Source organism: Microbulbifer mixtoriginis (SeqCode), from assembly GCF_052466865.1.
Genome location: NZ_CP174293.1, coordinates 3,605,231 through 3,662,901 on the forward strand (window position 1 = coordinate 3,605,231; position 57,671 = coordinate 3,662,901).

The window sequence follows — 57,671 nt, forward strand, 5'->3', positions numbered from 1 at the left end:
GTTTGGAAACCCTAAAGACAACAACGTTAAAGCACCTAGATCACACAAAAATATTACCAGTGAGACTTACAAGTGCGACAACTATACCCTTCTCACACATCGACCAACACAAGAGCAACCCCCTTTAACCCAATAAGATATTGAAATCATTGATTTAGATCAATAACCCGCATCTCAAGACAGGGAATCAAAAAATATAAAAATATCAAAAATGAAGTCATTAACAACCAGAAAGCCTACAACTGCATCAATCAAAAACTATAAAGCACAAAACAAAAAGCATGCTCTTGAAATATTTTTGAGCACAAAAAAATCATTCACTATTCAAAAGAAAACAAAACAAACACTAAACCTGCATCAACTCTCTCTTAAAAAAAGCAAATACTCCAAAATAGGTATAGAGATCTAACCACCAAGAATCACAGCTAACAAAAAACCATAAAATAAGAAGCGCCCATGGGAAATCAATTACAATTTAACAATTGCCAATAAAAATCCAACTTCGTATACTGAAATTCTATCAAAAAACAATAAACTTAAAGCTAGTGGGCACAGGATGTGCATTGACAACCTGAAAAGCAAACAAGCTATACCGTCAACATCTAGAAAAGGAATTTTAACATTAAAACGAGCAACACAAGCCGAGTTTGGCTGGAAGATCTATCCGAGGAAGTACTTAACCATAGGGCTGTAAATCATACCTATTTAATACGGTTTAGCGAGGCATCCCTGCCAAACTTTCCTTATGTTGTGGCTGATTTTGCACAACAATACAGCCTATACACATCCCGATTTATTAACTTATTAAGTGCAGCCATCTCCAAGCTGACCATTCCGGAGCACCGAAATATACTCTTGGAAAACCTGAACGAAGAATCTGGTAATTATGAGGAGGATGAACTCCGAATACTAAATCACCATGGAATAGATCCAAGGTGGATAAAAAATATCCCCCATGCTGATCTTTTTAACCGCTTTAAAGAAAAGGTCACACAGGGTAAACAAGAAACACCTCTTTCGGATGATGCAATCATCTGGTACGACATGCTTTCAATGGTATTACTTTATGGCTCTACCGAGGAATCAATAGGAGCTTTAGGGATAGGAACAGAGCATGTAGTGAGTACAATTTATCCATATATTGAAAAGGGGTTGAAGCATTTACCTGAAATTCAGCCCAAGGACTACTGCTTCTTTTCCGTTCACACTCTAATCGACGATGATCATGCTGAAAGTCTCAACCAGATCGCATTAACTTTTGCCGAGACAGAGGAAGGAAAGAGGCGTCTTCGCCAGGGTGCAACTAAGGCTCTGAATTTAAGAGCTGCTTTTTGGGATGGCATGCTTGCACGAGCATACAACAATACAAAAATCATCGACAACAATTATAACTCGACAACCACACAAGTATCAGGAGTGGCTCAGGATGAACCAACCTATATCAACTGAATCAATTTATAATGCACAAGCCACGAATTGGCTTAGATCAGAAAAAATACTGTTAAGCGACTTCACGGCAAGACCTCGTGTTTTAGAGGCTCTGGGCAAAATCAAAGACCAAGATATCCTAGACTTTGGCTGTGGAGAGGGCTATGTATCACGCATGCTGATAGAGGCTGGTGTCAAGTCAATTTTTGGAGTTGACTCTTCTGCTGAAATGATAGCTCAAGCACAATCGATGGCTAAGGAACTCAAGCTATCTAATGCAGCTTATACCATGGGCAATGCAGTTTCATTTAATCAATTTCCACAAACCAGATTCGACAAGGCCATTGCCGTATTCCTTTTCAATTACCTGACTATCGAAGAAATGACTCAGGTAATGAGTAAAGTACGCTCTTTGCTGGTAGCAGGTGGTACTTTTGTCTTTACCGTACCCCATCCCTGCCTCCCCTTTATGAGGGAAGAAAGCCCACCGTTTTACTTTGAACATGGTGAAAAATCTTATCTCGACGGTATAAATAAGACCTTTGAGGGGAAAATTTGGCGTAGAGATGGTGTCCCGGTCTCTGTTCGCTGTGTACATAAAACCTTTGCACACTACTTCGAAGCCCTTGCTAAAGCCGGCTTTAACAGCCTACCCGAAGTCAAAGAATTAGCTGTAACGGATGAACATCTGGCATTTGACCCTGAATTTTTTGGTCCACTAAAAGGCTATCCACTGCATGTGTTATTTAAGGTGACGGTAAATGATTGATATAGCACCTGACGAGACTATCCGTGCACAGGCATGGACAGCCGCAGAGTTGGAAGCTAAACCCAACTGGAAATTTAATTGGCCTAATGACTGGCCAAATGAAATCAAAGCTCTGCAAGAATGGTCTAAAGAGCAGGACAACCCTATTCGGGCTTTGCAAGCAGATTCTGTTGCCACTCCTCAGTTTGATCAGCTCGCCCAAAAAATCAAAAGTGAAATCCATGAAGGCAATGGTGTTACCTGGATTCGAGGAGTAAAAGGCTTTGATCAAGCAACACTAAATCTTCTATTTCTCAAAATCAGCCTGGCAATGGGGCAGACTATTGATACCTACGGTAGACTCTACGGTATTTTAGATACGGGCAAAAGCTATAAAGACGAAGCCATTCCTGTTTCACAAACTAACGCAGCAACTGGTGTACATACAGATAGCTCACAACGAGCCATACAACCAAATATTTTAGGGCTCTGCTGTATTACCCCCGCGATTCAAGGTGGTAAATCTAAAGTAGTTTCTGCAGCCCAGGTACATCAAAATCTCAAGAAACAGGCACCAAAAAAGCTAGAGCTGCTCTACAAGAATTACATTCGAGATCTTGTCACACCAGGGAGCGATAAAGATATCCAGAATATTCTGAACAATCATTTCCCGATTTTCAGCTATGCCAATGGCAAAATTTCTATCCGCTATATGCGCTACTGGATAGAGAAAGGCCATCAACGAGTCAATAACCCCTTAACCGCAGAGGTACTTCAAGCACTGGATCTTCTTGATGGAGAACTAAATAACAAAGAAAATGTTGTTAGCTTTTATATGAATTCTGGCGATATGATTTTTATTGACAATACTAGAGTCTTGCACGATCGCGATGAATTTATAGACACCCCCGAGCAAAAACGAATATATACAAGGGTGTGGATAGATTAAGTGCTTACAGGCTCCAGGAGAATCTTCTCCGGGGGCCTGGCAATTAGGTGCATTAGTCTACTGGGTAAGTAATTATAAAGTCGGATCCGATTTAATCATTCTCACTAGCAACATAAGTATGAGGAAGCTGAATATATTCAAAAAACTTTCGCCCAAATCGGCCTCCAGTACTCTCTCTAACTCCAGGCCTGCCAAAAAGCAGCTCCCCTATATTCACTCCAACCCCAACATAGAGCTCTCTACGCAAGGGGTCGTCTCGTTCTTTTTCTTTCAAAGTGAAACCCCGAGCAAAGTAACCCCCATGTAACTCCAGATAATTAAGAGGATTTCTCCGTGATAAGCCAAAGCCACTTAACTTTAAGGCCAGTAGATATTTTTGCCCCGAGTAATCTGAGTGTGGCTTAAAGCCAGAGCGATTACCCGATGGAAGATATTCTAGACGAAAATCCAGCTTTTCCCTAAGCCCGGGGATATTCCGTCTTAGGTAAGAGATTCCTACCCCTACAGTATTGGCAACAACGTCCTCCCAGGCAAAGCCATGCTCCTTAGAGTAACCATCGCCCAACTCCACAAATAACATACTCAACCAAGCTAGAGTAACTGCACTAGCCTCCGCCCCCACAGTATTATCAGCCTTGCAGTGAATGGCATCTGTAAAGAATTCACTGAGAAGATAGCTCCCATAGACATGACCGAGCTTATCCATACCACCATTGGCAGTATCATCCTCAAAGAAACCCTCACTAGTTGTACCAAAACTACTAGATCCCCAGTCCCAATCCACTAAACCAATCGCTAAAGTGGAAACAGCTACCCCTGCAGCCTCAAATGGAATGGTAGAAAGATGCTGCTTGAATTTAGGCAGTTTAAAGCCATGCCATCTAGAATCACCCACCGGATACCGCTGTACACAACCAAATCTTTGTGATTCTTCTAAAGACACTGAATAAAGGTCTACAGGGCTGGTCACCTCTTTAGCTAACCCCTCAAAGCTCCACATAACAAAAAGCATGACCAAAGAAATTCTCTGAGCTATTACACGATTCATCATTTCCATTTATTCCTTTAATAGGAAAATCCGACTTCAACTTATTTCGCACTCAAGGGTAAGTGTTGTATGACAAAGCAAGCTATCTTAGCAGTAAGCCAAACTCGATAGTTCAGCCATCCTTATTATCTCTACATATACCAATCATTAAGCATAGAAATAAATATGGACAAGGTCCAGAAACAGACCTAAAAGAGATTATTGCGCCAAAAAGGTAGGACGGGGCATATTGAATCAACTGATATTATTATTGGAACAACTCACTTCAGACAATGCATCAGCATATAAACACCGCCCCAAGAGAATAAAGCATCTATAAAGACAAAGTGATTTATTTCATATGAATAATCGACTAACCGCCAAGTATTGGCGCTTTAAATTAAAGATTAGTAAAGATCAACGTCAAACAGCATTACATCATAAAAATTTACTGTCTATCAACACTTGAAAGTGCACCCCAAAAATCAGCCTCATAGGCTTGAATAAGCCTTACGCGAGTTTCAATATCCGACTCACTTACTCCTGAGGCCAAGCCTTTTGCCACTATAGCTATAGCCTGCTCTCTAAAACCAGAAGGTAAAGCGCTAAAATTGATTAAGAACTCCAGCTGACTGTCAGACAACCCCCTATATTGTTTAAGTGCTTTTGCCATACGGCCAACATTTTTACCAAAACTTTGGAAGTTGATTAGAAGAGCTGCTGCAATCTCTGCAGGTTGTGCATAATTTGCCAGCCATGCTGTATAAGCTGGATACGCCTGCGCCCCAGCTAGCGGACGATACTTAGTAATTTGACTTTCCGAGATATTAAGTGCCTGAATTAGAATCGGCAATTGCTCACTGGCAGACATCTCATTAACTACTAAGCGATAAAAGAATTTGTTAGTCACCTTACTTGAAGAACCACCAAATCGATGTAAGGAGAGTGCGTTATTGCGAAGGTCAGATTGAATAATCAGGCGTTGCTCCAGGGCAAAAGCGCTTATAGCTGACATTGACAACTCATTCTTCTCTAGCTTTTGGAGAATGACAGGAACTTCATTACTAAGATATTTATTTTCAAGCCGCTGAATTAATTCCTCAGCCCTACTTCGTTTCTCCTCAACAGTTTCCGCAACAGAATTCTCCACAACTATTACTGCGAATATAAAAAAAAATCCTAACCTGGTAAAAAAACCTGAAATCACCTTATAGCGCCCCAACACCTAAAGCGATAAGCATAGCACCTCAATCAGTAATTAGTGCAGATTACACCGAGATAATCACGCTATTTGAAAGCTATAATCTCTATCTCAAATATCTACAACCATATATTGAAGATTGATTTCTCATTTATCTATGTAAAGTCTTTCTTCAGAAAGCAAATGATAATACTCGTTCTTAATCCTCCCCCAAGATAACCTTGTTAAATCGACCTGCCTGTTTGTACCAAAATTGGCAATCACGGCCAAATTTTTTAGCTTGCAAATCGCATCCTCAACCTCAGAATAACGGAACCACTCAGGATAAAACTCCGGGTAGCACTGTTCATCCGGCACTAATGGCGTACAACCTGCTACGGCGGCCTCCATTACCGCTAACCCCTGAAATTCGTGGTATGCGGTAGAGAGAAATATATGGCTGTTATGCAAGGTTTGTCGGTATAGAGATTCACTCTCCACATACCCCACCACCAGCAGATTCTCACTAAACTCCCGCTGTATCTGCTCAAACTCTTTTGGGCTATTACGAAAAGATTGCCCCATCAGGTTAAGTAAGAATTTTACCTTTTTCTCTTTTAGGCCCCGAAGAATTTGCAGCAGGCGGTCTGCACCTTTGTCATATTCCCAGCGGGCGGCCCAACTGATGATTAGCGTATCCTCGCTTACTTCGCCCTGATAACCCTGTCCCCAGCGGTGACCCCAGCAAAAATCAACTTGTGTGTACTCTTGAGTAAAGAGTGTATCCTCTAGTGGTACTGGCAGCACCTTTGACTTACTTGTAATTTCTTCACAAATTCCCACAGGTACACAGTCCGGGAAGCGCTTTAAAAGCTTGGCTGCACCCTCAATCAGGGTGCGGCGGTTATATTCCGAATTAAACAGCAACAGGTCACCGGCTAGCGCGGTATAGATATTGAGTAGCTGTGGCTCTATAGACTGGAACGCACCTGAACTTACTGGATAGGCAAACTGATTCTCGTGAAAGTAGACCACCGTAGGCACCCCCACTATCTCGGGCACTAAGCCGCGCAACGCACTGAGATCGGTCATAGACGTGGCAACAATTAGGTCCCACTGTTGCTTTAGTATTTGTGCCGTCTCCCCCCTGGCCCAAGAAAGGCTGTTGCCACGTATACGCCAGCTGAAATAGCGCGGGGGCAGTGTCAAGACTGTCCACTGCCACCCGGGGAAGGCGGCGACTAGGCCTTTACGCCAACGCTTGTGACTGTCGGCATCATAGGCCGAGAGCAATAAAACTTTCATGGGAATCTAAAACAACAAGGAACGGAAATACAGAGCTGGAAACAGAAGTATCCAGCCCTGTTATAGGCTTGAGAGGAGGTAAAGTCAGTCGAAAGAGCGCACATTCATCAGGCGAGCAAACAAACTAGAGGTATCCCAGCGAGAACCGCCGATCGCCTGCACCTCACTATAAAATTGATCCACCAGTGCCGTCACCGGTAACAGGGCGCCATTATGCTGGGCTTCCTGTAAAACGATGGCCAAATCCTTCCGCATCCAGTCCACGGCAAAGCCGTGATCATATTCACCGGCCAGCATTGTTTTTGAGCGGTTTTCCATCTGCCAGCTTTGTGCCGCGCCCTTGGAAATTACATCCACGACCTGTTCGGCATCCAGCCCTGCCGCTTTAGCAAAATGCAGCCCCTCTGCCAGCCCCTGCACCACACCGGCAATGCAGATTTGGTTGACCATTTTACAAAGCTGGCCACTGCCCACCGGGCCCAATAAGGTAACAGCACGGGCGAAAGTGTCTATCAGCGGCTTAACACGTTCAAAATCTGTCTCTTCACCACCAACCATTACAGTGAGAACCCCATTTTCCGCACCGGCCTGGCCACCAGATACTGGAGCATCGAGAAAGCCGATACCTTTCTCTTTGCCAATTGCTGCCAGTTCACGCGCGACATCTGCCGAGGCAGTAGTATGATCGACGAACAGGGTACCCTTTTCCATAGAGGCGAAGGCGCCCTGCTCTCCAGCAACTACCTGACGCAAATCGTTATCATTACCCACACAGGCAAACACCACCCCTGCACCTTTTGCGGCCTCAGCAGGTGTTTCGAAGCCCTCCCCCTGATATTCGCCCAGCCATTTTTCTGCACGGCTGGCGGTGCGGTTATATACCCGCACTGAGTGACCCGCTTTTGCCAGGTAACCCGCCATTGGATAACCCATTACTCCCAAGCCAATAAACGCTACCGTTGCCATATTGATTACCCCCATATCATCCAAATAAGAGCCGCCCCTAAAATCAGGCGGTAAATCGCAAATGGCGCCATGCCGATGCGACTAATAAATTGCAGGAAAAAATGAATACATAGATAGGCACTAATAAAAGAAAGCAAAGTACCCAATAAAATATCCCCCCAGGGTACCGACTCTAGGGCGAGTAAATCATAGGTCAGTAACATGGCCGGCAGGGCTATCGCCGGTATGGATAACAAGAAAGAGAAGCGCGCAGCAGCTTCGCGCTTCATGCCGAGCATCAGCCCTGCGGTCATGGTAATACCCGAGCGGGAAGTACCTGGAATAAGCGCCAATACTTGCGCACCACCAATAACTAGTGCTTTTTTCCAGTTAAGTTGCGTTAGGGTTTGCACCCTGGCTCCACGCACATCAGCCCACCAAAGCAACAGACCAAAACCCATGGTGGTGGCCGCTATAACTGCTGCTGAACGTAAATGCGTTTCTATATAGCCTTTAAAAATTAATCCTACCAAACCGACAGGAATCGTAGCCAGCACAATCAGCCAAGCCAAACGTCCTTCATCGCTAAATTGCCTCGATTTAAGCCCCCCTAAACCATCGCGCAGGAGTAGCCAAATATCTTTTCGAAAATAGGTGACTACCGCGATCAGTGAGCCAAAATGTACAGCCACATCGAAAGCAAGCCCTTGATCCTGCCACCCTAAAACTTCTGCAGGCAAGATCAGGTGTGCCGAGCTTGAAATAGGGAGAAATTCAGTCAAGCCCTGGATCAGGGCCAGTACAACAATCTGAAATATTTCCATGAATTATCAGGATCGAATTTTTTGACGTTTTTGCCAGGTAACTTCATTGCGAAGATAAACGGGCTCCAAAGCTTCAGCAGATACCATTGCACCAGCTCGATAGAGAGGAACCGCTAGCTCAGCAATATCCCGTGCATGGATTAAGGCATTCAGATCCAGCTCTGCCGCTCGAGCCTTGCCTAATGCCTCATAGTGCCAACCGGGACCGGCACCGTAATATGTGTTTGTCAGCTTGGCCTCACTCAATGACAGTAGAACCTGCTCTGGATTCTGTACTGCCTCAGGTATCAAACTGTCATTAGGCATCTCGGTGCCGTAAATACCCCAGTACACCTGCTGCATACGAGCGTCGAGCATAGCGACAATAGGATCTCCTCCCCACTGCGGGTGCGCCCTTCTGGCCCCCAAGGCCAAAGCGGCAAGGCTGGAAACCGGCACTACTGGCTTATCGGCGGAAAAGGCCAGCCCCTGTACACAACTGATAGCGATACGCAGACCCGTAAATGAGCCGGGCCCCCTGCTTACAGCAAGGGCATCCAGGTCGGGAAGGCTCAACTGGGCCTCAGCCAATACCTCATCCACCATTGGTAGCAGGCGCCGTGTATGGTCTCGCTCTGCTTGCACAAAGCGTTCGGTAATCTGGCCATTACTATAAAGTGCCACTGAGCAGGCACCAGACGTGGTATCCAGGGCAAGAATCTTCACAACTATTTCAAACCGGGTTATCGAAGGGAGTGAATTGTGGCACGGTCACAAGGTCTAGTCATGTAGATTAGCGATATTGAGGAAAGAGAAAACCCCGGTATTAACCGGGGTTGATGAAGAGTTAGCCATGCCACTAAGGCATGCTGTGAACTAGAGGAGGTTTAATTAAGCCGCACTCTTGGGTGGTCGACCACGGCGAGCGGTACCGGCCTTAGGTGGGCGCCCTCGACGAGTTGGCGTTTTCTTGGCCGCCTCCGCTTTGCTAGCAGACTTCTTCGGACGCCCTACTCTTTTCGCTGGCTTTGCTGCGGAGGTGGCCTTCTTGGGGCGCCCTACACGCTTGGTGGCTTTAGTTTCAGAAGCAGCCTTTTTGGGGCGGCCTACTTTCTTGGCCGCAGTAGTCTTTTTAGTCGCCGCCTTTTTAGCTTTTTGAGCATCAGCTTTTAGCTTCGCAGCTGCTTTCTTCTCTAGCTCCTTGGCTTTTGTCGCAGCCTTCTTTGCTGCAGCTTTTATCTTAGCCTCAGCTTTTTTCTCGGCGGCTTTGATCTTCTTGGCATGAGCCTTAACACGAGACTTCATCCAGCGCGCTTCGAACGCCTTCAATGCCGCCGCCAGGTCTTTATCTGCCTTGGCAGAAAGGCTTTCAGAAAGGGTGGCCACCTTCTCCTTAGCCGCTTCTTCTGCATGACGCACGGCATCCATGGTCTTGGCCTTGGCAAGCTCCATTTTTGCCATCGCCAGCTTGGCGCGTAAATCTTTTGCTTTACCATTGGCGCTGGTCAAGGAAGCCTTGGCCGCTGCCGTACTACTTTTTTGTGCCCGCGCTTTTGCTTTTGCCACACGATCCATTTGTGCATCCAGCGACTTACTTGCTGCATCCACGGCTTTCTGTGCTTTTACGACTACCGGCGACGCTTTGGTCGATGTAGTTGCCTTTTTAGCACGTGTACTCTTTTTTACTACTCTTGCCATCCCTTGTCTCCTCATTAAAAAGAAGAAGTACTTCCAAAAGTGTGCTGGCAACGCGGCCTGTTAGCTATCGAATAAAACCCGGGGGTTATTTTATTGCTTATACAGAGCGGTGCGCTGCCTATTTCAATACAACTTTATCAAAGTTAATAAAAATACACGGCATTGCAAGTAAAAAAGCGAAAAATGAGAAATTTTTCAGCAAATAAGTCTCTTTTCCTTAACAAATTGCCTTTTGAAGAGGCAAAACACCTAAAAGTAAAAATTATTTTGGGCCTGGCAACTTATCTTCAACAACCGCAGTAAGAGCTTCGATATGATCCTCACGTAAATTTAGCGCGGGAATATAATGGTATTCACTTCCACCCGCTTCGATAAAATTAGCGCGATTCTCTACCGAAATTTCTTCCAATGTCTCTAAACAATCGGCCGAAAATGCTGGGCAAATCACATCAACACTCTTGATACCGCCTTTGCCCCATTCAATCAGAGTTTTATCGGTATAAGGTTGCAACCACTCAGCCTTACCAAAGCGTGACTGAAAAGTAACTTGCCAATGCTCCGGGGAAATTTGTAATTCTTCCGCAAGCAGCCTCGCGGTTTCCTGACAATGGCGTAAATAGGGGTCCCCTTTATCAACATTTGCTTTGGGGATGCCGTGAAAAGAAAGCATTAATTTTTCAGCCTGACCGTGTTTCTGCCAGTGTTCCCTGACAGAGTTGGCGAGAGATTTAATATATAGAGGGTTGTGGTAATAATCACGAACCAGGGAAATATCCGGAATATCACGACTCTTTCGGAAAATTTGCGCCACTTGATCATATATTGCAGCAGTAGTGGTAGCCGAATACTGCGGATATAAAGGGAAAACAACAAAGGACTCATAGCCTTTTGATCGCAAGCTTTCAATAACTTTATCGAGGCGCGGTTCACCATAAGTCATGGCATACTCTACCGCGATATCCCGCCCTTTATCCTTTAAATGCTTTTGCAGTAGCTGTGCTTGATGGCGGGTATAGTAGAGAAGTGGTGAACCTTCAACTTGCGCATCGTCCGCGCTGCAATTCCAGATTTCCGCATAAGCCGGAGCAATTCTCTTGGGGCGAAAAGGTAATATCAAACCGTTTAGTATTGTAAGCCACAGTGGTCGGGGTATTTCCACTACCCTGGGGTCGGAGAGAAAGTCTCGCAAGAAATCTCTTACGGCGGACGGCGTGGGCTGCGCAGGGGTACCCAGATTCATCAAAACTATCGCTGTGGACATACAAAGACCCGTCTGAAATACAATTTTGCCAGGAATAACCTGCCGGCCATCTTAATGATTGGTCAGTCAACTACAAGGTAGGCGCTTGCGAAACTAAAAAGGAAACCATCGGAGAAGATACAAAAAAGCCCCCAAACGGGGGCTTTTTTTAACAATGTTCAGTGCGATCAGCTCAATGCTTCGATGACCTTATCGCGGATCTCATCCATGCTGCCAACTCCCATCACTTTACTGTATTTCGGAGCTGCTTCAGGGGAGCGCACTTCCAACTCTCGGTAGAAGCCAACCAGCGGCGCTGTCTGCTCGTGATAAACCGCCAAACGCTTGCGCACAGTCTCTTCCGTATCATCGCTACGCTGCACCAATGCCTCACCAGTCACATTATCCACACCTTCGCTCTTGGGCGGGTTGTACACAACGTGATAGACGCGGCCTGACCCCTCGTGCACGCGACGCCCAGACAAGCGCTTGACGATTTCTTCATCGTCCACGGCAATTTCCAGCACATGATCGATATGCACATCGGCATCAAGTAATGCTTGCGCTTGGGGAATAGTGCGAGGGAAACCATCGAAAAGGAATCCATTTGCACAATCTGCCTCTGCGATGCGCTCTTTCACCAGGGCAATAATCAGGTCGTCGGAAACCAGTTTGCCGGCCTCCATGATGTCTTTTGCCTGCAAGCCGAGAGGTGTGCCCGCTTTCACCGCTGCGCGAAGCATATCGCCGGTGGAGATCTGCGGAATGCCGAACTTCTCTGTTATGAATTGTGCCTGAGTGCCTTTACCGGCCCCCGGTGCCCCCAAGAGAATAATTCGCATGTTCAGTAAGCCTCCAAAACTATCGACGCACTAAGAGCCGCCGCGCCAAAAGAGCGCTACCTTACACGTCCCCCCCAAATTGGGCAAGATTATGACTGTGGTACCGCCATTACCGCAGAATAAACTGCGGCCAATACGGCTACTTATCTGTCTGAATCCTGTCTTTCTATGTCTTTCGCGCGTTCCCAGAGTCGATCAAGCTCTTGCAGGCTGGCATCTTCTGGCCCACGTCCATCTGTCCTGAGGGCTGCCTCAACAGCGCCAAAACGACGCTCGAACTTACGATTACACTGTCGCAGTGCAGACTCAGGATCAACTTTCAAATGCCTGGCCGCGTTTACACAGGAGAACAACAGGTCGCCGAGCTCCTCCCCAGCATGCTCACGATCACCGGTTGCAATAGCCTCGCGCAATTCGGCTACCTCTTCCTCTATTTTGTCCAGCACACCTGTGATATCTGGCCAATCAAAACCCACCTGTGAGGCACGCTTTTGCAATTTGGCCGCACGCGTCAAAGCGGGTAAGCCCGCGGTAACACCAGCCAGGACTCCGCTCTCACCCTTTGCGTTACGCTCTTCAGCTTTAATGGCTTCCCAGTTTTGCTTTACTTGCGCTTCATCCATTGCAGAGGAGCCATTCTCGCCATAGAGCTCTCCGCTGGGGAATACATGAGGATGGCGTCGCACCAGCTTGCGTACCAGGGTGTCCACAATACGGGAAAAGTCGAAATGCCCCTGCTCACGGCCGAGCTGGGAATAGAAGATCACCTGGAACAATAAGTCCCCAAGCTCTTCATGTAGATGTTCGAAATCTTCAAGCTCAATTGCCTCGGCCACTTCATAGGCCTCTTCAATCGTTGAAGGAACAATACTGGAAAATGTCTGTTTCAGATCCCAGGGGCAACCACCGTTTGGGTTGCGCAACTGGGACATTAGGTGAAGCAAGTCCTCCACCGAGTAATGGTCTTGCATGGGTCCCCCTCAACGCAGCATACGCCGCTTCGCCGATGCGACATTGGGCAGGCGATTAATGCGGTGCAACACGTAACTCAACTCTTCAAAATTATGAATCTCGGCGGTAAGTACCATCTCTACAGTATGCTTATGCTTATTACTGTGTGTCTGCATCGCCGTAATATTGATTTTCTGACTATCGAGCATAGCGGTGACATCGCGCAACAGCCCCAGGCGATCATAGGCTTCGATAACGATTTCCACCGCATAGAGTTCCCTCGGTTTTGCCGCCCAATTAACTTCTAATACTCGCTCAGACTCCTCTGCCTGCATACGCAGCATATTCGTGCAGTCTTTACGATGTATCGATACCCCGCGACCAAGAGTGATGTAACCCATAATTTCATCACCGGGAACAGGGTTACAACAACCCGCAATATGCGTCAGTAAATTACCAACCCCTTCGATATAAACATCGGCTTTGCCCGTCCCCGTGGCCACCGGGGCAGTAAGTGAAGGCACACGCTGCGCATTGTCGACCTTTACCATACGCTGGGCGGTGTTCAGCACCTGCCCCACACCGATATCCCCAGCTCCCACTGCCGCATAGAGATCATCCAACGAGTGCATATTCAGCTTGGCAGCAAGCTGTTCAAAATTAAAATCACTCAGAGCAAGCTGTTTGAACTCACCATCTAAAATACTGCGACCATCGGCAATATTTTGATCTCGGGCCTGCTGCTTAAACCAGTGGATAATCTTGGCCCGCGCCCGCGAGGTTGTTATATAGCCCATACCGGACGAAAGCCAATCGCGACTGGGGGCTTCACGTTTACCAGTGAGAATCTCCACCTGATTGGCAGTTTCCAGTTCGTGGTTTAATGGCACTATGCGGCCATCCACCTTAGCGCCGCGACAGCGATGACCAATCTCGGTGTGGATTTTATAGGCGAAATCCAGCGGTGTGGCTCCGCGAGGCAAATCGACTACATGGCCATCGGGAGTAAAAACATAGATACGGGAGTCCCCTTCCCCGGTCTGAAGATCTTCTTGTAAGGGATTACCACCCACCTCTTCATGCCAGTCGAGCACTTGCCGCAGCCAAGAGATCTTTTGCTCATAGCTATCTTGGCTCTCTGTTTTCAGGTCGGTGCCCTTATACCGCCAGTGAGCACAGACCCCATATTCAGCCTCCTCGTGCATGGCAAAAGTACGGATTTGCACTTCCAGCACCTTGCGTTCGGGGCCGATCACCGCAGTGTGCAGGGAGCGGTAGCCATTCTCCTTCGGAGAGGCAATATAGTCATCAAACTCGTTGGGAATATTGCGCCAGAGGTTATGTACAATCCCCAGCACCGCGTAACAATCCCGCACGGTAGGCACCAGTATGCGTACAGCACGAATATCATAAACCTGAGAAAAGCCGATATTCTTGCGGCGCATCTTGCGCCAAATACTGTAGATATGCTTTGCGCGGCCATAGACATCACCCTCTATATCCGCCCGCGCCAGTTCTGAGCGAAGAAGCTCCAGCACCTCATCGATATATTCTTGTCGCGCCATCCGCTTTTCATCTAAAAGGCGCGCTATCTGTTTGTAGTCTTCAGGCTCAAGGTAACGGAAGGACAAGTCCTCCAACTCCCACTTGATATGCCCTATGCCAAGGCGATGCGCCAGTGGTGCATAGACATCGGCCACCTCGCGAGCGACTCGCTGGCGCTTAGTGGGCTCAGCATTCTTGGCCGCACGAATTGCACAGGTCCGCTCGGCAAGTTTGATCAGCGCAACGCGAACATCATCAACGAGCGCCACCAACATACGGCGGATATTTTCCGAGTGCTCCTCTACCGCACCGCTTTTGCTTTCCTCACCAGTATCGGCACTGCGACTGCGAATCGCCGCCATGCGCAATACCCCGCGAATAAGCTTGGCTACAACCGACCCAAACTCCTCTTCAACGCTTTTAAGCGCGAGGCGCTTCTCTCGTACTGCTCGGTAGATCACTGCAGCCACCAGTGCTTCAGAATCAATTTGCAAGTCCGCCAGGATTTCCGCCATTTCAAGGCCGGTGGCAAAACTGCTGGCACCCTCTGCCCAAATATTTTCCGCGGCAATAGCCTGTTGTTCAGCTTCAGCACTTACTTCTGCTGCACGGCGCAAGGTCACTATGGCAGCCCCATCCAGCCCAGCCAGTTTTTGCACATGGCGCAACCAAGCTTCCAGGTCGTGCTCTCTCTCACCTCCAAAGGAATGATGTTTTCTGACTTGAACCATGTTTTAACCGGGCCGAAACAGGAATTTGTAAGCTTACTAGCATTGCTCAGTGGCTTGCATGATGGCAAAACCAAGCAAAAAGAATAACTTCCCAAATTAGGGACGCTTCTATCATAGGTTTGGTCAGACTAAAGTCCACGATTTTCTTTATGTTTTCAACAAGCTGCGTGAAATTTAGCGATAACTCACCCCAGTGGATATGGCTTGATACTGGAAACTGCAAACGACAATACCAATTGGTCAATCACATTGAGCAGCGAGAATTCTTACCGAGGAGAATGCGATCAAAGGAATGCTTGTCGGGCTGAAAGGCTTTTACAGAGAGGCCCTCTCATTTTCAACATCTCAGCGGTGACACTGAAAAACCGAGAAAACCAGCCTCTATTACAGCCTTTTTAGTGGAAGCCTATTCATTAGCCACATAAAGAGAGCTTTAAGCCCTCACCTGCCGCCCACAGCTAATTAATGGTCTTTGTTTTAATAAAACAATCTACGCACTGACAATCTTAAACTGAGAACACGCTTAAAATCAGAGCGTCAAAAAAAACTAAAAATAAAAGTCGGAGAGAGAAAATATCAAATATACGCAGATAGATTGGCAGGCATATAAAAAATCACACTAAAGTCGGGGGCAACAAAAAATCTGCACACCCGACTGTGCCTTTTTTCCCAGCCTTACTGATTGAACAATCCCGAGGATAAATAGCGATCACCGCGGTCACAGATGATTGCCACAATTATCGCATTCTCCACTTGACTGGAAAGGCGCAGTGCTCCGGCAACCGCTCCGCCGGAAGAAACACCACAGAAGATGCCCTCTTCACGCGCCAGCCTACGTGTCATTTCCTCCGCTTCCCGCTGATCCATATCGATAACGAGATCCACTTCCTCCGGGACAAAAATTTTTGGTAGGTAAGCCTGTGGCCATCGGCGAATTCCGGGAATACTGGAACCATCGGTTGGCTGCAGACCCACAATCTGAACTTCCGGCTTCTGCTCTTTCAGAAAGCGGCCGCAGCCCATTATGGTACCTGTGGTCCCCATAGAAGAGACAAAATGAGTAATTTCCCCAGCGGTCTGCTGCCAAATTTCGGGTCCGGTACCCTCGTAATGGGCCAGAGGGTTATCCGTATTGGCAAACTGATTGAGCACAAGGCCACGACCTTCGGTCTGCATTTGAAGAGCCAGATCCCGAGCACCTTCCATTCCCTCCTCCGCGCTGACCAAAATCAGCTCGGCACCGTATGCTGTCATAGAGGCCTTACGTTCTGCGGTAGCACTGTCCGGCATAATCAGGATCATACGATAACCTTTAATGGCAGCTGCCATTGCCAGTGCGATACCCGTATTGCCGCTGGTAGCTTCTATCAAGGTATCCCCTGGTTTAATCTGCCCTCTTGCCTCGGCGTGGTTGATCATTGATAGAGCCGGGCGATCTTTTACCGAACCGGCCGGATTATTACCTTCCAGCTTGAGCAAAATCGTATTGCTGGTATCACCGGGGAGGCGTTGCAGCTTGATCAGTGGCGTATTACCTACGCAGTCAGCAATCGTTGGGTAATCCATAGTACCTTGAGTCCAGACATATTGCGGCCGCACAGTGTACCCGATGCTCCCTCCCGGGCTAAATACCGACTATTTTGGTGGACTATCTAGTCGAGTTATTACAAATATTCAAAAACCGCCAAGCAGAAAACATTTACCCAGAGCAGCCCGTATAGGAGTGCGCCTCCTCTCGCATAGGGGTAAAATGGGGAAAAAATAATCGCACAAGACCCTTGATTTCTCATGGCCCCAAATAATACCGACCCTTCCATGCCGGCTCCTTCAGAGCTCCGCTCGTTGCGTTCAACTATGTTTCGCTTCACGGTTGCGCCAGCGCTGATTTTGGCCATGACTCTGGCCCTGGTGTTCACACTGCAACAAATGCACGATCGCCGTCAGCTCTTACTCAGCCACGGACGGGCAAGTGCCGAGCAACTGGCCGAGTTAATTGAAATGAGTGGCGGCCACCCTTTTGATCTGCGTATGGAATGGTTACGCAAGAGCCTGTTGGCACTAATGCTGGAAAAGGACATGGTGCGCTCGGTGCATATTTATTCCACTGAGGAAAGTAAAAAAATCTCACTGGATAGATCCACTGGGCTGGGACTTCTGGCCAGTGTGGGCCCACGACCACGCACCCCGCTTACAAACCACCAACTCAATCAACGCGAAGCTTTTATTTTTGAAGATGATGAAACCCTACAGGTATTACAGCCATTAAAGGGGGACATCACCACCTGCTGGATTAGTATCGAACTACACCGGCCCTATTTTCTTGTGGGCACCTACCAAGTATTACTCGTGGGCTTGGTGGGCTTAATTATTTGCACCTTGGCCGCCCTAGCTTGGTCGGTGATTTTATCTGAGCGTTTTGCTCACAGCCTGGTACGTATGGGACAGGTGCTACAAGCCATGGGGCGCGGTGAGTTTGACCGCCGCATTCACGAGATAGAGAACCGCGAACTCGCACAACTGGCCGATCAGATTAACGAGATGGGTGAAAGTCTTGCCAATTACCAGCGGGACTATAAATCCAACATGCTGCAGAGCATGGACGATCTACGTCAGTCTCTCGACAGTATGGAAGAGCAAAATATCGAGTTGGACCTGGCACGCAAAAGGGCCCAGGAGGCGAGCCGTATCAAATCGACCTTCCTTGCCAATACCAGCCATGAAATCCGCACACCATTAAACGGCATTATCGGGTTTACTAATTTATTGCTTAAAACCGAGATCGATGAGCTACAACAGGACTACCTGCAAACCATTCTGCGCTCCTCAGAAAACCTGCTCACCACAATTAACGATATTCTGGATTTTTCTCGAATCGAGTCCGGCAATTTGGTGCTCGACCATATCCCTATGGACCTGGGGCAGCTGCTTGAGGAGACCCTCCAAATCCTTGCCCCTTATGCCTATGAGCATCACCTGGAACTGGTGCCACTGATTGACCCACAATTGCCTGTCACCCTGGTGGGCGATCCTCTACGTACAAAGCAAATATTTACCAACTTGCTCGGTAACGCCGTGCGTAGTTCCGAGAATGGTAATATCCCGGTACGCCTCACTGTACAGAGCAATAAGGACTCTGAACTGGTATTGCGAATCAGTGTTACCGACCTGGGAAATCGCATTGATGAGCCCGGTCGCCGCGAGCTGGAACAAATTCTCAACGCCAAAACACCACAACATTCGCAGCAGATCAGCGCCAACGGGCTCGGAATCTCTATCGCTCGCAGCCTCGTCGAGCGCATGCGCGGTTGCACGGGTATGGAAGTAGCTGCAAATGGTGCCAGCACCTGCTGGGTGGAACTGACCCTGGTACCGGAACGCAACCGCGGCATCCCGCCACGGGTGCTTTTCCCAGACTGCCGCATACTGATTGCCGACCCCAACGAATTGACCCGCTCCCAGGTTGCTCAACTGCTTAAACAGTGGCAGGTTGAACCCATTGAACTTGCCGATACCGATACTCTGCAGCCAGCAATTGAACAAATGTGGCGGCACGATGCGCTGCCAGATGCGGTGATTATCGATACCGCCATCGCCAAGGGAGACTTCGACAGCTTCAGCATGAAGGTACAGTCCCTGGTCGATGCCTATCAATGCCGGGTAATCGTACTCGGTGCCCCAGCAGAGCTGCGCCGCTGCTATGAGCAGCTGCGCACCCGCACCTTAACTTTCCTTGGCAAGCCGGTAACCCGCGAGAACCTGCTTCGCGCACTGAAAAGAGCTGTCCCCCAACAGAGCCAGCCTCGCCCCAGTAATGGTGCCGTACCCGCCCTCCCCTGGCCCGCGCCACCGCGTGTCCTGGCCGTGGATGACCACGCCGCTAACCGGCGCCTGGTCGGCGAGTTACTGCGCGCCCAGGGTGTAGAGGTGGTGATCGCCGCCAGTGGTGAGGAAGCCTTACTACATTGGCAGCAAAGCACTTTCGACCTGGTCTTTATGGATATCCAGATGCCCGGTATGGACGGTATTGAAGTCACCCGCTGCATCCGCGAACGAGAGACCGGCCGCCGCACGCCCATTATTGCACTCACTGCCCATGTGGGAGCCGAGGAGAAGGCGAGGCTACTGTCCGCAGGGCTAGACGACTACCTGAGCAAACCAGTGAGCGAAGCCCAGTTGTCCCATATGATCAAACGCTGGCTAAAAATTATCACTCCACAAGTGGTAGAAAAATTGAGCCCAAACCAGATGCGCCTGGTGGATATCGGCGAGAGCCTAAACCTGGCAAATGGCGATGCAAAACTGGCCAGGGATATGCTGCAAATGCTCGTGGATGGGTTGATAACAGATGAACGGGAGCTGGAGCGACTACAGGGTCTAGGTGACATAAAAGGTATGTTTGAGTTGACCCACCGCATGCACGGCGGCTGCTGTTATTGTGGCGTATCACGCCTACGAGAGGCCACTTGCGTGTTACAGGAGGAGTTACGCATCCAGCAAAATCAGGAAAATCCCCAGCTCGATCGCCGCAAATTGGATAGGGCACTCAGGGAAATTCGCGCCCTGCGAGAATGGGCCTCCGAGCAGGACCTCGACACACTGTTTGGGTTGGAGGTTGCCTGACTCGCAGTGAATTAAGGCCGGGAAGATGCTCCGGCTTAACTGCGAGCTTCAAAAATCACAAACGCCAGGGCTGCATCCTTTTCATCGGAAAGGGAGAGGTGTATCACCTCCACCCCCATCGCCTGAGCCCGCCTCTGCGCTCCACCCCGCAGCAGCACCTGCGGAGCTGCACCCTGGCGCCGACGCACTTCGATATCCTGCCAGGAAACACCTTCTCCAATACCAGTACCTAGAGCTTTACCCACCGCTTCTTTAGCAGCAAAGCGCTTGCACAAATAGGCCGCTCTATTCGCCTCGGCAAGATCGGCAAAATCACAGCGTTCGCCACCACTCAATATACGCTCCACGAAACGATCACCATGGCGGCGCCAAACTGACTCGATACGGCTGTAATTGCAAATGTCGGTACCGATGCTAACAATCATTTCCCGTAAACCTGTTTAAATAACTCACGGCTCTGCAAGGGCTTCTCCCCCAGTAATGTGCGCAACAAAATACGGGTTAAACGCTTTGCCGGGCCCAATACTTCTGCCGGCCACTTACCTGACTCTTTAGCCCGCAGTATCCCCAACAGCTCTGAACCAAAAAACTCCCATTCACGCAGAGCAATAGCACCCTGCCTGTGCACCGGCACAAAGCCCACCTCCAATTCCAACCTGTAGCTGCCTGCCTCACTCACAACACCCTGACTCTGCACACAATAATCCAACGGCGGGCAACTACCCAACTCCGCGAGCAGCTGTAATTCGAAACTGCGCAGTGGTCCTTCCAACTCTGCACTGTCCGTACCGCCCAGATCTGATAGCTCCTGCAGTAGACGCTGATAGGTGGCAAACAGACCTATGTGCGCCTCACCCTCCGGTAGCAAGCGCACCATCAACTCATTGGCGTAGAGCCCGCCATAGACAGCACGCCCCTTAAGCCAGAGTGGAACTCCAACATTCTCCACGGGCCCGAGGGTTTTCAGGGATCCAGCACCGAGCAGAGTAACTAATAGAGGCGTAAAAGGTTGCAGCGCCTGCTGGCGCCGCTGCTTGTCCCTCCGCGCACCGCGGGCAACACAACCAATACGGCCATGGTTTGGAGTGAATAACTCAAGAATCAGGCTGGAGTCGCGATAGGGCCGGGCGTGGAGAATGTACGCCGGCTGCGCCGGCGGTGGTGTCTTCATGGCGGACGAGTCAGGGGAAGAGGGTTACTCGTCACGATAGCCGAGACTGCGTAGGGCACGCTCGTCATCAGACCAGCCGGACTTCACCTTAACCCACAAATTCAGCATTATCTTGCTATCGAACAGGCGCTCCATATCTTCACGAGCCTGACTGCCAATCTGCTTGATACGCTCACCCTTGTTGCCGATGATAATTCGCTTCTGCCCCGATCTCTCCACCAGGATCGCCGCGCTGATATGCAGAATCTTCCCTTCCTGTTTGAACTCCTCAACCTCAACAGTGACTTGGTAGGGCACTTCCGCACCCAGCTGACGCATAATTTTTTCACGCACAATCTCTGCGGCGAGGAAGCGTGAACTGCGATCAGTAACTTGATCCTCTGGGAAGAAGTGTTGCCCCTCTGGCAAATGCTTGAGGATTACCTCTTCTAAGGAATCGAGGTTGACGTTACGCAGTGCCGAGATCGGCACAATTTCAGCCTTAGGGTGCTGTTCCGCCAAAGCCTGCAGCTGAGGCAGCAAATCACTCTTATCCTCCAGCTGATCGACTTTATTGACGGCGATAATCAGCGGACACTTGAGACCGCGCAACTTATCAGCCACCAGCTGATCTCCCTCACTCCAGCGGGTGCGCTCCACGACAAACACCACCACATCTACATCCCGAGCTGCACTGGAAGCCGCACGGTTCATATAGCGGTTGATGGCCTTTTCCTGATCCGAATGCAGGCCGGGTGTGTCCACAAAAATAATCTGATTGGGGCCATCGGTTTTAATACCGAGCATGTTGTGGCGGGTTGTCTGGGGCTTGCGTGAAGTAATCGCCAGCTTCTGGCCCAGCAAATGGTTAAGCAGCGTGGACTTTCCCACATTGGGGCGGCCGACGATCGCTACATAGCCGCAGCGAGAGGGTTGTTCGCTCAAGAAGTTTCTCCGAAAGGGTTGAAGTGCCCAGCGAAACCGGGCTCTGCTCGCCCCCGCACACAGGGGCTATCTGTCCGAGCCGGGCGATAAACCGCTGCGCTCTAATTGTAAGGTTAGTCCTGCCCAGTGAGGCGCTTATAAGCCTCTACCGCGGCAGTTTTCTCTGCGGCGCGGCGACTATTGGCCTCGCCGCGAACCGGCTGGGCCAAACCACTAACCCGGCATTCTACGATAAAGTGCTGGGCGTGCTCAGCACCGGACACATCCACGACTGAATACTCAGGCAGTGGCTTTTTACGGGCCTGGAGCCATTCCTGCAAGCGGGTTTTGGGGTCTTTCACCGTCTCCAGTGACAACTCCTGTAGCCGTGGTGCAAACCATGCCAGCACTCTAGCGCGCGCTGCCTCCAGACCGGCATCAAGGTAGATGGCACCGATGAGGGCCTCCACCGCATCAGCCAAGATAGAGGCACGGCGAAAGCCGCCGCTTTTCATCTCCCCCTCGCCCAGGCGCAAGCAGTCGCCAATATCCAGCTCTCGCGCCAGCTTGGCCAGGGTTTCACCACTGACCAGTTGCGCGCGCAAACGGCTCAGCTGGCCCTCGCGCCCCTGAGGAAATTGCTCATAGAGTGCGGCACCAATAGTAAAGCCGAGAATGGAATCACCGAGAAATTCCAAACGCTCGTTGTTACGGCTGCCGTGGGATCGGTGTGTAAGCGCCAACTCCAAAAGAGTGCTTTGTTCAAATTTGTGGCCAAGGCGCTGGCAGAGGCGCTCCAGTAAAAGGTCAGTCACGTTTGCGGAATTGCTCCAGATCTATCAAAGGATCACAACAAAGCTCAGGCTTGGCCGTATCGAGCTGTTTGTTAAATTTCATCACGACATCCACGTTATAAATCAGCGGCTGGCGCAACTCGTAATTAATACTGACCACAGTACTTTTCGCCCCACGCACCACCTGCAATGCTTTAGTGGGCTCTCCGCGCACATTGTTGATCAGAAAGAAACGGCCCAGCTCTTTCTTTATCTGGCCGGTCGACATATTTTCCAGCTCCGGGTTCTCACCCAGAGTTCTCAGGGCCCCACTCACATAACGCGCATCCACGTAGGCTGGGGCCATTTTAGAAACACAGGTAAGGGCAAAGCCCAACACCGCAATAACCAACAACCAACCCCAGTAACTCATGCCGCGCTGACGCTTTAGTGAAACCCGGATAACACTACTCATTACCTTTGCCCTCAATCCATATCGCCGGCACAACGCCGGCCATTTTCGTCATTGGATAGAGCCTACACGTTTAAAGCTGGGCAAACTGAGCCAGTTGTCCCAGTGCATCCAAATAGCAAAGGCTTTACCCACTACATCACGCTCAGGGACAAAGCCCCATGCACGGCTGTCGAGGCTGTTATCGCGGTTGTCGCCCATCATAAAGTAATGGCCTTCCGGAACTACACCACTAAAGTTACCGTACTGACTGGCAGGGATATTTTTTTGCATTAAATGGCGCTTGCCATAGAGATTTTCCCACAATATTTCCTGTCTCGGATTTACCGGGGGCATCGCCTGAATCAGCTCCTGCGGTGCCAGCTCACCGTTGACATAGAGCACATTGTTTTTCAGCTCAATTTTGTCACCGGGAAGGCCAATAACCCGCTTGATAAAGTAGGTATCATTCATGTGCGGTGGGAAAAACACCATCACGTCGCCGCGCTGAGGCTCGCCGATATCTACTACTTTTTTACGGGAGACCGGCAAGCGCAAGCCGTACTCATACTTATTGACCAGAATAAAATCACCAACCTGAAGGGTTGGGATCATGGAGCCAGAGGGAATCTGGAAAGGCTCGACAATAAAAGAGCGCAACACAAAAACGATTGCCAGGATTGGGAAGAACGACTTTGCGTACTCCACAACCACTGGATCCTCTTGCTTGCCCCCGCCTTCTTTTTTGCGGCGACGGGCAAAGAACAGGCTGTCTACCAGCCAGATACCGCCACTGATAACGACTAACCAGAGCAGAATCAGAGGTAAATTAATATCCATTATGTATCTCTATTTTCCTTGAAGCCAATAGCGGGCCTAGCCACTATTGATCCACCTTCAGCACGGCCAGGAAGGCCTCTTGTGGCACTTCCACTCGACCGAGCTGTTTCATACGGCGCTTACCCGCTTTCTGCTTTTCAAGCAGTTTTTTCTTACGGGTGACATCGCCACCATAACATTTTGCAGTCACATTCTTGCGCAGAGCCTTTACGGTGGTACGGGCCACCACTTGGCCACCAATAGCCGCCTGAATTGCCACATCGAACATCTGCCGGGGAATCAATTCTTTCATTTTTTCCGCCATGGCACGCCCCTTCTGCTGGGCATTCTCACGGTGCACGATCAGCGCCAGGGCATCGACTCGATCCCCGTTAATGAGGATATCCAGACGCACCAGTTTTGCCGCTTCGAAGCGCACAAAGCTGTAATCCAGGGAAGCAAAGCCACGGCTCACCGACTTGAGGCGGTCGAAGAAATCCATCACCACTTCACTCATGGGTAGCTCATAGCGCAGGGATACTTGGGAACCCACGTACTGCATATCTTTCTGAATACCGCGCTTCTCCACGCAGAGAGTAATCACGTTGCCCAGATATTCCTGCGGTACCAGGATATTCACCTCGGCAATAGGCTCACGCATCTCCTCAATGTTACCCACATCCGGCAGGCGCGATGGGTTATCCACCATCACCACTTCGCCGTCGGTCTGCTCAACCTCATACACCACAGTTGGCGCAGTGGTGATCAAGTCGAGATCATACTCGCGCTCCAAACGCTCCTGGATAATCTCCATGTGCAGCATACCGAGGAAGCCGCAGCGGAAACCAAAGCCGAGCGCATCAGAGGTCTCAGGCTCATAGAACAAAGAGGCATCGTTAAGAGAAAGCTTCTCCAGCGCATCGCGGAAGCCTTCGTAATCGTCGGAGCTAACCGGGAACAAACCCGCGTAAACCTGTGGTTTGACCTTCTGGAAGCCCGGCAGCATTTCGATTTCATCGGCACCCTTAGCGTGGGTCAGGGTATCGCCCACTGGCGCGCCATGAATATCCTTGATGCCAGCCACAACAAAACCCACTTCACCGGCACGCAGCACACCAGTTTCTTTGCGCTTGGGGGTAAAGATACCGACGTTATCCACCACATGGGGGCGACCAATCGACTTGGTGACAATCTTGTCTTTGGTTTTCAGGGTGCCCTGTACTACTCGTACCAGGGACACAACGCCCAAATAGCTATCGAACCAGGAGTCGATGATCAGGGCCTGTAGCGGAGCATCCACATCACCCTCGGGTGGTGGAACCTGACGCACCAGATCCTCAAGGACATCCTCTACACCCAGACCGGACTTGGCGCTGCAACGGGTCGCATCGGCAGCATCAATGCCGATGATTTCCTCAATTTCCTCAGCGACTTTATCCGGATCCGCTTGGGGCAGGTCCATCTTGTTTAGTACCGGGATAACCTCCAGGCCCTGCTCAATCGCCGTATAACAGTTGGCCACTGACTGGGCCTCGACACCTTGTGCGGCATCCACTACCAACAACGCCCCTTCACAGGCTGCCAGGGAGCGGGATACCTCGTAGGAGAAGTCCACGTGTCCCGGGGTATCGATAAAGTTCAACTGGTAGGTCTTACCATCCCGCGCTTTGTAGTCGAGCGTTACACTCTGCGCCTTGATGGTAATACCGCGCTCGCGCTCTAACTCCATGCTGTCGAGCACCTGGGCTTCCATTTCGCGGTCTGAGAGCCCACCGCAATCCTGAATAAAGCGGTCCGCCAGGGTAGATTTCCCGTGGTCGATATGGGCAATAATGGAGAAATTGCGGATATGTGAGAGATCTGTGGCCACTGCGGAATAAAAACCCTTGAAAAATCAAATGATTAGCTGACGGAGCTGCCAGCTGTGTGGCGCAAGTCTAACAGAACTCCCGAGCAGAGGTGAGAGGCAGGTGACCCAATGGGCCACCATTTGCCTCTTGTACTTAGCTTTCGATCTTAATTGTGCGGAAAGTTGACTGGCCAGCTCGGAAAAAGCGGATCGGCAACAGCTCATCTTTGGGGAGGTCATCGACCACCGTTTCGTAGTCGCTGATATCAGTCACTTCCTCAAAGCCCAGCTGGGCGATGATATCACCGCTACGCAGACCCGCCTTTGCACCTGGCTTGCCGGGAATAACCTGGCGTACAAGCACGCCAGTATCTACATTCCAGCGCTGCTTCATACCCTCCGGGATTTCCTCGACAACCACACCGAGGGGGCCACCCATTCTGGATGCCGGCTGATTGGACGCCTGGCTGCGCTCTTCATCAGAACCCGGAAGAGAACCGACAACCACTTGTAGCTTTTCGGTTCTGCCCTTGCGCATCAGCTCCACAGGAACCTCGGTGCCGGGGCGAACCTGACCTACTACATGTGGCAGGTCTCCATGTACACCAATCTTGCGGCCATCAAAACGGATAATTACATCTCCAGGTTTAATACCGGCCTCAGCCGCAGGAGTACCTGGGCTCACCTGCTCCACTAGCGCACCAGAAGGTTTACCGAGCCCCATGGCTTCAGCCATATCACGGTCCACATTGCGGATACCAACGCCGAGCCAGCCGCGATCCACACGACCCTTCTCTTTCAACTGGGCAACCACATCCTGGGCCAGACTCGCTGGGATAGCGAAAGACAGGCCTATAGATCCGCCGCTACGGGTATAAATCTGGGAGTTGATCCCCACTACCCGTCCATCGAGATTAAACAACGGCCCACCGGAGTTGCCAGGGTTGATCGCTACATCGGTCTGAATGAATGGCACATAGTTTTCGCGACTTTCATTGGGGATACTGCGCCCCATGGCACTCACGATACCGGCACTGGCGGAGTAGTCGAGGCCGAATGGCGAGCCGATCGCGACCACCCATTCACCTACCTGCAACTCCTCTGAGTCCCCCCAGCGCACTGCCGAAAGGTCATCAGCTTCGATCTTGAGCAGGGCAAGATCCGAGCGCTCATCGGTGCCTATCACCTTCGCCTCGTATTCGCGGCGATCGGTTAGCGTAACTCTCACCTCATCTGCACCATCGACCACATGGTTGTTGGTCACGATATAACCATCTTCAGAAATGATGAAACCTGAGCCCATGCTGGCCACTGGGCGCTGACGACGGCGTGGCTCGATCAGGTGACGGAAAATATCGGGGATTTCCTGCTGATACTGCGGCGAGTTGTTGCCGCGAGCCACCCGGCTGCGATCCACCGTGTTGATCTTAACCACCGCAGGAGAGTTTTCCTCTATCAATTCGGTAAGTTCTGGCAGTCCGCGCGCACTAGCAGCGCCAGAAACCAAGAGACAGAGTACCAAGAGATATTGTGTACAGCGTTTAACCATAGGTTTGTTACCCCTAGTGTTCCCTTCTAATATGAAACCATTGGAATTTGAATCCCTTCCAGGGCATGCCTCGACGGAATGGCTCCGGCCCCTTTAGGGACATTCAGTAACGATTTAGTGGCTGTATAGCCACGAAAGTTCTGCCGCCTAATGTAAATCTGTGTAAAGGCCAGCGATGTCCAAACTGCGCCCACGCCCACAGCGAGGCCAATTCCACCTCCCCAAAGAACTGTACGGATACAGTGCCCTGGGCGCACCACTTTTTTATTTTCCCGCTCAATCCGGCCACAAACCAGGCCTGGTGATGGCCGGCACCCACGGCGATGAAGTCGCAGCAGTGGTAGCACTCTCTTGTGCATTGCGCTCACTGGCGACGAACCAACTCAAACACCATGTGATACTGGCGGTAAATCCCGATGGCTGCCAGTTGGGTACCCGCTGCAATGCAAACGGCGTAGACCTGAACCGCAACTTTGCCACAGAGAACTGGGACGGCGGCGGCAATGTTTACCGCTGGAATAGCACAGCAGATGCCCGCGATGTCCAACTCGGTACCGGCAACAGGCCCGCCTCTGAGAGTGAAACCTCCGCGTTATCCCAGTTGATTACTAAACTGGCGCCCCCTTGGACGGTATCCATCCACGAGCCCCTGGGCTGCGTGGAAGACCCCGACAAAACTGCACTGGGAGCCTGGTTGGCCGAAGGTATGCAGCTGCCACTGGTCGAACAGCTAGGCTACCAAACACCGGGCTCTTTCGGTACCTGGTGCGCCGAGCGCGCCCTGCCCTGTATCACCGTGGAGTTTCCACCAATCTCCGCTGATGCAGCCAGTGAGGAGTACTTAGATATACTTATCGACCTGATTACTTACGACCAATAAACCCTGCCAGCAGTAAAGCGCAGTGGGGGCTCGGCATCTCTCGCCAGCCAGGTGGGGCCATCCAAATCCAGGTAGCGCGCCTTTGACCCCAGAGGCCAAGCCGCACGTATTGCCCGCGAGGTACACAACATACAACCGAGCATCAGCTCAAAACCCTGCGCGGATGCCTCCTTCGCCAGAGCCTCAGCCTCACGAATCCCCCCGGTCTTATCGAGCTTAATATTGACCATCTCATAGCGCCCCTTCAGGCGCGGCAAGTCAGCTCGGGTATGGCAGCTCTCATCGGCACAGATAGGAAGTGGATGGGGAAATGTGGTGAGAAATTCATCGTCGTCCGCAGGCAAGGGTTGCTCCAGCATGGCAACCCCCAACTCGGCCAACTGCTGACAGCGCTCGATCAGAGTGATGCTCTGCCAGGCTTCATTGGCATCAATCACCAACTGGGCACTGGGCGCAGCGGCACGTACGGCCGCCACCCGCTCACAGACCAGATGATCATCCAGCTTGAGCTTTAACACTTGCACTCCATGGGATACCGCATTGTCCGCGGCCATAGCCATGGCCTCCGGGCTGTCGATCACCAAAGTCTGTACGGTAGGCAGGGAATCGGGGCCGGCAAAGGGCACATTATTGTACTTCGCCTCCCAGTCAGCCAGCGCGCAGTCGAGGGCATTGCGCGCGGCGCCAGCGGGCAATCGCGACGCCAAAGCACTTCGCTTCAAACCGGCAGCCAGCTCGGAAAGCAAGGGTTCCAACTGCTGCACAACCGATTCAGGGCTTTCGCCATAGCGGGCATAAGGGGTGCACTCTCCAATACCCACGCGGCCTTCCAGCTTTACCTCTACAACGACGACTTCTGCTTCAGTGCGAGCTCCGCGGGAGATAACAAAGGCCGTGCGCAGGGGCCAGCGCTCTATATAGCAGCGGGCCAACATGGAAAGACTCCGATTAAACCTTGGAGTTATCAGTTTAGGTTCTGTTATGAATGCCCGCTGCTGGGCTCTATGCGCAATAGCACCGGGGTATAAGTGGGATTGGCAGCTTGGCGGCGACTGTACCAACGCACGCCGAGAGCACCGCCCAGTAGGCCCAGTAGCGCACCTATAACGGCGCCAGCCTCAGCGAAAAGATAGTCCCCCAATAGTGCAACAAGCACCAGGGAAACCAGGGGTAACAAATAAACCAGCAGGGTACTGCTGGTAAGGGCACTCTCAGTAATGCCGATTACGGCGGTATCATTCAGGGAAATTTTATCGGCCGGGTAGCCGTTAAGAACTGCTCTCACTCGCGTGGAAGAAGAAAAAAAGTCACCAAGTAGACCAGTGCCGCAGCCAGACTTGGCCTCACAACCATTGCAGGCGCTGCGCTGGATTGTTTCAACCCAGACAGCGTCGGATTCTATGGCGACAATACGGCCGCGCTCTTCAAGCACGGCACTCAGCCTTTTTCAGCAATAGAACTGGCTACTCTGCGCGCCGTGGCATCGGGAATTTCCCCAACGACAGTAACGGTATAAGCGACGCCATCGACTTCCATTCGGTCCATATAGGCCACTGTCGCACCGCGTATGGCTCTGCCTTTAAAATCCTTTAGCTCAGGCCCAAGGCGTTGCACAAACACGGTAAATACGCCTAGCCCATCACTAAAGACCATCATATCGCCATCGGAAAGGGGTTTCACCGATACCACCTTGAAACCTTCCGGCAGCCAGCGCACTTGCCAGCGACTCTGGGAGGATTCGCAGCTAGTACGATTATCAACCCGTCGCGCATTATTGGAGACCGCCGCCAGGGCACCATCCTCTACCGGCGACAAGTCTAGCTGTACAAACTGGTAGCGCTCCAACACTCGGCCCTGAGTGCTCACCAACATAGTTTTAAGGGGCAGGCCGGTTTCCCGGTCTAAGCTGACCACCAGCCCGAGCCGGTAGCGATCCCGCGGCCTGGCCTCGATCACTACGGCATCGCGATCGGCAATACGCTCCTCGCCACGCAAAATAAACTGGTAGGCGCGCTGAACTTGTTGCTGTCCCACCGCATTCCATAGGGTAGCCCGAGCACTGGGCGAAACACCGTAGTCACAATTGCTGCTGCTACCGTGGCTGATCAACTCTCGCGGCTCTCCACTGAGGTAGCGCACACGCTCTACCTGTTCTCCGTCGCGGACCGCGTGTACCACCTGCAGGGTTTCAAGCATGCCGGCGTGCTCAAAGGTGACCAGCCCGCTGTATTCCAGCTCGGCAACCGCCTTGGCAAGCTTGGCCAACCACTGCTCTACCTCATTACCGGCAACCGCTACCGACACAGCACCAGGACTGGTCAGAGCTTCTGCAGAGAGCACTGTGGGGTCAACAGCCGGAGGTTCCGGGTTGGCGGTAGCCAGGGCATCCTGTTCACTGCTCGGGTTTGTCACATCAGCAGCAGAAGCTGCCGCCTGGGTGCTGGCCATATCGAGGTTTACGATACTCGGCGCACTGGGTTGGATAGCATTATCGGTGCTGACTGTCTCCTGGGCGATCGCCAGTGGCGTCAGCAGTGAGATGGCCAGTAAGAGGTTACTGGCCCTGCGAATTCCAATACGGATAAGACTCCCCCTGAAAACGGCTTTCGTCACGCTACATACCAACTTGTTCGCCGTAGGTCGCGCGGGCAAAAGGCACCATGCCCTGGCTGCCGACATGCGCGGCCTGTTCTGAGTGTTGCATCATTACACGGTTCAGATGGCGCATCAGCTCCGGTGTAGGCACCTGCTGAATCACCTGCTGGCCAACCACACCACGCTGCTCGGGTACAAAGCTGGGAGTGGCTGTGCTTACTGAGCGGGTAGATGGTGCCGGCACATAAAAACCGGACGGCTGCGGGGCAGATTGCACTACCGGCTGTGCCGGGCGCTCAACCTCTGCCATCAATTCCACACCCTGACCCTGTACTGGACTCTGCTGTGTATCGGTAATCTGTTGAACCCCAAGAATTGCAGCAAATGCTACAGTGGCCGCTACCGCACCACGTGAAAGCGGACGCCACCAACGGTTATTGATCAACCCATTGACCGCCACGGCACCACCACTCCCCGTTTGCGACAAGGGCTCTTCGAGATCAATTGCCGCAGAGATGTTCGCAGCGAGACTGCTGTTCACAGGGGCAACTTGTTCGCGGCGCATTACACTCGCCGCAAGTTGGTAGCGTGACCAGCGCTCACCCAACTCTTCAGAAGCCGAAGAGGCTTTTAACAGCCGCTGCAACTCCAACTCGCTGACTTCGCCATCCATAAGCGCCGAGAGCGACTCGTTGAGACGTTCCTGATGATTCCCGTGGGACATAGGGGTTAACCCTCTTGTGCAATCATTTATTCGGTGCCCACACGCACCATAGTTGGTATGAGATAAGACCGGGCTCTCGGCGGTTGGTTTCCCCAGTTGGGAAAATTTTCCGCAATTTTAACCCCGGTCACCCAGTGTTTCCGGCTCACCGGCCATCACGGCCTGGACTGTCCGGTCAATAGCTTCCCGTGCACGAAAAATTCTCGAACGTACTGTGCCTACCGGGCATCCCATTACCTCGGCGATCTCCTCATAGCTCAGTCCCTCAAGCTCTCTCAGCGTAACCGCTGAACGCAGATCCTCTGGCAGTGCGCGAATGGCGCGATGCACCGCAGATTCAAGCTGGTCACGAAACATCTGGTTCTCAGGTGTTTCGTTATCCCGCAACAGATCGGCGCCGGAGTAGAACTCGGCATCCTCAAGATCCACATCGGAAGACGGGGGCCTGCGGCTACGGGAAACCAAATGATTTTTAGCGGTATTAATCGCAATCCGGTACATCCATGTGTAAAAAGCGCTGTCGCCACGGAAATTGGCGAGCGCCCTGTAGGCCTTAATAAAAGCCTCCTGAGTGACATCCTGTACCTCACTGTGGTCCTTGATAAATCTGCTGACCACAGCAACAATTTTGTGTTGATACTTGAGTACTAACAGGTCAAAAGCGCGTTTATCTCCCTTTTGAACCCGCTCCACCAGCTCACGGTCACTCGTTGACGCCTGATGCGCTGTCATCCCCAACTCCCATATCCAGCCACACTGCGGGCACCACAACGATTTACTGAGGGGCTGCCGGCGCAGGCGTTTCTTTTACTGTGTTGAAGACACTGACAATAGGACATAAGTTCCACGTCAAATCGACGAATAATCAGGAGGCGCTATACTACGCGACCCTTAAAGATAAATGAAATCTATGAATGCCCCGGTAAACTACGACGTTCTCGTCATCGGCAGCGGCGCCGCTGGCCTCACCCTGGCCCTGCATCTCTCCGCCAAATACCGCGTAGCCTTGCTTTCCAAGCAGCGTCTGCAGGACGGTTCCACCTGGTTCGCCCAGGGGGGCATCGCGGCAGTGTTAGACGATATGGATTCGGTGGAGTCACATATTGCAGACACATTAGACGCGGGTGCCGGACTCTGCCACCCATCGTCTGTCCGCTTCACGGTAGAAGAGAGCACCGCAGCCATTCGCTGGCTGATTGACCAGGGCGTGAGTTTCACCCGCGAGGGCGAGGACTACCACCTGACAAAAGAAGGTGGGCACAGCCATCGCCGTATCATTCACAGCGCCGACGCCACGGGCAAAGCCGTACATAGCACCTTGCTGGTGAAAGTGCTCAACAGCCCCAATATTGACTGCTTTGAACATCACGTCGCCATTGATTTAATACGCCAACCGGACCCCGAGAAAGGGCGTTTTCGCTGTGCTGGCGCCTATGTGCTGAATAAAAATACTGAAGAAGTCGAGCTATTGCAGGCCAAGGCGGTGATCCTCGCCACCGGTGGTGCCAGCAAGGCCTATCTGTATACCAGTAATCCAGATGGTGCCAGCGGCGACGGCATTGCCATGGCTTGGCGCGCCGGCTGCCGGGTGGCTAATATGGAATTCAACCAATTCCACCCCACCTGCCTCTACCACCCCAAGGCTAAAGCCCTGCTGGTTACAGAAGCCCTGCGCGGCGAGGGAGCACAGTTGAAACTGCCCGATGGCGGCCGCTTTATGGAACGCTTTGATAAGCGCGGTGAACTAGCCCCCAGGGACATCGTCGCCCGTGCCATTGACCATGAAATGAAACGCCTTGGTGCCGACTGCCTCTATTTGGATATCTCCCACAAAGATTCCACCTTTGTACGTGAGCACTTCCCCACCGTATATAGCAACTGCCTGAAATACGGCATAGATATCACCAAAGAGCCCATCCCGGTGGTGCCTGCCGCCCACTATACCTGCGGTGGAATTATGGTAGATCAACACGGTTGCACCGACCTGGACCAACTCTATGCCATCGGGGAAACCACTTTTACCGGCCTTCATGGCGCCAATCGCCTAGCTAGTAACTCCCTATTGGAATGCCTGGTATACGCCCGTTCTGCGGCCTTGCACATCGACGAACATCTCGACTCGGTGCAAGCGCCGCGCAAGGCGCCGGAGTGGGACGCCTCGCGAGTTACAGACTCTGATGAAGACGTTGTGATATCCCACAACTGGGATGAGCTGCGGCGCTTTATGTGGGACTACGTGGGAATCGTGCGCACCCGCAAGCGCCTGCTGCGCGCTCAGCACAGAGTAAAACTCCTGCAGCGGGAAATTCGCGAGTTTTATGCCAATTACCGCATCACGAATGATCTAGTGGAACTACGCAATCTGGCCTTGGTTTCCGATTTGATCATCCGCTCGGCTCTGGACCGCCGCGAGAGTCGGGGCCTGCACTACTCTCTCGATTATCCAGATCTCAGAGAGCTGGCCATGGATACGGTGCTGGTACCGGAAAACTACGCCAATCAGAGGCAATTTATCTGAACACAGGGGTATGGGTGGGCAGAGCCCACCCTAGCGCGAATAGCGCAAAGCCACCTGCAATCTGCGCCAGTCGTCCCGATTGAGCGCGTCCCGCGCCAAAACCAAGCAAAGAGAGGCGCCCATCTGATCACGCCCACGGATTACCAGCAACCACTGCCACACTACCAGCTCACCACAAAACTCAAATTCTCGTTCCACTCCACTTTCAGTACGCCAAAACCAGCGGCGGTCTCGGGTTGATAAGATCCCGCTCATCCGCTCCAGACGACGTTTTTCAACAAAGGCATAGAGGCACACAAGCAGCAGTGCCGACCAGAAAAGCCAGGAAGGGAGGTCACTCAACCACAGCAGCAATACCGTCTGCCCTGTGGCAAGCAATAAAAAGAGAAGAAGGAGAGGCGATCGCGCAACCACGCAGCTCAAGCGTGCGCTGCGCTCAAAAATTTGAGACGGCGGTCTACTGCTGTAAACCGGTGTTGTCACGGATGATCTGTACTATGCGCAATAGCTCCGGGTCGGCCGGATCTTCACGGCGCATGAACCAGGCAAATAGATCCTGGTCCTGCTCGTCCATCAGTCGCACATAACGCTGTTGATCTTCGGGCTCCAGGGTCTCGTAGATATTGTCCAGAAACGGCAGCAGCACCAGATCTAACTCCAACATGCCGCGGCGGCTGGCCCAAAACAGGCGGTTGCGATCCATACTTCATTTCCAACCAGATTAAAGTGCGCAGTATACCTGCTAGCTGAGCAAACTTGAAAAGGGGCGCTGTAATCCCCAATTAATGCCACCAAGACAACCGGAGGTGGCAACACTATGGACCAGCAACAGTGGCAGGATTTTCTCAGTAGCGAAGGCGCCATTTGGGAAGGCGGCAGAGCCCACTTCCCCCTTACCAGCAATGATGACCGCCAGGGCTTACATCTTATCGACCTCGGCCCCGTGGGCGCCGTTTCAATAGTAGGCCCCGATAGTCAGAAGTTTCTGCAAGGCCAGCTCACTTGCGACCTTGTAAATCTTCCCGACGGGCACAGCACACTGGGTGCTCACTGCAACCCCAAGGGACGCATGATCAGTGCCTTTAGTGCCCTAAAGCTCTCCCAGAGCGAATTTATACTCCGCCTACCCCGCAGTCTCGCCCCAATCGCCCAGCAGGCGCTGGCGAAGTATGCCGTATTTTTCAAGGCGGAACTCAGCGACACTAGCGATAACTCCCATTGGCTAGGCCTACAGGGAGAGGATGTTGCGGAGCAGGCGGCACAACTACTGGGCTTCGAGGCCCCTTCTCCAGGCCAGGTAGTGACTTTCGATTTCAGTGGCGAGCGCTGTATCGCCCAATCGGTCAATGAGTTCCAATTGGCTCTGCTTAGCCCCAGCGATAAAACACAACAACTCTGGCAAAAACTCTCTCCCCATAGTGAAGCCACAGGTTACGACCAGTGGCAAAAGGGGCAGATCGAAGCCGGCATCCCCCAGGTTGATGCCACCACTTCTGAGATGTTTATCCCACAGATGACTAACCTGCACCTACTTGGCGGTGTGAGCTTTAAAAAGGGATGTTATACCGGCCAGGAAGTTGTCGCCCGCATGCAGTTCCGTGGCGCCGCCAAGCGTCGCCTATACCGTGCAAAATGTGAGGGGGGTGATCTTCCAGCCAGTGGACTGGAAATTTTTGCCGACGGACAACAAAGCATCGGCAATCTGGTTGAAGCCTGCCACAGCGAAGAAGGCATAGAATTGCTCGCCGTACTAACAATCGCCAAAATTGCCGCCGGCGAAACCTTAAAGTTGAAAGATGGCCGCACCCTGGAGATTCAGGATTTACCCTACGATGCTGATGCCGACCCCTTAGCATAAGGGTAATTAACCGGCTGATTCACTTTTGGCAGATAGACCGGTATACAGTTCATACCGGTCTCAGGCGGAAAACACCTTTCCACACGGCCTTTAGTCAATGTTTATAACCATTGCCTCCATAGACCTGATAATCCACTCAGATATTAGGCAAAATACTCACAAAGTGACATTCCCCGTCGCCACTTTCACATTCAGACCATTAATAAACCAGCACCTACCTAATGCGACCAAAAGCTTTTCACTTAAAATAAGGTAATTACTGCTAATCCCATTAAAACACTTTATCTTCTTTCCACTAGTCTTACCCTGCTATATCCCATGTAAATACAGGGAAAGGGGTGACCCCATTGAAAGAGATGAATCAAATTATTGTTGCGCTAGAATCCTGCATCGTATTAGCTGGCTTTGCCGCCATCGTAGGCACCCTCCAACCCAAGAAAAACAGGAAGATCACTAAAGGAAGAATTGTTTCCCTTGCGATGATAATTTATATCGGCTTGGTCAACGCACTCCTCGCCGCATTCACGCTAACACTTGCAAATTTTGGAATTAGTGATCAAACCCTATGGTCCACAAGTAGCTTTGCCATGTTCTTGGCCACAACCTTCTCAATAAGTTATTTATGGATAAAAAAGCGTCTAAAAACGGTTTCCAAAGCGGCAAAAATTATCTACTTTTCACTCTTTGGAGGCGCTGGGACCATGGCTTTTATCAATCTTTTGAACGCCTTTGGAATTGGCTTTAACAGAGAATATGGGCCTTACTTCCTATCCTTCGTTTTTAACCTATTTGTTGTTGGCTTTGCCTTCTCACGGCTACTTATGCGCCCCCTATGGGAAGTGGTGAGAGAAAACGAACTGCAACGCGCACGAAAACAACAAATTAATACGCAATGAAAAGCCTAAATTTCACACCACAACATATAAACCGTCGAAACATGTAAAAACACAACCAAAATAAAAAGTGCCATCAAAGAATAAAACGCCCACGCCTCAATAAAGATTTTGCACTAAAAATTTCGACATTTTCAAAAGAAAACTGAAACCCCAAAAAGACAGCAAGTCACTAAAAAACATAAACTATCCTTTACACACCGATAAACCTCTCACAACATAACATCTCTGCCCAGGGCGCCAGCGGAAGATGGATACACTGCCGGGACAAATTGAACAACTGCTACATATTATCGAAGTATCCATTATTCTGGCGGGCTTTGCCGCTATGGTTGCGACATTTCAGTCAAGAAAGATGGAAAGTATCTCCAGAGGGCATGTCGTCTCCCTCGCCATGATTGTCTATATCAGCTTGTGTAGCGCCCTACTTTCTGCCTTCTCTCTTGCTCTGTTAAATTTTCATGTCGAGGCACGATATGTCTGGTCTATCAGCAGCAGCATAATGGGAATTGCTACCATGGGTTTTATTGTCTACCTATGGAAAAAAAGACATTTTAAATTTGTTTCTCCCGTAATGAAATTCACCTATTACGGTCTCTTTGCTATAGCTTCCTCCATTGTTATCATAAGTACCCTAAACGCAACCGGGATAATTTTCAAAAGAGGGTTTGGGCCATATTTCCTTGCTTACATATGTAATTTGTTTTTTGTCGGCTTCGCCTTTGCCAGGCTCTTAATGCGACCTTTATGGAAGTCCGTTGAAAAGAAAGAATCCAGCCAGCTTCATAGCGCGCGCCTAAGAAAGCGCCGTTAACCACACAGGGAAGCCTCTGGATAATTCATGAAAAGTTATTTTCTAGTAGATCCAAGACCTAAAAAATCTGCTGCACAGTAAAATCAACAGTTATTCAAAAACCAAAGACCCCATACCTATTTTTCAAATAATAGATACGGGGTCTCTGAAAACTACCCAGCTGTAACTTCAACTATTTACCAGGGCTGTTCTTCACCAAGGTGAATAAATTGACCGTTAGGACCGTCACTATCAATCAAGGCAAGTTCCACAACAGTTCTCGCCCCTTCGGTCACATCCATTGGCGCCGCGCTGGTACCCAAATCGGTTTTAACCCAACCTGGGTGTGCGCTGTTTACCTTAATACCAGTATCTGCAAGACTTTGGCTCAAAGAAACTGTAAACATATTAAGCGCAGCCTTTGACGCATTGTAAGCGAAGGGCTTCACTGCACTCCAACCAGAGTTCTGGTCAGCATTCACAGCTAAAGAACCCAGAATACTACTCACGTTCACGATACGGCCAGCTTTACTCTTCTTTAGCAGTGGCAGAAGATCTTGCGTTAGACCAATTTGAGCGAATACGTTAATACTAAAAGTGGTGTTCAGATCCTCCTGCGAAACTGTTTCACTATTGTTCTGGCCCCACTCCCCCTCAACGATAACACCGGCATTATTCACCAGAATATCCAGCCGACCATATTGCTCCGCAATCTTTTGAGCAGCTCGTGCCCTATCTTCAGCTTTGGTAATATCCAGCTCAATAATATCAATTGGTGCCACCTCACCATTCCAAGTAGCTTGAACGGCATCCAATTTCGCTTTATCTCGACCAGACAGGATCACTTTGACTCCCTGGTCGGAAAGCTGTTTGGCTGCCTCCAGACCAATTCCTCGATTTGAACCGGTGATCAATGCAATTCGATCGTTAGACATGGTAAATCTCCTGTGAGTTAGGTTGCTTCAAACACAGGAGCATTCTATTATTCGAGGAAATAGAAACAATTATATAAAAAGAAAATGAATGTTCGTGAATTAGAAACAATCAGCCTTAGAACTTTATCTGTTTTTGTCCATGTCTGTAGGACATTAAACCTATCGCTGGCTGCAGATCAGCTAGAACTTCCTAAGTCAACGGTTAGTAAGGAGGTTTCAAGACTGGAATCCCACCTAAAAGCCAAACTATTGGATCGTACCACCCGGCGTGTTGCACTGACAGAAGTGGGGGCTATTGCCTATGACCGGGCTCTGCATTTGATAGAAGACTTTAAAACCATGCAAAATGATGTGCTGGTAATGGATCAGCAGGTCCAAGGCTTATTGCGAATCTCAGCCCCGCCAGCCCTGGGTGAATTTCTCTCCAAGAGAGTTTTACCCACTTTTTTGAAGCGCTGGCCAAAAATTACCGTCTCCCTAAACCTCACTTACGACTTTGAAGACCTCTTCTCCCAAGGCATTGACCTCGCATTTCGTGTTGGTGACATACATGATGAGCGCCTGATTTCCAGAAAGCTTGGCAGTTCAACGCGAATTCTCGTAGCCAGCCCTGAATATCTCACCACACAGGGAAAACCACAGCAGCCCAGCGACCTAATAAGCCATAACTGCCTGAGATTTCAATTTAACCCTGGAGATACCGAGTGGGCGCTAACCTCTAAACAATCGACAATGACTTTACCCGTTAATGGGAATTTCTTTTGTGCTAATATTTCAGCCCTGAAAAATGCGGCAGTCAATGGGCTGGGAATTGCGCAATTACCAATCAACAATATTATGGAAGAGTTAGGCAAAGGCTCACTCGTTAATATTCTTCCAGACTGGCATGTTCCACCAATGGACATTCATGCCGTTTACCGCCAGGGACTCAATAAACCCAAGAAACTCGCTGCATTGTTAGACTTTCTTAAAGAGGAAAAAAATTTATTTAATTGGAGTATCTAGCAGCATAAAGGGAAACCTATACGGTCAACCACCAATCGCCCCTCACCTTTATCGCCACCAGAGTATTCCTTAAGAGTATTTGGGGCTGAGTTTTTAACCTTATCTCAAACAACATTACAACAACAAAAGCCCTCAAAGGGCTCCGCCCAAAATCATAATCCCAGCAGGCAAAATTCTTTGCATTTAGAGCCTCTCAGGAAAACACCCAGAAAGCCTACTCTTCTAACAACAAGCATCGAAATCAACTAAATACCAAGCTCTTAGATTTGACAGGAAGACTCTATTCTTCTCACTTTTTCCACAGAGGGAAACCCTGTTACCATCCCCCTTACAGTAGACTTTGTGACAGCAAACAGAGACTTGTTTAACTTGAGGCTTTCAGCCAACTCTGGCAGATGCGTCCCTTTGCCGCACAAAGCTTGAATTGCCGAATAAGTCCCATGTGACCATATCCCAAAAACCAAGCATATAAAACTGTCTTTATGGTAGGGGTTTTCCGAAAAAAATATAAACCCATAATCTTCTGTAATTGAATCTCCTAAAACACTCGACTTATAAACACTATCATCAACCTCATCAATCGCATAGCGGCCTAAAAAATCCATTTTGAACTTTTCATCTATTCTTCTAGTTAGCAATAAATCACGACTCACAACATTTATAGCGGGCCCACCGACACAGATAAAGGTCTTGTGATCATCTACAAAATTATGAGAATCATGAAAAATTACTTTTCTTTTCGGATACACCCTCTCAATCCGATCCTTTAACAACTGTATTCCAAGAGACTCATCGTAGGGCATAAACAGCACATTATCAGGAATTCGACTTTGTGTTCTAGTAATCTCGGAAAACAGTGTTCTTTGCTTTATCAAAGGAAGCACCACGTGAATATCAGAGTCAGAATCACCAAAGAATTTATCCCACAGAGCCTTATAATCTTTTGCATCAAATTTTTTCTTTAAAATTGCTGCAGAACCAATAAAGCTAGCAGTAAGAAAAGCCTCCACAAATGGGGCCGAAAGGAAATCCAAAAGAAAATCGGCAAATGTTAGCACCATTTCCACCCCTAGTCAGGCCACCAGACACCCTAAAAATTTTATACAATGAAAATCTGTCAAATAAGGGGCAAACCTAGAAAACCCTTATTAAAGGTTGCAGAAATTTAAACTACAACCATTGTAGACAAATTGTAAATTCCATCAGTACGTGAATTTTTTTCTGGCGCCGAAATACATAAATGGAGAAGTGTTATTAAAAAGATTTCAAACAACTAAAAAATCTTCCGACTTAGCAGATAAAAGATGCCCAGCATACTCACAAAAACTGGGCAAAGATATTATTAAGTAGACATCTACCGCACTAATAAGTGCTATTACACTTCCACAGCAACTCTTTCCAACAGATGTGCTTCCGGCAACGCCCACTCAATAGGCTTTTCACCTCGCTGCTGCAACCAGTGGTTAGCTTGAGAGAACGGCTTGGTGCCAAAAAAACCGCGGTGCGCTGAAAGGGGGGATGGGTGAGGGGCGCGTAGTACCAAGTGTTTATTGCGATCAATAAAACCGCCTTTCTTCTGTGCGTAACTACCCCAGAGTATAAACACTAGACCTTCACGCTGCTCGGCCAGCTTATGGATAGCGGCATCGGTAAACTGCTCCCAACCGCGTCCCTGATGGGCACCAGCTTTACTGTCCTCTACAGTGAGGGTGGCATTGAGTAGCAGCACTCCTTGTTCTGCCCAGGGTTGTAGGCAGCCGTGGTGCGCTGGAAGTATCCCCATATCAGAGTGCAATTCTTTGTAAATATTTTGTAACGATGGCGGGATTCGTACGCCGGGCATCACAGAAAAGCATAAACCGTGCGCCTGGCCTATCCCGTGATAGGGGTCCTGCCCCAAAATCACCACTTTCACCTGATCAAATGGGGTGGAGTTGAAAGCGTTAAAGATCTGCCCACCGGGTGGATAGATGCGCTTACCAGCCTCTTTTTCTCCCCGCAGAAACTGACGTAATTCCGCCATATAAGGCTTCTTGAACTCCTCGCTCAGCACATCGTACCAGGAGGGGTGAATCTTAACTTTTTCCGGAACCGGCATTATCAAACCTTCAGAATCTTTTTTACGTACTTTTGCAACTCGGGCACCACAGCCTCTTCAAACCAAGGTCTTCGCCGCAGCCAAAGTGTGTTTCGCGGGCTCGGGTGGGGCAAAGGGAAATACCCTGCGGGCAGGGCATCGCGGTAATGGCGCACATTCTCTGTAATATTGCCATACCAATGCGGCAGGTAGTGTCGCTGGGCGTATTGTCCCACCAACAGCGTGAGTTGCAAGTGAGGTAGCTGTTGCAGCAAGCGCTTATGCCAGGTGACAGCACACTCCGGGCGCGGTGGCAAATCACCTCCTTTACCTCGCCCCGGATAACAGAAGCCCATGGGAATAATGGCAATCTGGGATTCATCGTAAAAGATATCCCTATCGATCGACAGCCACTCGCGCAGACGATCACCAGAGGGGTCATTCCATGGGATACTAGTGGCATGAACCTTAGTTCCCGGCGCCTGACCAATGATCAACAAACGAGCAGATTCTGCCGCTCGCAGCACCGGATTAGCTCCCAGTGGCAGGTGATCCTCACATAGACGACAAGCGCGTATCTCCTCCAATAAGGTTGGTAACTTCTCGACGACCACCTATTGCGCCCCTTCGGGATAAGCTAGATGTAACAGAAGCGCCCTGCGATCTTGAGGGTCATGTATACGACTGATATTGTCGTTGTCAAACACTATAAAAATGCCCGTATCGCCCACTGCCAACCCATCGCCTTTGCCCCCAGTGCGGGATACTTCATAGCCCAATTCAGAGGAGTTCTCTTGCTCCCAATAATCCAGGCACCACTGCGCCTTCAAGCTAGGTAATTCTCTCCGACATACCGCAGACGCATTGGGCTCCAGAGTAAACAGCGCGCCATCATAATAGGACAAACCCGCCAGGTTCTCTGATTGTCCGCGAAAATTTAGCCCCTCTACAGCCGGCGGTGTAAAAATTTGCACCCCCCCCTTAGGGCCAAGCTTAACTAAAGCACGGGGATCACGCTCTAGCACCATCCAAAAATCATCGCCAACTTTCTGTAAGCCTACGCCTGATAGATTGTACCCCTGCATATAGCCCTGAGCCTTAGCTGTGGTCGACCACATATTTTCCAGCCAACGGCCCTGCCCCTGCATATCAACTTCGGCAATGCGGTTGTAGCGCTCACTCAATAAATACAAATTATTATCTACACAGCTGATGGCTTCAAAATCCATTGCCGCTGCCGGTCGGGTAAGATCCAATAAAAAGTACCATACGTTTGTCGGCCGATCTTTCTTTGGAACATTCAAACCAAAGAGTGTGACAAAGGGCTCCAGCTTGGCATGAACACCCTTTAAAACGATCTGATAAACTTTCTCTGACTTTTTATCTGAGATAGTAAGAAGTCTGCCATCACAAAAAGTTAAACCAGAGAGGCTCAACCCTGCGCTGGCATTTACCCAATAATGCTGTACTTTTTTAGCGGGAATAATGTCAGCAGCCATCGCTGAAGGCACCAACAAACTGATAAAGAAAAATAAAATTCGCTTGATCACGATTTTTCCAATCCATCGAGAAATGAATGAACTAAAAGGATAATTAGTGATTTGGCGCATTCTTAGATCTTCTAATTCACCGTTTACCTTTCAGAGAAATGGAAAAGTCTCTCTCCATAAAGCCGCTGCCAACATACTCTAGATCGCTAATCACTAGGAAATAGCATAGCCACCATAATACCCATCGACAATTTTTGCGCTACAAGGAGGATAATACGATACCCGATTTAGGAGGCAGACTAAACCCAAGCCAAAAGTTGGCAAATAAAAGGAGAGGAAATGAAAAGAGTTCGACGCCGAGCGCAATAAACGTGACGCCGAAATTTATCGGCATAGTGCCAATAGAGCTGCAATTAATTTGCCATTTCCGGCATTGCAAGGTGTAGCAGTAACGCGCGCTTATCTTCAGGCTCTTGCGCACGGCCAACATTGTTATTGTCCAGCACCACAAAAATGCCCTTCTCGCCCACAGCCAATCCCTCACCTTTTCCATAGCGGGTTTCCTCATAAACACGCTCTGGAGACTCTTCAAGCGAGCGATAATCCAGACACCACTCCGCCCGTAGACTGGGCAATACTCTGCGACAAACTGCGTGCGCATTGCGCTCCAAGGTATAAAGGGCGCCGTTAAAGAAGTCCAGGCCGGCTAAATCCTCAGAGCGATCAGCAAAATTTAAACCCTCTACCTGTGGCAAAGTGAATGCGCTGGCTTCTCCATCTGAATCCAGCTTCAACAGGCCCCTTGGCTCACGCTCCATCGCCACCCAGAAAGTATCGCCAGCTTTTACCAGGCCCTCACTGGAAGCGTTGCTCTTTTGTAAGAAACCTTGAGATTTGGCTTCACCCGACCAGATATGCTCTTGCCAGCGCGCATTCCCCTCTGGGTCCACCACGGCAATGCGATTGTAGTGCTCACTGACCAGAAAGATCTGATTCTCACCACAACTAACGCCCTCAAAGTCCAGATCTTCTGCGGGGCGGAAAAACGCTTTAAAGCTCTCCCAGACATTAACAGGCTCGTCACGTTCCGGCACTCCTAGACCACTCAAACGCAAAAAGGACACCAGATCGGCGGAACCTTCGCTGAGCTCTAATGAGTAAACCTCTCCAGAATTCTTATCGGAAACTGCCAGCAACTTGCCAGCACAAAAGCTTAGGCCAGAAATATCCAGACCTTCGCTATTATCCACCCAATAGCTGGCTTGCAGCTTGGCGGGGGAAATCTCCACTGCCGCCAGCATGGGGGAGAACAGCACGATAGCAATGCCAGAGAGATAATTTTTGATCACTGTGTAACCATTTAATCGCGGAAATTATTAAATTGCAGTGGCTGTTCCAGTTCCTTACCACGAAGTAAGGCAATGACCTGTTGCAGATCATCGCGCTTTTTCCCGGTAACCCGCACCTGTTCACCCTGAATAGCCGCTTGCACCTTGAGCTTTTCATCTTTGATCAGCTTAACGATTTTTTTTGACAATTCTTTGTCCAGGCCATTCTTTAGGGTCACTCCCACTTTAACCAGCTTACCAGACTGCTCTTTTTCACCTACATCCATAGCCAGCGGATCGATATCACACTTAATCAGGGCACCACGCAGCATATCCACCATTTGATCTACTTGCATATCCACCTCGGCACGGACTACCAGAGAGAAATCACTCATCTCCACTTCCGCATCCACGCCTTTAAAGTCAAAGCGATTGGTAACAGTGCGGTTTACCTGATCCACTGCGTTAGTCAGCTGGTGCTTGTCTACTTCAGATACAATGTCAAAAGAAGGCATTAAATTCTCGGCTCCTATTTCCAGATTTGCGGAGTAATCTCCGTATTGTGATCGTTATCGGCCAACCAAATATGGCCGTCTTGAATGGTGATACTGAAATCCATATTGCGCTCAACCATCTGTGCCAATTGCTCAGTGGTGTCCGCAGCGAGATGGAAAATTCTAAGGCTGTCAAAACGTTCGAGCTGATTCTCCAGCTTTTGCCACCAGATCGGTGCGGCACGGCGCCCGTAACTGTATACCAAAACCCGCCCGGCACGGTTACAGGCCTTGCGCAAGCGCTCCTCGGCTGGAAGACCCACTTCTATCCATAGGTCGATTTCTCCACTGAGGCTCTTTTGCCATAAATCCGCCTCCTCATCAGATGAGAGGCCTCGGGTAAACTCCAATAAATCGGATGCATTGTGTGCAAACGCCAATAAGCGCACCATCATACGCTCATCTGTTTCTGAAGGGTGGCGCGCCAAGGTCAGCTGGTGTTCCGCGTAGTAGTCACGGTCCATATCGGCTATTTGCACCTTGGCTTTGAAAATTGTTGCTTTTAGTGCCATTTCGGCTCCATCTCTACGCCACCTTCAGCACTACAACTGAGGCGGACTATTCTTGGTTGGTTTACGGAAGAATAAGGATATTCCGCATGACCTCTGCTACCGGCAACAGCCTGCCAATTTGGCGCTGCACCATGCTGTGTCTGATGGCAAGTCTCATCAGTGGCTGCGGCGTAAACAATATCCCCACCTATGACGAACAGGTAAAAGCCGCCTGGGCTCAGGTGGAAAACCAGTACCAGCGTCGCGCAGACCTAGTGCCTAACCTGGTGAAAACCGTTCAAGCCTATGCCGGGCATGAGCGGGAAACCCTTCAGGCCGTAACCGAGGCGCGCGCCAAGGTGAACTCACTTCAGCTGGACAGCAACCTGCTCAACGATCCGGCTAAATTACAACAGTTCGAAGCCGCACAGGCACAACTCTCCAGCGCCTTGTCACGGCTGCTGCTTGTGGTCGAGCGCTACCCCAACCTCAAAGCCAATCAAAACTTTCTCAGCTTGCAATCCCAGCTAGAAGGCACCGAAAACCGCATCAGCGTCTCGCGCCGGGATTATATCCAGGCAGTGCAGCGCTACAACCGTGAGATTCGCACTTTTCCCGGTCGTATTTGGCACGCCCTCTTATATCGAGATATGTCTTTGCGGGAGACCTTCCAGGCGACCAGCGAAGAGGCCGAGAAGGCTCCGGAAGTCAATTTCTAGTAGGCCGCCGGGAAACCCTTATGACACGCTCCCTTCTGACCTTGTTGACGCTCATTACAGCATTACTGGCTTTGGCTCTATGGGCCGAGGTACAGCTCCCTCCTCTATCCGGGAGGGTGGTGGATAAAGCTGAGCTACTAACCGCCGAAGAGAGATACAAACTTACAGAATTGATTCAGCAATACGAATCTGAGAGCAGTAACCAACTGGTGGTGGCCACCCTCCCAGAGCTCCAGGGTATCACCATAGAGGAATACGCCAATCAACTGGCAAGAGAGTGGAAGCTGGGCCACAAGAAGAAAAACAATGGAATTCTCTTCTTGATAGCTCCCAAAGAGCGCAAGCTCCGAATTGAGGTTGGCTACGGCCTCGAAGGTGCTCTCACCGATGCGCTATCTGCCAATATTATTCAAACCAAGGTTCTGCCGGAATTCCAGAAAGGGAGTTATGCCGGTGGAATTAATGCCGGCGTGAACTCAATTATTGCCGCCACCAAGAACGAATATGTGGCCGAACCGATCGAGACCAAGGAGGGCCGACGCCTGGCCTTTGTAGTTGGGCTATTTCTCTTACTGGTAATGCTGCATCTGTTTGGTAGCTCGGTCCTCAGCTCACCAATTCATGGGCGTAATTATAAACGCGGTCGCTTTGGCGGCTACTATGGTAGCGGAGGCTTTGGCGCGGGGCACCCTAGAGGAGGCTTATCCGGGACTGGTACAGGCGATGGATTTAGTGGAGGAGGTGGCGGATTTGGCGGAGGAGGTGCTTCGGGAGGATGGTAATGCTTAGTAATAGCTATCAACGCCAGGTGGCGGAAGCCATCAAAGAAGTGGAGACCCAAACCGACGCGGAGTTGGTAGCTATTGTCGCGCGGGAAGCCGATAACTATTTGTATATCTCCACCCTTTGGGCTGCCTTCTTAACCCTGCTGTTATCGCCACTATTCCAATTCCTACCCTGGTGGCTCAGCTTTCAGCAAGCCTTTCTGCTACAGTGGGTTCTATTTATCGCGCTGGCAGTACTATTTCGCTGGCGGCCGATAACCATGCGCCTTGTACCCAAAAAGATCAAATACTGGCGCGCCTCAAACCTAGCCCGCCGTCAATTTCTTGAACAAGAGCTGCATAGCACCAAAGATCGACTGGGTCTGTTGATTTTTATTTGTGAAGCGGAGCACTATGTAGAAATTCTGGCAGATCGCGGCTTGGCTCAGCATGTATCCAACGACAACTGGCAGGTTATTATCGAGCAATTTGTACGGGAAATTAAGCGCGGTAAGGCTGGAGAAGCACTGTTACTCTGTATTTCCCAATGTGGAGACTTATTAAAAGATGCAGCCCCCTGTAGTGCTGTGAAAGATGAGTTACCCAACCACCTGATTCTAATTAACTAACCTAATTTACTGCCTTACTTACCCTTCAGGCATGATTTTAACGCCACAATACTTCTATACCTACGCTTTAACAACCCCTTCTACTAAGCTGTTGTAAAGGAGCAATAATCCCCATGAAAAATTAAAGCTTATGGTGATTAAGCACTTATAAAAACCATTAAAAGTAAAAACTAAACCAGATAAAAACAAAGTCAGCCACGCCAATTTAACAGGGCTTGGTAATTAATATTAAGCTTAAAAAATGTCAAATAAAAACCTCAATATCCGTATGAAAGCATCCAACTCACAAAAAAGTCCAGCGCCAAATACTAGTTACGCCTGTAACTACGGTAATCCCTCGCAACCAAAAAATTAGAAAACCCAATGAGAAAGATCTTAATTACAATTTGGCTATTTATATCGGCTTCACTGTCCTCCACTATCTGCGCCGATTATATCAATCTCACCGGTGCGGAGACTGCACCAAATATTGCAGAAATAGAGATACTCAATAACAATCTTTACATCACCCTAGAGGTTTCTGCAGCTGATGCGAACGCGTTTTGGCCGGGAATACCACCTACAAAGAGTATTTATGAAATAGCTAGACTTGCTCTTGCACAAAAAGAGATCGCCATTGAGGTGCACTCCCCAGAGGGTAAAATTGAGCCGACTATAACCTCTGTTAGAATTGCCGAGAGAAAACCGAGAAACTCACCTTTTGCGGGAAGAATAGATCCAAGGACAGGCCTGCTAAGGCCGAATTTTCCAGCCGACAAAACCATACTGTTGGCAGATATCGAGTTTCCAATAAAAGGCTTGAGCAATCTGGAAATACGTCCACCATTGGATTCCGATGGGGCTGTCTTAGCCACAATAGGATTTACTAGTCAACACGGCCACACATCAGTAAGCAGTTTTCAATATTTGTCTCAAATAGAAAAGCTGAAAATTGATTGGGGAGATCCTTGGAATACTCGCTTTGAAAACCAAGCTATAAATCGACACAATCGCTATCCCCTTAGATCTTTCCTCTACGTGGAACCTCGTCAGGTTCGCCACGAAATTTTATTGCGCCCAAGAGATTTATTACAATGGACCGACCAACCCTTTGATGCCTGGAAGCCCCTTACAGCCAAGCGAAGAAAAGAGTTAAGAGCAACTACAGAGAAATTCCTACAGAAAAAAAATCCCACTAGCATCAACCAAACGCTGGTTGAACCTATCAGCAAGGAAACAGTTTTTCTCAAGGCAAACGATACAGGCTTTACCACAATAGGAGAGCATGAGCGGATCGAGATAGGTTCATTACTGATCGGTTACCGGGAAAAATATCATGTTAAGGAGCTACCACAAAGTGTTACTATCGACTGGAATCTCTTTACAGAATCTATCAAATCAGTTCCCACACTAATACAAGATCCGGCTGGTCCTTTCCCAACACATGTTATGCCGGACTTTCCCGACATTCAATGGCGCAATTATTTATATGATTACCGTGCTCCCAATAGTGATCCAATCCCTATTGAGAATACCATAGCGGCCATACCCATGGCGGTGCTTTTCTCCTTCTGCTTTGCAGTATTTTTCATTCTCACCTTGCGAAGCAAAAAGGTTGAGACAAAAAACAAACATCCGATACTCTTTTACGGCATTGTGATTATTTGTGCCGTACCCATTTATTATACCCTTCCAAGTGAACTGCGCATCCCCCTGCCCGGCACCATAAACAAGCAAGAAATAAAAGAAATTACCGAGACAATACTTGATCGCCTTTCCGCTGCCTATGAAGAACCTCAAAGTGAAAAATTAAACGACCAGCTTACCAATCTAGTAAGCAGCGAAAAATTTGATTTTACCGTCGCAAACTTGTCACAAGTTTACCAACCTCTAACCAACAGCGGCAATAAGGGTTCTATTAGATCTATCCGTGACCTGGAAATTGAGCACGCAGATCAAATGATCCTGAACGGAAATAAAACTTTCAGAATTGTTGGGAAGTGGCATTCAATGATTGAAGATTACAGCTGGGGACATATGGAGCAATTACCGCGAGAAACTCGTGCAAGTATAGAAATAACCCAATCAGACAAGTATTGGAAGATATCCGCCTTTACACCACTATCCATACGATAAGCTTGCCACTAGAGTTGGCAACCAAGTGCCATGAAAAAAAATATCTCAAATTTAATTAACCTCCTTTCTTTTGCTCTGGCTCTCCACCTATCTGTAATATCTCAAATCACTGAAGCCCACTTTTCACTAAACCTAAATATAAGAATTCTACATATTGAGCACAGCGTCAATGGAGCCAGCCTCTATATGAGACTGCCTCTTTCCTATTTACTGGCGGATAAGGCGCAACATGGTATTGATCCCTACTCGGGGAAAATTCCATATCAAGTACCATATACTCGCAACAGCCTGGAAAATGATCGGTTGGTTCACTATGTGGATGTCGAACAGTTCACGATCCACCCTGAGGGGGTGGGCAATATTGCCGCAGCAGCGACACATATCCTCTCTGCTAATCAGGAGCTTAAAGGGTATGTAAAATCAGTACGTCTTTATCCTATTGGCAACGAGCCAGCTTTTGCCACGCTTGCAGAGGCAAAACGAGCCCTTTCTAATAACTTTGCACAGATGGCACTTAACAACTCACTCCATGTCAGTGACACACTGGTTGATATCCACATCCATTACCCTACTCAGCAACCCCTGGAAGAATATCAACTCTTTAGCTCCCTGAATCCAGGGCTTCCCGATCAAGAAAATACTGCAAATTTAATCCTCAGTTATAACCCTGGAAAAATCCAGATTTTCCGCTCCAGGGGGCTAATGCAAGAGCCTATTCAAATCCGTTATTCCAGTATAGATGCCATCAATACCTTTCTAAAGGAGGGTATGGTACATATTATTCAGGGGCTAGATCATGTGCTTTTTGTACTTTGTCTTAGTCTTGGTGCCCTCGCTCTCCCCTTATTATTCTGGCGTGTCACGGCCTTCACTATCGGCCACAGTATTACCCTATCCGTAGGTTTCTTTGGTTTTATTCCTAGCACTGTCTGGTTTGTCCCACTGATTGAAACCGGAATCGCCATTTCCATAATCTATATTGCCTGGCTTTCAATGAGACAAAGATCGATCGCCTCTATATCCACCGAGCGTACAATTCTTTTGACCTCCTTGATGTTGGGCTTACTGCATGGACTGGGATTTTCCTTTGTATTACACGAAATACTCAACATCAATTCACCTAATATTTGGCAGAGCTTATTAGCCTTTAATCTCGGCGTAGAGGCTGGTCAAATTTTAATAATTTTAGCAATCTGGCCTCTGCTTTATTTGGCCAGACGTCGACAGAAAAACTGGGAGTCTAACCTACGCTACACAATTGCCACTATATGCTGCGCCATTGCCTTACTCTGGACTTTTGAGAGGGGTTATGAATTGGTGAACGTAATACAGCAAGAAAACCAACCCAGAACCAATATTACAATCAGCAACAGCAACAGCAACAGCAACAGCGAAATCTAACTCATAATTCTACCAGAGAGGGAATAAAAAAACCCATTACGCCAGATAATAAATCTAAAGATTTAAATTTAAAGATAGCTATAATTCAATAGCAATCTATTTACTGGACTTGTAATCCAGAAACCGAAAAGACAACCTCCCCTATAGACTCAATGGAACAGGCCAATAAAAAAGTATTATTTTTTACAACCATTGCTATTCGCCCACAAGGGATCTTATTAAATTCACCAGCGAAGTGTATTCCACACACTATTAGCCACCTTCCCCCTGCCTAACAGCCGAAAACAAATTCGACCACACCCTGCTTAGAGCAGAATAATAATAGCATCCATATAACATATGGTCATCTCAGAACGAATGGTATCTTTAAACCTAAAGGAGAAAATCACCGATATCATCATAAATTAAACCCCCCATAAATAACTTTGCGCATTTTTCGAGACAGATTGCATTTACCCAATTTAATCAGGGGTTATGCACGGACGCCTGAATGCCCTCTAATACTGGAATCACTTACAGCCTTTCATGTATTTTGCACTGCATAAGCCGGGATAAATAAATCCACTTCGCTACAGCCCCACTGGAGCTCTCTTAGTATGCATGACTACCAAATCTATACCCTAGAAGAGCAGCTCCTTGTATTATCTACCCATCCATTAATCGACAATACTGCTTTCATTAAACGGACTAAAAACAAATAACAGGAAACTTACACAAAAAAATGGGGATTCTACCCCCTAGTTACCAAGAATTAAAACCACCTACCCCACAAACAAGAGGGCCTGCTCTTAGGCTAGGTCAATCTAGAATAAATACTAGCAGCCAAAAAGATGCTTCCCTCCATTTACAACTTACAAACATTCAATCTCGGAGGACATGATCATCCTTAGCAGATGGGTTGGTAAAGCACTCTTTCTTCGACGGCAAAACTGGGCCAGTGGCCACATACCAAGTCAGATTAGCTTTGTCAAGGTAATATCACCTTAACCAATAACAAGCACCAAAATATAACGAATAGTTTTACTTTTATTTAATCACTATTTAAAGGCTTGAATCGCTGCTTTATACATTAAGATTGCCAAGGGAATATTGGATAAAGCGAAGACAACAAAGCGAAATTCTATTTTATTCACTAAAGCCTGAACAAGACTATGAATCACTCTTAAACCCACATATACCCAAGCAGTATAAACGATAAACTCCGTGGCTGTACCTAGAAAAGCCAATGAGAAAACTGCTGCGTAAAATAGAGTAGGCTGCTCCATTAAATGATTATAATTATCCGCCTTCCATCTAACCCTTGCCGGAAGCTGTGACATTTGGACTCCGGATGGCACTTCAGAGTCCAACTTCATTTTCATAGATGCAATCGCCGGCAATCTTGTTGCATACATCCAAAACCACATAACCATTGACCAAACCAGCAAAGCCACCACCGGTTGAATTAATTGAACCGTTGAATTCATCTTATTTCCAATAGTTAAATTTTTATTTCCAATAATGCACTGGACCATTAGGGAAGCAAAATTACGAAGCTTAAGTTACATCACCTCACCCACCAACTCATAGCTATAAAACTTAATCTAACTCAACATGCAAAAGCAGGTACGGATTCCCTCAACCATCAAACTGCAATTCAACAACATTAACGTCTAACTTTCTTAAAAACCCAGGAATTGACCTCTATGCTCATCGATATTTTTCTGTTACTCCTAACTTTTATCAAATATCTAGCACAGCAAGGGTACCGGCCTCAGACCCTATCAACTCAAGCGCAATAAGCAACATTTCAACAATCCTATCATTCACCTTACAGAAACCAAACCCCCAACTCCATTTATCACGTACAGCAAATCAACTTTATAAAAATATTGCTGCACAACAAAAACTTACATTTAAAAAACACCTATATTTATTTGATATTTGTTACCATACACTCATAAAACTCTGGAGCTTCAGAGGACTCAAGCTTACTGACTTTTGCTACATTAATTTTGAAAAAACACCCCAAAAACTAAAGTGAAAAAATATCCCCCAAATAGACTGCGTCACATACCACTAACCATTTTACTTACCACCCCTTGATTGCGATATTCTGGAAGAATAAAGATATCAGGCAATTCCGGCATTTACATCCCAATAATTTCGGCTTGCTCCATAACTACAAAACCAGCAACCCCACTTTCAATCAGAATATATATGCATCACATTCTTCGTTGCCAGATATCACATCATTTGGATGCTCTTCATCTATATCGTACCGACCTCTACTATCAATATCTTCCAAATTAAAGGAGCTCTGATGATATTGATAGAACTGCCACAACATAAAAACGCGCCTGCATTATCTCTAATAGCCTTACACAATATAATTTCATATATCCTTGCAGACTCATAAAGTGATAATTTCAACCATCATTATCATAGCTGTCATCTAATATGGAAATTCGCTCCTGGCTTAAAATTTCCAGCAAGTCAATCAACCACAAAAATAGAACGTTAGAACTAAATAGAATCATTTGTTATATTTTCACCCCCCTTACCAGAGACCACTTTAAAAAATTGATCACGGAAAAATTTTTTAACAGATATTAATTACTAATAAGAGGTATTTATAAAGGGAAACCAAGCTCAACGCAGAAACAAAAAACTATTCCATTTACCAGCGCCAAGTCACCGCTAGATAGGGTCCATGCTGGGTAATATCATAGGCAAAGCGACCATCAGAAAGTCGATCGGAATAATTAATACTGTAATATTGGTAGCCCAGGCGCAATGAGGTGGTTTTCCAGGCGCGCCAGTCTAATCCTGCCAATAGATTCCACTGCAAATCATCACCACCAGCTCCAAAACCGCCGATTTCGGTACGCGCCCCCAGGGTCAGGCAGTCATTCACAGCAAAGCCCACACGGGTACCAATAGTCGGCTCCCACCAACTTTTGCGGCCGCCCAAACGATTTTGGATTTCTGGCATTCTGCCGATATCAATACCCACGCGGGCTTTCACTTCCTGCCTCAGGCGATTCCAACGTACACCCACGCCTATATCCCAAAAATAGCGCCGCTCGCTTTCGCCAAAATGGCCTTGCAGTACCCGGTAAGCGCCAAATGCAGCCACCCACGCCTGATGAACATCCACATTCACATCGATATCAACATCTATATCCAACTGGGGATTTCGGGGTGGCGCAATCGTTGTGCCCTCATTTAAATTGAGGTGTACATAATAGAGGTCAGAAACTAGTCCAAAGCGTCCTCTCCAAGCTTCCAGACGTACAGAAAAAGCCGCATTCAGGAGCTCTAGGGTTTTTCTTAAGTTCAGATCTACATCCACAGTGGTATCCGCCACTGTGGCCTTTCCTTTGGTGCGAAGTGGCAGAAAAATGTAGGGGGTGGCCGCAAAGCGCCAGTCATCTACGGTTGTCGCAGGGGGGCGGCTCTGAGGCGCATATTGGGCTGAAATTGCACACGAAAAAAAAAGCGCTATTAATCCAGAAATAATTGCCACCGCCCTTATTACTGACAAGAGCATCTCCATTTAATGGTTTTACCGAGGTTCAATCTCAATAAGCATCCATTAAGAATAGATAGCGATAGCCAGGCGGGGAATTGACCAAAGGGAAAGCACCGCGCCGGAAATGGCGCGGCAGCTGTAGGCACTTGGGATAGTGCGCAGGGTTTACGTTTTTGCTCGCTTAGTCGTTCACTTCAGGGCGCATATGCGGGAACAGCAGTACGTCGCGGATCGATGGAGAGTTGGTAAACAGCATTACCAGGCGGTCGATGCCAATGCCCTCACCAGCAGTGGGCGGCAGGCCGTATTCCAGCGCGCGGATATAGTCGGCATCGTAATGCATGGCTTCGTCGTCACCGGCATCTTTCTCCGCAACCTGGGCTTTAAAGCGTTCGGCCTGATCCTCCGCGTCGTTCAACTCGGAGAAACCATTGGCAATCTCGCGGCCGCCAACGAAGAATTCAAAGCGGTCGGTGACAAACGGGTTGTCATCGTTGCGGCGAGCCAGCGGAGACACCTCGGTTGGGTACTCAGTGATAAAGGTCGGCTGGTCGAGGCGGTGCTCTACAGTCTTCTCGAAAATCTCGATCTGTACCTTACCCAGGCCCCAGCTGCCTTTCAGCGGGATTTCCAGCTTCTCGGCTACCGCGCGGGCGGATTCGATATTGTCGATATCGGCCGCAGTCAGTTCCGGGTTGTAGTGCAGAATGGAGTCGAATACAGACAAACGCGCGAACGGCTTGGAGAAGTCGTAGCTGCTGTCCTGGTATTCCACAGTGGTGGAGCCCAGTACATCTTCACAGATTCCGCGCAGCATCTTCTCGGTGAGGTCCATCAGGTCGTTGTAGTCCGCATACGCCTGGTAGAACTCAAGCATGGTGAATTCGGGGTTGTGGCGCGTGGACAGGCCCTCGTTGCGGAAGTTGCGGTTGATCTCGTAAACCCGCTCAAAACCACCCACAACCAGACGCTTCAGGTACAGCTCCGGGGCAATACGCAGGTACATATCGATATCCAGCGCATTGTGGTGGGTAACGAACGGACGCGCGCTGGCACCACCGGGAATAACTTGCAGCATGGGCGTTTCCACTTCCATAAACTGCTGGCCATTGAGGAAGTCGCGGATGTACTCGATCACTTTGGAGCGCACTCGGAACACTTCGCGGGCTTCTGGCGTGGCGATCAGGTCCACGTAGCGCTGGCGATAGCGCATTTCCTGGTCGGCAATGCCGTGGAATTTTTCCGGCAGCGGGCGCAGCGCTTTGGTTAGCAGGCTGTACTCTTCACAGTTGACGTAGAGATCGCCCTTGCCGGATTTGTGCAGTGTGCCTTTTACGCCGACGATATCGCCGATATCCCAGGCACCGAAGCGCTCTTTAATATCTTTTTGTGCCGCTTTATCGGCATAGAGCTGGATACGATCAGATACATCCTGGATCACCATAAAGGGTCCGCGTTTAGCCAGGATTCGCCCCGCTACGCACGCCCGTTTACCCAGTTCTTCCAGCTCCTCTTTCTGTTTATCGCCGAACTCAGCTTGCAGGTCGGCAGCGAGGTTCTCGCGGCGAAAACTGTTGGGGAAAGCATTGCCCTTCTCGCGTAGAGCGGAAAGCTTGGTGCGGCGCTCGGCGATCAGTTTGTTTTCGTCTTGCTGGATATCAGTCATGGTGATCTATCAGTTTTGTGAGTGATATTACCCCTCGTCCCATTAGTGAGAGACGAGGGGCGCGGTGAGAGTGGAGTCTTTAAATCAGAGGCCGGCTTTGAGGCTGGCTTCGATAAACTGGTCCAGGTCTCCATCCAGTACTGCCTGGCAGTTGCTGGTCTGGACACTGGTGCGCAGGTCCTTGATACGCTGGTCGTCCAACACGTAGGAGCGGATCTGGCTGCCCCAACCGATGTCGGCCTTGCTGTCTTCCATGGCCTGCTTCTCTGCGTTGCGCTTGAGCATTTCCTGCTCGTACATTTTTGCGCGCAGCATTTTCCAGGCTTTATCGCGGTTCTGGTGCTGGGAGCGCTCGCTCTGGCACTGCACGACGATACCGGATTCTGTGTGGGTCAAACGCACCGCAGAATCGGTTTTGTTCACGTGCTGACCACCGGCGCCGGACGCGCGATAGGTGTCTTCACGCACCTGGGATTTGTCGATTTCAATCTCGATATTGTCATCGATTTCCGGTGACACAAATACCGAGCTGAAAGAAGTGTGACGGCGGTTGCCGGAATCAAACGGCGATTTGCGCACCAGGCGATGTACACCGGTTTCTGTGCGCAGCCATCCGAACGCGTGGTCGCCGGCGAAATGCACAGTGGCACTTTTGATACCGGCCACTTCCCCCGCGGAGACCTCTTCCAGGGTGGTCTTGAAGCCGTGGGCTTCACCCCAGCGCAGGTACATACGCAGGATCATTTCCGCCCAGTCCTGGGCCTCGGTACCGCCGGAGCCAGCCTGAATATCCAGGTAGGCATTGTTCTCGTCATTCTCGCCGGAGAACATACGGCGGAATTCCAGAATCCCCAGCTGCTGCTGGAGACCTTCGATCTCAGTGGAGACCTCCCCTACGGAGTCCTCATCATTTTCCTCGACTGCCATTTCCAACAGTTCGCGGCAATCGGCAATGCCGGAGTCGAGGTTTTCGATGGTATTAACCACCGTTTCCAGGGAAGAGCGCTCGCGCCCCAGTTCCTGTGCGCGGTTGGGGTCGTCCCAAACGCTTGGCTCAGCCAGCTCCAGCTCTACTTCGGTGAGACGTTCTTTCTTGCTGGCGTAGTCAAAGATACCCCCTAAGAACGTCAGTGCGCTCTTCGAGGTCTTTTAATTGATTGAGGAGGGGATTGATTTCCATGAACTTTCGGTGTCC

At 49.4% G+C, this 57,671-nt stretch carries 54 protein-coding genes; 15 read left to right on the forward strand and 39 right to left on the reverse strand.

What is annotated here, in order from left to right; genetic code table 11:
• Window positions 1-750 precede the first annotated feature (750 nt).
• Genes ACJJJA_RS16220 through ACJJJA_RS16230 form a run of 3 tightly spaced genes read left to right on the forward strand, consistent with a single transcriptional unit; the run spans window position 751 to window position 3,125 of the window.
• Window positions 751-1,449: an iron-containing redox enzyme family protein gene (locus tag ACJJJA_RS16220; RefSeq protein WP_444902762.1), complete on the forward strand. Its 699-nt coding sequence runs from the start codon at window positions 751-753 to the stop codon at window positions 1,447-1,449.
• Window positions 1,427-2,197, forward strand: a complete 771-nt coding sequence (locus tag ACJJJA_RS16225) for a class I SAM-dependent DNA methyltransferase (RefSeq protein WP_444902763.1) — start codon at window positions 1,427-1,429, stop codon at window positions 2,195-2,197. Before ACJJJA_RS16220 ends, ACJJJA_RS16225 begins: the two co-directional genes overlap by 23 nt.
• On the forward strand, window positions 2,190-3,125 hold the full coding sequence (locus ACJJJA_RS16230; RefSeq protein WP_444902764.1) for a TauD/TfdA family dioxygenase: 936 nt from the start codon (window positions 2,190-2,192) through the stop codon (window positions 3,123-3,125). The genes ACJJJA_RS16225 and ACJJJA_RS16230 overlap by 8 nt, the downstream gene beginning before the upstream one ends.
• Window positions 3,126-3,216: 91 nt before the next feature.
• Here the strand turns inward: ACJJJA_RS16230 and ACJJJA_RS16235 are convergent, their stop codons facing one another.
• From ACJJJA_RS16235 to cysM, 12 genes are all read right to left on the reverse strand, one after another.
• Window positions 3,217-4,176, reverse strand: coding sequence for a DUF2279 domain-containing protein (locus ACJJJA_RS16235; protein ID WP_444902765.1), 960 nt, complete (start codon window positions 4,174-4,176; stop codon window positions 3,217-3,219).
• Between the two features lie 424 nt (window positions 4,177-4,600).
• Window positions 4,601-5,359, reverse strand: a complete 759-nt coding sequence (locus tag ACJJJA_RS16240) for a thiaminase II/PqqC family protein (protein WP_444902766.1) — start codon at window positions 5,357-5,359, stop codon at window positions 4,601-4,603.
• A 141-nt stretch (window positions 5,360-5,500) separates the two neighbouring features.
• On the reverse strand, window positions 5,501-6,637 hold the full coding sequence (locus ACJJJA_RS16245) for a tRNA-queuosine alpha-mannosyltransferase domain-containing protein (RefSeq protein ID WP_444902767.1): 1,137 nt from the start codon (window positions 6,635-6,637) through the stop codon (window positions 5,501-5,503).
• Window positions 6,638-6,721: 84 nt separating this feature from the next.
• Window positions 6,722-7,603 (reverse strand): NAD(P)-dependent oxidoreductase, encoded by an 882-nt coding sequence (locus ACJJJA_RS16250; protein WP_444902768.1) that lies wholly within the window; start codon window positions 7,601-7,603, stop codon window positions 6,722-6,724.
• Between the two features lie 5 nt (window positions 7,604-7,608).
• Window positions 7,609-8,406: an undecaprenyl-diphosphate phosphatase gene (locus tag ACJJJA_RS16255; protein WP_444902769.1), complete on the reverse strand. Its 798-nt coding sequence runs from the start codon at window positions 8,404-8,406 to the stop codon at window positions 7,609-7,611.
• 6 nt (window positions 8,407-8,412) lie between these two features.
• A complete protein-coding gene (tsaB, locus tag ACJJJA_RS16260) occupies window positions 8,413-9,111 on the reverse strand; it encodes a tRNA (adenosine(37)-N6)-threonylcarbamoyltransferase complex dimerization subunit type 1 TsaB (protein ID WP_444884233.1) in 699 nt (232 codons plus the stop codon).
• 165 nt (window positions 9,112-9,276) lie between these two features.
• Window positions 9,277-10,083 (reverse strand): hypothetical protein, encoded by an 807-nt coding sequence (locus ACJJJA_RS16265; RefSeq protein WP_252082525.1) that lies wholly within the window; start codon window positions 10,081-10,083, stop codon window positions 9,277-9,279.
• 262 nt (window positions 10,084-10,345) lie between these two features.
• Window positions 10,346-11,344, reverse strand: a complete 999-nt coding sequence (hemH, locus tag ACJJJA_RS16270) for a ferrochelatase (RefSeq protein ID WP_444902770.1) — start codon at window positions 11,342-11,344, stop codon at window positions 10,346-10,348.
• 167 nt (window positions 11,345-11,511) lie between these two features.
• Entirely contained in the window at window positions 11,512-12,165 is a 654-nt protein-coding gene (gene adk, locus ACJJJA_RS16275) for an adenylate kinase (protein ID WP_444902771.1), read from the reverse strand.
• Window positions 12,166-12,308: 143 nt separating this feature from the next.
• Complete coding sequence (gene mazG / locus ACJJJA_RS16280) at window positions 12,309-13,136, reverse strand: nucleoside triphosphate pyrophosphohydrolase (RefSeq protein ID WP_444886793.1); 828 nt, start codon at window positions 13,134-13,136, stop codon at window positions 12,309-12,311.
• 9 nt (window positions 13,137-13,145) lie between these two features.
• Window positions 13,146-15,392: a GTP diphosphokinase gene (gene relA, locus ACJJJA_RS16285; RefSeq protein WP_444902772.1), complete on the reverse strand. Its 2,247-nt coding sequence runs from the start codon at window positions 15,390-15,392 to the stop codon at window positions 13,146-13,148.
• Between the two features lie 675 nt (window positions 15,393-16,067).
• A complete protein-coding gene (cysM, locus tag ACJJJA_RS16290) occupies window positions 16,068-16,958 on the reverse strand; it encodes a cysteine synthase CysM (RefSeq protein ID WP_444886795.1) in 891 nt (296 codons plus the stop codon).
• 288 nt (window positions 16,959-17,246) lie between these two features.
• On the opposite strand from cysM, the gene ACJJJA_RS16295 reads away from it, so the two are divergent.
• Window positions 17,247-20,012: a response regulator gene (locus tag ACJJJA_RS16295; RefSeq protein ID WP_444886796.1), complete on the forward strand. Its 2,766-nt coding sequence runs from the start codon at window positions 17,247-17,249 to the stop codon at window positions 20,010-20,012.
• Window positions 20,013-20,047: 35 nt separating this feature from the next.
• Here the strand turns inward: ACJJJA_RS16295 and acpS are convergent, their stop codons facing one another.
• The 8 genes from acpS to ACJJJA_RS16335 all read right to left on the reverse strand — a co-directional run bounded on the left by acpS (window position 20,048) and on the right by ACJJJA_RS16335 (window position 27,527).
• Window positions 20,048-20,437, reverse strand: a complete 390-nt coding sequence (gene acpS / locus ACJJJA_RS16300; protein WP_252082544.1) for a holo-ACP synthase — start codon at window positions 20,435-20,437, stop codon at window positions 20,048-20,050.
• Complete coding sequence (gene recO / locus ACJJJA_RS16305; protein ID WP_444902773.1) at window positions 20,434-21,183, reverse strand: DNA repair protein RecO; 750 nt, start codon at window positions 21,181-21,183, stop codon at window positions 20,434-20,436. The genes acpS and recO overlap by 4 nt, the downstream gene beginning before the upstream one ends.
• Before the next feature lie 24 nt (window positions 21,184-21,207).
• The gene (era, locus tag ACJJJA_RS16310) at window positions 21,208-22,107 is read right to left on the reverse strand and encodes a GTPase Era (protein WP_444884224.1); all 900 of its coding nucleotides are present in this window, start codon (window positions 22,105-22,107) and stop codon (window positions 21,208-21,210) included.
• Window positions 22,108-22,220: 113 nt separating this feature from the next.
• Window positions 22,221-22,901, reverse strand: a complete 681-nt coding sequence (rnc, locus tag ACJJJA_RS16315) for a ribonuclease III (RefSeq protein WP_252082551.1) — start codon at window positions 22,899-22,901, stop codon at window positions 22,221-22,223.
• Complete coding sequence (locus tag ACJJJA_RS16320) at window positions 22,894-23,334, reverse strand: DUF4845 domain-containing protein (RefSeq protein ID WP_444902774.1); 441 nt, start codon at window positions 23,332-23,334, stop codon at window positions 22,894-22,896. Before ACJJJA_RS16320 ends, rnc begins: the two co-directional genes overlap by 8 nt.
• A 48-nt stretch (window positions 23,335-23,382) precedes the next feature.
• Entirely contained in the window at window positions 23,383-24,150 is a 768-nt protein-coding gene (lepB, locus tag ACJJJA_RS16325) for a signal peptidase I (protein ID WP_252082555.1), read from the reverse strand.
• A 43-nt stretch (window positions 24,151-24,193) separates the two neighbouring features.
• Complete coding sequence (lepA, locus tag ACJJJA_RS16330) at window positions 24,194-25,999, reverse strand: translation elongation factor 4 (protein WP_252082557.1); 1,806 nt, start codon at window positions 25,997-25,999, stop codon at window positions 24,194-24,196.
• Between the two features lie 133 nt (window positions 26,000-26,132).
• Window positions 26,133-27,527, reverse strand: coding sequence for a Do family serine endopeptidase (locus ACJJJA_RS16335; RefSeq protein WP_444884221.1), 1,395 nt, complete (start codon window positions 27,525-27,527; stop codon window positions 26,133-26,135).
• Between the two features lie 175 nt (window positions 27,528-27,702).
• On the opposite strand from ACJJJA_RS16335, the gene mpaA reads away from it, so the two are divergent.
• Complete coding sequence (gene mpaA, locus ACJJJA_RS16340; protein ID WP_444902775.1) at window positions 27,703-28,407, forward strand: murein tripeptide amidase MpaA; 705 nt, start codon at window positions 27,703-27,705, stop codon at window positions 28,405-28,407.
• Here the strand turns inward: mpaA and ycjG are convergent.
• The 5 genes from ycjG to rpoE all read right to left on the reverse strand — a co-directional run bounded on the left by ycjG (window position 28,395) and on the right by rpoE (window position 32,458).
• The gene (gene ycjG, locus ACJJJA_RS16345) at window positions 28,395-29,342 is read right to left on the reverse strand and encodes an L-Ala-D/L-Glu epimerase (protein WP_444902776.1); all 948 of its coding nucleotides are present in this window, start codon (window positions 29,340-29,342) and stop codon (window positions 28,395-28,397) included. The two genes, mpaA and ycjG, sit on opposite strands and share 13 nt — an antisense overlap.
• Window positions 29,343-29,386: 44 nt before the next feature.
• A complete protein-coding gene (locus ACJJJA_RS16350; protein ID WP_444902777.1) occupies window positions 29,387-29,839 on the reverse strand; it encodes a SoxR reducing system RseC family protein in 453 nt (150 codons plus the stop codon).
• Between the two features lie 5 nt (window positions 29,840-29,844).
• A complete protein-coding gene (locus tag ACJJJA_RS16355) occupies window positions 29,845-31,020 on the reverse strand; it encodes a MucB/RseB family sigma factor regulatory protein (RefSeq protein ID WP_444902778.1) in 1,176 nt (391 codons plus the stop codon).
• 1 nt (window position 31,021) lies between these two features.
• On the reverse strand, window positions 31,022-31,726 hold the full coding sequence (locus ACJJJA_RS16360) for a sigma-E factor negative regulatory protein (RefSeq protein ID WP_444902779.1): 705 nt from the start codon (window positions 31,724-31,726) through the stop codon (window positions 31,022-31,024).
• A gap of 117 nt (window positions 31,727-31,843) precedes the next feature.
• A complete protein-coding gene (gene rpoE / locus ACJJJA_RS16365) occupies window positions 31,844-32,458 on the reverse strand; it encodes an RNA polymerase sigma factor RpoE (protein WP_226647383.1) in 615 nt (204 codons plus the stop codon).
• Between the two features lie 178 nt (window positions 32,459-32,636).
• Here rpoE and nadB point away from each other — a divergent pair, with 178 nt between their 5' ends.
• On the forward strand, window positions 32,637-34,244 hold the full coding sequence (gene nadB, locus ACJJJA_RS16370; RefSeq protein WP_444902780.1) for an L-aspartate oxidase: 1,608 nt from the start codon (window positions 32,637-32,639) through the stop codon (window positions 34,242-34,244).
• Between the two features lie 30 nt (window positions 34,245-34,274).
• On the opposite strand, the gene ACJJJA_RS16375 is transcribed toward nadB, so the two are convergent.
• Both ACJJJA_RS16375 and ACJJJA_RS16380 read right to left on the reverse strand, forming a co-directional pair.
• On the reverse strand, window positions 34,275-34,727 hold the full coding sequence (locus ACJJJA_RS16375) for a protein YgfX (protein ID WP_444902781.1): 453 nt from the start codon (window positions 34,725-34,727) through the stop codon (window positions 34,275-34,277).
• A complete protein-coding gene (locus ACJJJA_RS16380) occupies window positions 34,702-34,947 on the reverse strand; it encodes an FAD assembly factor SdhE (protein ID WP_252082577.1) in 246 nt (81 codons plus the stop codon). The genes ACJJJA_RS16375 and ACJJJA_RS16380 overlap by 26 nt, the downstream gene beginning before the upstream one ends.
• A gap of 114 nt (window positions 34,948-35,061) precedes the next feature.
• Between ACJJJA_RS16380 and ygfZ the strand changes: the two genes are divergently transcribed.
• From ygfZ to ACJJJA_RS16395, 3 genes are all read left to right on the forward strand, one after another.
• Entirely contained in the window at window positions 35,062-36,102 is a 1,041-nt protein-coding gene (gene ygfZ, locus ACJJJA_RS16385) for a CAF17-like 4Fe-4S cluster assembly/insertion protein YgfZ (protein ID WP_444902782.1), read from the forward strand.
• 347 nt (window positions 36,103-36,449) lie between these two features.
• Entirely contained in the window at window positions 36,450-36,998 is a 549-nt protein-coding gene (locus tag ACJJJA_RS16390) for a hypothetical protein (RefSeq protein ID WP_444902783.1), read from the forward strand.
• Between the two features lie 247 nt (window positions 36,999-37,245).
• Window positions 37,246-37,809: a hypothetical protein gene (locus ACJJJA_RS16395; protein ID WP_444902784.1), complete on the forward strand. Its 564-nt coding sequence runs from the start codon at window positions 37,246-37,248 to the stop codon at window positions 37,807-37,809.
• A 176-nt stretch (window positions 37,810-37,985) separates the two neighbouring features.
• On the opposite strand, the gene ACJJJA_RS16400 is transcribed toward ACJJJA_RS16395, so the two are convergent.
• A complete protein-coding gene (locus ACJJJA_RS16400; protein ID WP_444902785.1) occupies window positions 37,986-38,723 on the reverse strand; it encodes an SDR family oxidoreductase in 738 nt (245 codons plus the stop codon).
• Between the two features lie 84 nt (window positions 38,724-38,807).
• Here ACJJJA_RS16400 and ACJJJA_RS16405 point away from each other — a divergent pair, with 84 nt between their 5' ends.
• On the forward strand, window positions 38,808-39,728 hold the full coding sequence (locus ACJJJA_RS16405) for a LysR family transcriptional regulator (RefSeq protein WP_252082588.1): 921 nt from the start codon (window positions 38,808-38,810) through the stop codon (window positions 39,726-39,728).
• Between the two features lie 260 nt (window positions 39,729-39,988).
• On the opposite strand, the gene ACJJJA_RS16410 is transcribed toward ACJJJA_RS16405, so the two are convergent.
• The 7 genes from ACJJJA_RS16410 to ACJJJA_RS16440 all read right to left on the reverse strand — a co-directional run bounded on the left by ACJJJA_RS16410 (window position 39,989) and on the right by ACJJJA_RS16440 (window position 45,689).
• A complete protein-coding gene (locus tag ACJJJA_RS16410) occupies window positions 39,989-40,789 on the reverse strand; it encodes a hypothetical protein (RefSeq protein ID WP_444902786.1) in 801 nt (266 codons plus the stop codon).
• Window positions 40,790-41,103: 314 nt separating this feature from the next.
• Window positions 41,104-41,826, reverse strand: coding sequence for a uracil-DNA glycosylase (gene ung / locus ACJJJA_RS16415; protein WP_444902787.1), 723 nt, complete (start codon window positions 41,824-41,826; stop codon window positions 41,104-41,106).
• Between the two features lie 2 nt (window positions 41,827-41,828).
• On the reverse strand, window positions 41,829-42,419 hold the full coding sequence (locus ACJJJA_RS16420) for a uracil-DNA glycosylase family protein (RefSeq protein WP_444902788.1): 591 nt from the start codon (window positions 42,417-42,419) through the stop codon (window positions 41,829-41,831).
• Window positions 42,420-43,355, reverse strand: a complete 936-nt coding sequence (locus tag ACJJJA_RS16425; protein WP_444902789.1) for a hypothetical protein — start codon at window positions 43,353-43,355, stop codon at window positions 42,420-42,422. It abuts the gene before it with no gap.
• 353 nt (window positions 43,356-43,708) lie between these two features.
• On the reverse strand, window positions 43,709-44,644 hold the full coding sequence (locus tag ACJJJA_RS16430; RefSeq protein ID WP_444902790.1) for an esterase-like activity of phytase family protein: 936 nt from the start codon (window positions 44,642-44,644) through the stop codon (window positions 43,709-43,711).
• An 11-nt stretch (window positions 44,645-44,655) separates the two neighbouring features.
• Entirely contained in the window at window positions 44,656-45,138 is a 483-nt protein-coding gene (locus ACJJJA_RS16435) for a YajQ family cyclic di-GMP-binding protein (RefSeq protein ID WP_252082598.1), read from the reverse strand.
• Between the two features lie 14 nt (window positions 45,139-45,152).
• The gene (locus ACJJJA_RS16440) at window positions 45,153-45,689 is read right to left on the reverse strand and encodes a YaeQ family protein (RefSeq protein ID WP_444902791.1); all 537 of its coding nucleotides are present in this window, start codon (window positions 45,687-45,689) and stop codon (window positions 45,153-45,155) included.
• Between the two features lie 86 nt (window positions 45,690-45,775).
• Here ACJJJA_RS16440 and ACJJJA_RS16445 point away from each other — a divergent pair, with 86 nt between their 5' ends.
• From ACJJJA_RS16445 to ACJJJA_RS16465, 5 genes are all read left to right on the forward strand, one after another.
• Window positions 45,776-46,387, forward strand: coding sequence for a LemA family protein (locus tag ACJJJA_RS16445; RefSeq protein ID WP_444902792.1), 612 nt, complete (start codon window positions 45,776-45,778; stop codon window positions 46,385-46,387).
• A 20-nt stretch (window positions 46,388-46,407) separates the two neighbouring features.
• Window positions 46,408-47,169, forward strand: a complete 762-nt coding sequence (locus tag ACJJJA_RS16450; protein ID WP_444902793.1) for a TPM domain-containing protein — start codon at window positions 46,408-46,410, stop codon at window positions 47,167-47,169.
• The gene (locus tag ACJJJA_RS16455; RefSeq protein ID WP_252082606.1) at window positions 47,169-47,780 is read left to right on the forward strand and encodes a TPM domain-containing protein; all 612 of its coding nucleotides are present in this window, start codon (window positions 47,169-47,171) and stop codon (window positions 47,778-47,780) included. Before ACJJJA_RS16450 ends, ACJJJA_RS16455 begins: the two co-directional genes overlap by 1 nt.
• Before the next feature lie 363 nt (window positions 47,781-48,143).
• A complete protein-coding gene (locus ACJJJA_RS16460) occupies window positions 48,144-49,895 on the forward strand; it encodes a hypothetical protein (RefSeq protein WP_444902794.1) in 1,752 nt (583 codons plus the stop codon).
• 186 nt (window positions 49,896-50,081) lie between these two features.
• Entirely contained in the window at window positions 50,082-51,296 is a 1,215-nt protein-coding gene (locus tag ACJJJA_RS16465) for a HupE/UreJ family protein (protein ID WP_444925247.1), read from the forward strand.
• A 1,037-nt stretch (window positions 51,297-52,333) separates the two neighbouring features.
• On the opposite strand, the gene ACJJJA_RS16470 is transcribed toward ACJJJA_RS16465, so the two are convergent.
• The 4 genes from ACJJJA_RS16470 to prfB form a co-directional block, all read right to left on the reverse strand.
• A complete protein-coding gene (locus ACJJJA_RS16470; protein ID WP_444902796.1) occupies window positions 52,334-52,762 on the reverse strand; it encodes an MAPEG family protein in 429 nt (142 codons plus the stop codon).
• Between the two features lie 1,193 nt (window positions 52,763-53,955).
• A complete protein-coding gene (locus ACJJJA_RS16475; protein ID WP_444884199.1) occupies window positions 53,956-54,822 on the reverse strand; it encodes a hypothetical protein in 867 nt (288 codons plus the stop codon).
• Window positions 54,823-54,991: 169 nt separating this feature from the next.
• On the reverse strand, window positions 54,992-56,476 hold the full coding sequence (gene lysS, locus ACJJJA_RS16480; protein ID WP_444902797.1) for a lysine--tRNA ligase: 1,485 nt from the start codon (window positions 56,474-56,476) through the stop codon (window positions 54,992-54,994).
• Window positions 56,477-56,560: 84 nt separating this feature from the next.
• Window positions 56,561-57,656, reverse strand: a protein-coding gene (prfB, locus tag ACJJJA_RS16485) for a peptide chain release factor 2 (RefSeq protein WP_157533496.1) whose coding sequence is annotated in 2 segments (ribosomal slippage) — window positions 56,561-57,583 and window positions 57,585-57,656 — 1,095 coding nt in all. Because the reading frame shifts where the segments join, the coding sequence is not laid out codon by codon here.
• Window positions 57,657-57,671 lie beyond the last annotated feature (15 nt).

Excerpts from the sequence above, each read along its gene's own strand:
- ACJJJA_RS16335 (WP_444884221.1), bottom strand. The coding sequence starts at position 27,527 with ATGGTTAAACGCTGTACACAATATCTCTTGGTACTCTGTCTCTTGGTT.
- ACJJJA_RS16460 (WP_444902794.1), top strand. The coding sequence starts at position 48,144 with ATGAGAAAGATCTTAATTACAATTTGGCTATTTATATCGGCTTCACTG.
- ung (WP_444902787.1), bottom strand. The coding sequence starts at position 41,826 with ATGCCGGTTCCGGAAAAAGTTAAGATTCACCCCTCCTGGTACGATGTG.
- ACJJJA_RS16395 (WP_444902784.1), top strand. The coding sequence starts at position 37,246 with ATGGATACACTGCCGGGACAAATTGAACAACTGCTACATATTATCGAA.
- ACJJJA_RS16465 (WP_444925247.1), top strand. The coding sequence starts at position 50,082 with ATGAGACTGCCTCTTTCCTATTTACTGGCGGATAAGGCGCAACATGGT.
- ACJJJA_RS16380 (WP_252082577.1), bottom strand. The coding sequence starts at position 34,947 with ATGGATCGCAACCGCCTGTTTTGGGCCAGCCGCCGCGGCATGTTGGAG.
- ACJJJA_RS16225 (WP_444902763.1), top strand. The coding sequence starts at position 1,427 with ATGAACCAACCTATATCAACTGAATCAATTTATAATGCACAAGCCACG.
- hemH (WP_444902770.1), bottom strand. The coding sequence starts at position 11,344 with ATGTCCACAGCGATAGTTTTGATGAATCTGGGTACCCCTGCGCAGCCC.
- ACJJJA_RS16360 (WP_444902779.1), bottom strand. The coding sequence starts at position 31,726 with ATGTCCCACGGGAATCATCAGGAACGTCTCAACGAGTCGCTCTCGGCG.
- nadB (WP_444902780.1), top strand. The coding sequence starts at position 32,637 with ATGAATGCCCCGGTAAACTACGACGTTCTCGTCATCGGCAGCGGCGCC.
- mazG (WP_444886793.1), bottom strand. The coding sequence starts at position 13,136 with ATGCAAGACCATTACTCGGTGGAGGACTTGCTTCACCTAATGTCCCAG.
- ACJJJA_RS16455 (WP_252082606.1), top strand. The coding sequence starts at position 47,169 with ATGCTTAGTAATAGCTATCAACGCCAGGTGGCGGAAGCCATCAAAGAA.
- acpS (WP_252082544.1), bottom strand. The coding sequence starts at position 20,437 with ATGATTGTTAGCATCGGTACCGACATTTGCAATTACAGCCGTATCGAG.
- cysM (WP_444886795.1), bottom strand. The coding sequence starts at position 16,958 with ATGGATTACCCAACGATTGCTGACTGCGTAGGTAATACGCCACTGATC.
- ACJJJA_RS16470 (WP_444902796.1), bottom strand. The coding sequence starts at position 52,762 with ATGAATTCAACGGTTCAATTAATTCAACCGGTGGTGGCTTTGCTGGTT.
- ACJJJA_RS16405 (WP_252082588.1), top strand. The coding sequence starts at position 38,808 with ATGAATGTTCGTGAATTAGAAACAATCAGCCTTAGAACTTTATCTGTT.
- lepB (WP_252082555.1), bottom strand. The coding sequence starts at position 24,150 with ATGGATATTAATTTACCTCTGATTCTGCTCTGGTTAGTCGTTATCAGT.
- ACJJJA_RS16250 (WP_444902768.1), bottom strand. The coding sequence starts at position 7,603 with ATGGCAACGGTAGCGTTTATTGGCTTGGGAGTAATGGGTTATCCAATG.
- ACJJJA_RS16400 (WP_444902785.1), bottom strand. The coding sequence starts at position 38,723 with ATGTCTAACGATCGAATTGCATTGATCACCGGTTCAAATCGAGGAATT.
- ACJJJA_RS16235 (WP_444902765.1), bottom strand. The coding sequence starts at position 4,176 with ATGATGAATCGTGTAATAGCTCAGAGAATTTCTTTGGTCATGCTTTTT.
- ACJJJA_RS16255 (WP_444902769.1), bottom strand. The coding sequence starts at position 8,406 with ATGGAAATATTTCAGATTGTTGTACTGGCCCTGATCCAGGGCTTGACT.
- ygfZ (WP_444902782.1), top strand. The coding sequence starts at position 35,062 with ATGGACCAGCAACAGTGGCAGGATTTTCTCAGTAGCGAAGGCGCCATT.
- ACJJJA_RS16410 (WP_444902786.1), bottom strand. The coding sequence starts at position 40,789 with ATGGTGCTAACATTTGCCGATTTTCTTTTGGATTTCCTTTCGGCCCCA.
- ACJJJA_RS16435 (WP_252082598.1), bottom strand. The coding sequence starts at position 45,138 with ATGCCTTCTTTTGACATTGTATCTGAAGTAGACAAGCACCAGCTGACT.
- ycjG (WP_444902776.1), bottom strand. The coding sequence starts at position 29,342 with ATGTTGGCCCGCTGCTATATAGAGCGCTGGCCCCTGCGCACGGCCTTT.
- mpaA (WP_444902775.1), top strand. The coding sequence starts at position 27,703 with ATGTCCAAACTGCGCCCACGCCCACAGCGAGGCCAATTCCACCTCCCC.
- rpoE (WP_226647383.1), bottom strand. The coding sequence starts at position 32,458 with ATGACAGCGCATCAGGCGTCAACGAGTGACCGTGAGCTGGTGGAGCGG.
- ACJJJA_RS16265 (WP_252082525.1), bottom strand. The coding sequence starts at position 10,083 with ATGGCAAGAGTAGTAAAAAAGAGTACACGTGCTAAAAAGGCAACTACA.
- relA (WP_444902772.1), bottom strand. The coding sequence starts at position 15,392 with ATGGTTCAAGTCAGAAAACATCATTCCTTTGGAGGTGAGAGAGAGCAC.
- ACJJJA_RS16450 (WP_444902793.1), top strand. The coding sequence starts at position 46,408 with ATGACACGCTCCCTTCTGACCTTGTTGACGCTCATTACAGCATTACTG.
- ACJJJA_RS16320 (WP_444902774.1), bottom strand. The coding sequence starts at position 23,334 with ATGAGTAGTGTTATCCGGGTTTCACTAAAGCGTCAGCGCGGCATGAGT.
- adk (WP_444902771.1), bottom strand. The coding sequence starts at position 12,165 with ATGCGAATTATTCTCTTGGGGGCACCGGGGGCCGGTAAAGGCACTCAG.
- ACJJJA_RS16230 (WP_444902764.1), top strand. The coding sequence starts at position 2,190 with ATGATTGATATAGCACCTGACGAGACTATCCGTGCACAGGCATGGACA.
- lysS (WP_444902797.1), bottom strand. The coding sequence starts at position 56,476 with ATGACTGATATCCAGCAAGACGAAAACAAACTGATCGCCGAGCGCCGC.
- ACJJJA_RS16245 (WP_444902767.1), bottom strand. The coding sequence starts at position 6,637 with ATGAAAGTTTTATTGCTCTCGGCCTATGATGCCGACAGTCACAAGCGT.
- ACJJJA_RS16440 (WP_444902791.1), bottom strand. The coding sequence starts at position 45,689 with ATGGCACTAAAAGCAACAATTTTCAAAGCCAAGGTGCAAATAGCCGAT.
- ACJJJA_RS16295 (WP_444886796.1), top strand. The coding sequence starts at position 17,247 with ATGTTTCGCTTCACGGTTGCGCCAGCGCTGATTTTGGCCATGACTCTG.
- ACJJJA_RS16445 (WP_444902792.1), top strand. The coding sequence starts at position 45,776 with ATGACCTCTGCTACCGGCAACAGCCTGCCAATTTGGCGCTGCACCATG.
- recO (WP_444902773.1), bottom strand. The coding sequence starts at position 21,183 with ATGAAGACACCACCGCCGGCGCAGCCGGCGTACATTCTCCACGCCCGG.